This window comes from Methylophaga sp. UBA2012 (genome assembly GCF_002335235.1).
Classification (GTDB): domain Bacteria; phylum Pseudomonadota; class Gammaproteobacteria; order Nitrosococcales; family Methylophagaceae; genus Methylophaga; species Methylophaga thalassica.
The window spans coordinates 117540-166489 of sequence record NZ_DDCG01000014.1 but is presented as its reverse complement, the minus strand read 5'-3'; the positions used below and the strand labels follow the sequence as shown (position 1 = coordinate 166489).

Sequence of the window (48950 nt, the reverse complement as noted above, 5' to 3'; positions counted from 1 at the left end):
ATACCACCGCCCAGTTTCTTGATGATTTTAGTCTGAGCCGCACCACCAACACGAGATACCGATAGACCCGCGTTAATCGCAGGACGGATACCTGAGTTGAATAAGTCAGTTTCTAGGAAGATCTGACCGTCAGTGATCGAAATTACGTTAGTCGGAACGAATGCAGAAACGTCACCCGCTTGTGTTTCGATGATTGGTAATGCGGTTAATGAACCTGTTTTACCAGTTACAGCACCGTTAGTTTCTTTTTCAACGTAGTCTGCGTTAACACGTGCAGCACGTTCTAACAGACGTGAGTGAAGGTAGAAAACGTCACCAGGATAAGCTTCACGACCAGGTGGACGACGTAACAACAGAGATACCTGACGGTATGCCCATGCTTGTTTAGTTAAGTCATCATAAATAATCAGAGCATCTTCACCTTTATCACGGAAGTACTCACCCATCGAGCAACCAGCATAAGGTGCAATAAATTGCAGCGCAGCAGAGTCTGATGCAGAAGCAGCAACGATGATAGTGTGATCTAAGGCACCGTGTTCTTCTAATTTACGCACAACGTTAGCAATAGAAGACGCTTTTTGACCAACAGCCACGTAGATACATTTAACGCCTGTACCTTTTTGGTTGATGATGGTGTCGATAGCAATCGCTGTTTTACCAGTTTGACGGTCACCGATAATCAGCTCACGCTGGCCACGACCGACTGGAATCATAGAGTCAACTGATTTCAAACCAGTTTGGATGGGTTGATCAACCGATTGACGAGCGATAACGCCAGGCGCTACTTTCTCAATTGGAGAAGAGCTTTCTGCATTGATATCACCTTTACCATCAATTGGTTTACCTAGTGAGTCAACAACACGACCTAACAGTGCTTCGCCTGTTGGTACTTCAAGAATACGACCAGTACATTTAACTTTGTCGCCTTCTGAAATGTGTTGGTAAGCACCCAGAATAACGGCACCTACTGAGTCACGCTCAAGGTTAAGGGCCATACCAAACGTGTTACCTGGGAATTCAAGCATTTCCCCTGACATCACATCTGCTAAGCCATGAATACGAACGATACCGTCGGTAACACCGACTACGGTACCTTCTGTACGCGCTTCAGTGGCCCCTTCAAAGCTTTCGATACGCTTTTTGATCAGGTCACTGATTTCTGCTGAATTCAGTTGCATCTCTGTTTCCTCTATAAACGGGCCGCTTATGTAATAGCGTTGGCCAGTCTGTTCAGTTTACCCACGGCAGAACCGTCGATTACCATATCGCCTGCTCGAATAATTGCACCACCCAGTAAGCTTTCATCAATGGTCGTGTTTAATGTAATGTCACGGCCCAGACGTGCTTTCAGAGCGGCAGAAATTTTTGCGGCCTGCTCTTCCGTCAAAGGACGTGCTGAAATTACATCAGCAGTCATTAATTTTTCAGCTTCTTCACGTAATGCTTCGAAGAGAACGGTAATATCTGTCAGTAATAACAGACGGTTATTTTCTGCCAACAACAACAGAAAGTTGCGTGCATCGGCTGTCATTGCATCGCCAGCAATCTCTGCCAACAAATCAACAGCCTGCTCGTCACTTACTGCAGGGCTAGTGATAATGGATTGCATTTCTGGTTCTAAAACACATTGTGCTAAAACCGCAAGCAGGTCAGACCACGCCTTCAACTCGCCTTTTTCCTGCGCGATAGAAAATACCGCGTTGGCATAGGGACGAGCGATGGTTATTGCTTCTGCCATCCTAACATTCCTCTAGATTTGGCTAACCAATTCGTCAAGCAAATCGGTGTGTGCCTTTTCATCAATTTCACGGCCGACAATTTTACTGGCACCTGCCAGCGCAATACTGCCAACTTGTGACTTCAACTCGTCACGAGCACGGTTTGCTTCCTGTTCAATCTCAGCTTTCGCCGCTGTCAGGATTCGCTCACCTTCAACACGGGCATTGTCTTTTGACTCGTCCACAATTTGATTACCACGTTTAGTTGCTTGAGCAACGATTTCATTCGCTTGCTCTTTCGCTTCGTGGATCACTTGCTGTGCACGTTTTTCAGCCAACTCTTGCTCATGTCTACCACGCTCTGCAGCTGCCAGACCGTCAGCAATTTTCTTTTTACGCTCTTCAAGCGCTTGCATGATAGGTGGCCATACATACTTCATGCAGAAGGCAATGAAGATCGCAAAAGCGATCATCTGGCCTATGATGGTTGCATTGATATTCATGCCTGTACCTCTAATTTATCGCTAATGGGAAGTTATAAATCTTAACCAGCCACTGCGAACAGAACGTACATAGCCAAACCAACAGCAATCATAGGTACCGCGTCAACCAGACCAGCAACTAGGAAGAACTGTGTACGTAACATTGGGACTAATTCAGGTTGGCGAGCAGCAGCTTCTAAGAAACGACCACCTAATAAACCAACACCAATAGCAGCACCCAGTGCGCCCAAGCCGATCATCAAAGCACCAGCAATATAAACTAAACCCATATCCATTTTTTTCTCCTACAAAAAAGTAAAGACTAAAAACAAAAAGTTAAAAACCCAACAAACATCAATGATGTTCTTGATGTGCCATATCCAGATATACCGTTGTCAGCACCATAAAGATAAATGCCTGTAACGTGATAATCAGAATATGGAAAATCGCCCAGCCGATCTGTAACAGACCAGCAAAAGATCCCATCACAATACCTGCGCTATACATAGTCGCAATCAGGATGAATACCATTTCACCGGCATACATATTGCCGAACAGTCGTAAACCTAATGAGAACGGTTTTGACAATAATGTAACGGTTTCCAGAATCAAGTTAATTGGCAGTGCCCATTTACCAAAAGGCTGGAAGGCTAATTCACCCAGGAAACCACCTGTACCCTTAATCTTAAAGCTGTAAAACAGCATTAAGGCAAACACTAACAGCGCCATGCCTAATGTGGCATTTGGATCAGTTGAAGGTACGATTTTAAAGAACACATGATGCGGATCTGCACCAAACATTGCCGCAGCACCTTGAGCCACCGCCATTGGAATCAAATCAACAGGCAGTAAGTCCATTAAGTTCATCAGGAATATCCAGACGAAAATGGTCAGAGCAAGAGGAGCTACAAGGTTATTTTTACCACCGGAGAAAGACCCTCTCACAGTGTCATCGATGAAGTCGATAATCATTTCAGCAAAGTTTTGCATGCCGGTAGGGATACCAGCAGAAGCTTTTTTAGCAGCGCTGCGGAAAAACCACATCATCAGTGCGCCTAATAGGAGAGACATAAACATCGTATCGACGTTAATTGCCCAGAATCCCATTTTAGCGGCTTCTTCTGCTGAGGCAGCAAAGCCCCAGTCGCCGTTCGGAGCCCAAACTCCAGGCTCAATTTGTACTTGTTTCTGACCAAACGTCAGATTCTGAAGGTGATGCTTGATATATTCTGATGTAGTAATTGTTTCACTAGCCATGTCGGTTTCAAGCCCGGTTAGTATGTCCCATAAACAACATCATCTGTGTCGCTGTAAAGCCAAGCATCAACGCTACAATATTCATCTCTAACAAAATAATGCCAGTGGTAAACATTACAATCGTATTCAGCCAGCGTTCAGCTACACATCTGTATGCTCTACTTAAATTTCTCTCGGCATCTGCTCTTGCAGTCTCCACTGCTCGCAGGATATGCCAAATCATCAAGAGCGTATTGATGATTGCAATGATGCTGCCAAAACCAGCCGCAATTGCGCTCTCAAAACCACTTGACCAAGAGGCGAAAAGTACAACTAGTGCCCACATGGCAACTTGCCACCACACAACACGTTTGAGTGGTTGCAATCTAGTTAACTGTTCCATTTTTTCCACTTGGATTTAGTCTTTGCGTTAAGCAAATCATGGCATTATATAGACGTATACTTAGCCGGGTCAACGACAATTATCGACTTCAATACGATATTCACTACTCGTATCAGGATACAGAATCCTGACTATTGGAACTAAGTTCTCAACTTAGATCATTGGCTATCCTAGCTATATCTTAATCTGTACTCAGATTGATCCATTTTCTAGGCAACTTCCTGTGTTAGTCTCGTTGGCAAAGCCAGTCCTTTCGGGGACAGTTTAAATTTCTCACAATGTGCCTGATAAAGTTTTTTCAGTTCTTCTTCACCCATCAGATTGCCAGCTTCATCACGATAACTGATATTTCCAGCCACTGGTTCACCCTGCCATCTTTTTTCAATGGCTGTACGCTCACTTTGTGTTTTGAACCAAGCAATGAACTCATTGGCTTTTGCCAGTAAACGATAACTTGATGCCCAGGCATTAACAGCCATCGTATAGTAATAGGGCTGATCCGCAATATTGCCAGGAATAATTTCAATCTTATTATACCATGGACTGGCCGGGTTCTTACTGGCCCAGTGATAAATTGGGAGATCGACGCCAAACGCATCTACAACAGCATCAGCAAGACAGTGATGTATTCTGGACTGATCGGAATAAGCAATTAAATTCTCTAACATTACCTTTCCATCAGGTTTATTTTCATTGCTGCTCCAGCGTATTCCCTTTTTATCTAATAATTCAACAGCAGCCGGGTCATTAATGATACCAAGGACTTTTCCATCCAAATCTTTGAGTCCATTGATCCTATTATCACCTTTACGTCTCGCTAAAACCCAATGGAGGTATGTGTAGGCTTCAGAATAAGCGACATTGTCATATTCAGCCGATGGCGGCAATGCACTAATCACAATATCTGCAGGTGGTTCACCAAATTTCTTTCCGGCGGTGAGTAATTCGGTACACATATCCCACGGTGCTTCAATAAATTCACACTCTACGCCGAGATATCTGGCAAATGCCTTAGCATAATCTATATCCAAGCCCTCAAGTGGTTCGCCTAATTTCTCGCGAAAAGATAAACCAACAAAATTGGGTTCAACAGCGACCCGTAATTTTCCACGGCTCAAAATATCATCCAGTTGATCGTGGGCTGCATCAGGCACCAGATACAATTTTTTTAAGGTATTATCAAAAGCCCCTATCGCTTTGTCGATATTGGCATTCTGAATATCGATCTCATCCAAACCTGAACTCATCTCTTCCACAACATCATTAATGATGCGGTTTTTACCCTTTATACGCTCCATGGAACCCGAACTTAAATCCAGCGTTTCAAAAATGACGGCCGTGTTATTCATAACAAGTCGGAGTTGATCACTGATTGATTGGAATAGCTGCGTTAATTGTGCCGTAGCAGCTTGTATGACCTCGACGAAATTGTCGAGCCGTTGTTTATTGGTCTGGCTGATATTTTGTAATTCATCGTTGACCACTGTGAAATCAAGCTGTTTAGCTGCTTGCTGAGCCTGTTCCATGGTCACAGAAGCAAGTCGTCTTACTTCATCGGCCACAACCGCAAACCCCCTGCCATGTTCTCCCGCTCTGGCAGCTTCAATCGCTGCGTTTAAGGCTAGCAAATTAACGCCTTTTCCGATTTCTAAAATACCGTCTAACACGTCAGTAACACTATGAGATTTTTCGGCAAGCGTCTGACTGATCTGCTCCATCGCTTCACTAACAGAAGTGTTTACCTCTTTCACTTCAACATCAATTTGTGACTGTAAAGCACCTACCGTTGAGTTTGAGCTATTTAGATAATCATTTGCCATATTCAGTTCAGCATCGAGCTTGCTTGTTCGCTGACTGATTTCAGATAAAAAGTTGTCTTGTACTTCCAAAGCACGAAAAATCTGGCGTGATAATTGTGATGTTTGAGAGCTGACTAACTGTAAAGCTCGGTAGAACCGTTTTTCATCTTCACTAAAAGCCACCTCTTCAACAGGGGCTTCCATCACTTGTGTATCTTCCAGTGACTGTTTAGAAGCAGGATTGCTAAGAATTCTTCTTAATAAACTCATTGGCTAATATTCCAAATACATGGGCATGTATTTGGTTTATGCAATAGCCAGTCCAATCCCTGGTTATATTTTCTAGACTTTAAAAATAGCTAATACCAATCAGTTAAACCATAAAAAAGTAAGCGCACACTCACCTTTGAGTCTCTAAATTTTAATGAATTTAGATATCAATCTTTTTTTGAGGATGAAATTATATTTAACAAGACTTATTGCTCATCAACCGTGGTTAACGCACCAGAGGAATGCAAAGTTTCATTTTTTGTGCATTCACTGAGTCAATTCAGAAAATAAGCAGCTTATGCACCGATTTGCTTCATCAGATTTTTTAACTCATCAATGTTGGCATAATCAAAAACAAGCTTACCTTTACCATTAGCTCGATGTTTTATGCTAATTCCTTTGCCTAACTTATTGGCAATTCGCTTTTCTAGCTCTTCGATATCCGCTTGCATGACAACTGGCTCAGCTTTTTTCTCTGGTGAAGGCTTTAGAATGCGTCTGATCAGCTGTTCTGTTTCTCTGACAGACAATACCTTTTCTACAATTTGCTTAGCCGCTTCTGATTGAACAGTACCTTCAAGCCCCAGTAAGGCTCGGGCATGACCCATCTCAATATCGCCATTTTCCAGCATACGTTTAACATCATCATTCAGATTACGTAATCGCAATAAATTAGTCACCGTAGCACGAGACTTACCAACCGCTTCAGCCGCCTGCTGATGGGTCATTTCAAACTCTTCACGCAAACGGAATAAAGCATTAGCTTCTTCCATCGGGTTGAGGTTTTCACGCTGAATATTTTCAATCAAGGCCATGGCAATGGCACTTCTGTCAGACACGTCACGAATTAATACGGGTACTTCCACAAGCCCCGCCATTCTAGACGCTCGCCAACGGCGTTCACCAGCCACTATTTCATATTTACCTTGACCGATAGGACGAACAACAATTGGCTGGACTAGTCCCTGAGCACGGATAGAGTCTGCCAGTTCTTCCAGAGACTCTTGAGACATATCAATACGTGGCTGATATTTGCCCGGTTGAATCATATCAAGAGGAAAATGTTGCAAACTATCATCTAGATTTGCGTTTTCTTCCTGATGAACATCTGCAAGCAAGGCATCTAGCCCTCGTCCCAAACCTCTTTTTTTACTCATTCTCTATCAACCTTGTCATTTAGCACTTTGCTTTTGTCGTCGCATAAATTCACTGGCTAGCGCCATGTAAGCAATCGACCCTCTAGAGGCCCGGTCATAATTCAATACAGGTAATCCATAACTCGGCGCTTCAGCTAACCTGACGTTTCTTGGAATAATCGAGTGAAAAACCTTTGCGTCAAAATGGCTAATCAATTGCCGAGAAACCTCATTGGCAAGATTATTCCGAGCATCAAACATGGTTCTTAATAATCCGGTGACTTCCAGATTGGGGTTGGCTCTCTGTTTTACCCTTTCAATCGTTTTCAGTAATGACGATAAACCTTCAAGAGCATAATATTCGCATTGAATCGGAATCAAAACACCCTGTGCTGCAACCAACGCATTGACGGTAAGCATACTCAATGAGGGCGGACAGTCAATCAGAATGTAATCATACTTATCACGTGTTGACTCAAGCGCAAGACGTAAACGATGCTCTCGCAGCTTAATCTCCAGTAACTCGACCTCAGCCGCCGTTAAATCAGCATTGGTTGGCATGACATCAAAGCCAATCTCATCGGGTCGAATAATGGCATCAACTGCACGCGCCTCAGCCATGATTACTTCATAACTGCTGTTTTCTATCTGATTTTTATCCAACCCGCATCCTGTTGTCGCATTTCCCTGCGGGTCAAGATCAATGAGCAAGACTTTTTTACCATAATCGGCCAGTGACGCTGCCAGATTAACTGTTGTGGTCGTTTTACCCACCCCTCCTTTCTGGTTGGTCACCGCAAAGATATCGCCCATACTTAGTCTTAATCCTTGATAAGTCTTACTAAATGTCTTTCACCATCACACTCAGGCACGTTTAAAGATATGACATCGTGCAAGTGAAAGTCTGTAGATTCAAATGCTAATTCTTCTTCTGGATAAGTGCCTTTCATCAGCACTAATCTGCCACCTTCTTCGCAATGAGAACCGGCAAGCTGAATAATGTCATCAATACTGGCAAATGCCCGAGCCGTGATAATAGCAAATTTAGGTAAAGATACCTGTTCTACACGCCCATGCACAACCGTGACATTATCTAAGGCAAGTTCTGCTTTGACTTGTTGTAAAAAACGCGTTTTTTTTGAGTTACTATCAAGTAAGGTGACCCGCGTTTGCGGTTGGCAGATAGCAACGGGCACACCAGGTAAGCCTCCTCCGGTCCCTACATCTAATAATGATGTTGATGTGATATAAGGCAAGACCGAGAGACTATCAATAATATGACGGGCCATCATTTGCTCAGGCTCGCGAATGGAAGTCAGGTTGTATACCTTGTTCCATTTATGTAACAACATCACGTAAGCGACAAGTTTCTGGCATTGTTCGTCGGCTAACGTTAGTCCAAGTAACTCACATCCACGGTCTAACTGGTTTAATAGACTTTGCTCAAGCATTAACTCGCTTCGCTCATTCCGCTACGCTTTAAATGCACTAATAATAGTGAGACTGCGGCGGGCGTCACGCCTGAAATTCGTGCAGCCTGACCTAAATTTCCTGGCCTTGCCTGTTCTAGTTTCTCACGAACTTCATTAGACAAACCACGAACGTTTTTATAGTCCATATCCAGTGGCAATTCTGTGTTCTCATGGCGTTGCAAACGTTCGATCTCATTTTGCTGACGATCAATGTAACCCGAATATTTAGCCTGGATCACCACCTGCTCAGCTACATCATCAGCAATATCCTGTTCCTCGCCCATCAAATCAAGCAGTCCTGCATAATCCACTTTCGGGCGTCGCAGTAATTCTTTTGCTGAAGCAACTTTATTCAGTTTCTCACCTAAGACTTGTTCAGCTCTTTCTTGATCCACTTTTTCCGGTACAAACTTATAGCTGTCCAAGCGGGCATTTTCTTTGGCGACAGCATCCTGCTTCTCATTGAATACCGCCCAGCGCTCGTCATCTACCAACCCAAGTTGACGGGCAATTGGTGTCAGGCGGATATCCGCATTGTCTTCGCGAAGCATCAAACGATATTCAGCGCGGCTGGTGAACATACGATAGGGCTCACGAGTACCCGATGTAATTAAATCATCAATCAGTACGCCCATATAGGCCTCATCACGACGCGGATACCACTGTTCTTCACCACGTGCCTGCAATCCCGCATTAAGACCTGCAATCAGACCTTGTGCACCAGCTTCTTCATAACCCGTTGTACCATTAATCTGACCAGCAAAAAATAATCCAGCCATGTGTTTGGTTTCTAACCAGGGATGTAAATCACGTGGGTCGAAGAAGTCATACTCAATCGCATAACCTGGTCTGGTAATGTGCGCATTTTCCAAACCTTTCATCGAACGGACAATTTCATATTGCACATCAAACGGCAGGCTTGTTGATATGCCGTTGGGATAGACTTCACCACATTCCAGACCTTCTGGCTCCAGGAAAATCTGATGGGACTGACGATCAGCAAAACGAACGACTTTATCTTCTATTGAAGGACAATAACGCGGGCCGATACCTTCAATCTCGCCGCTATACATAGGCGAGCGGTCCAGGTTATTTCTAATCACATCATGAGTACGTTCATTGGTATGCGTGATAAAACAAGAGATTTGTCGAGGATGATGCTCAGTTTTACCTAAGAAAGAAAAAACAGGGGTCGGTGTATCACCGGGTTGTTCGGTCAGTTCTGAGAAATTAATACTATTGATATCAATACGTGGTGGTGTACCGGTTTTTAAGCGATCAACTCTAAAAGGTAAAGCACGCAGGCGTTGGGATAAAGCAATGGAAGCAGGATCTCCAGCGCGACCACCTTGATGATGTTGTAAGCCAATATGAATTAAACCGCCAAGAAAAGTCCCCACAGTTAACACAACGGCTTTAGCAGAGAAGCGTAAACCCGCTTGTGTCACTACACCAACAACGCGATCATTTTCCACAACAAGATCATCGACTGGTTGCTGGAATATATATAGATTGGGTTGATTTTCCAGGTAAGCCCGCACTGCCGCTTTATAACGAATACGATCGGCCTGAGCACGTGTTGCTCTTACTGCGGGTCCTTTGCTGGAGTTCAATGTACGAAATTGAATACCCGCTCTATCAGCGGCTTTTGCCATAATCCCGCCCATGGCATCAATTTCTTTGACCAGATGACCTTTACCAATACCACCGATTGCCGGATTACAACTCATTTGCCCCAGTGTCTCGATGTTTTGCGTCAATAGTAGTGTCTTCACACCTTGACGTGCAGACGCTAAAGCCGCTTCAGTCCCGGCATGACCACCGCCAACAACGATGACCTCGTAATGATCCTGGAAACTCATATCACACCAACAATCTAAAAAATAAAGAGGGTAATTTTAACATGCTGTTAATAATGTTTGCCTATAATTCAAACGTTTATCTTACGAACCACTGAGGACATTATGGAAAAAAACCGTGGCATTAAGCGCTTACTCTTCGCTCTGGTCTATTCATGGCAAGGTCTGATCTCAGCCTTGAAACACGAAGAAGCCTTTCGTCAGGAGTTTTTTGCGTTTGTTTTTTTAACCGCTATCAGCTTTTATCTTGATGTCACCGCGGTCGAACGGTTACTGATGATTTCCAGTGTTGTTTTAGTGATGATCGTTGAAGTATTGAACTCGGCCATTGAAACTGTTGTTGATCGTGTCAGTACAGATAAACACAAATTATCTGGCCGAGCTAAAGACTATGGTTCTTTTGCTGTGTTAATGACCATCTTGATTGCTACTGCTACCTGGCTGACTATTTTGCTTTAGCATCCATTCTATAAGATGCCACCATTAATAAGATGCCAAACACAATCATCGGTAAACAGAGAATTTGGCCCATCGTTAACCAGTCAAACGCTAAATAGCCATACTGAGCATCAGGAATACGAACAAACTCGATGATAAAGCGGAAAAATCCATATCCCAGCAAGAACAAACCAGAAACCGCCGCTTTCGGTCTCGGTTTAGAAGAGAACCACCATAAAAGGATAAACAACAAGACACCTTCTAATGCCGCTTCATAAAGCTGTGAAGGATGTCTTGGTAATGGCCCTGCACCTGGAAAAATCATGGCCCAGGGTACATCACTGACTTTTCCCCATAATTCACCATTAATAAAGTTACCAATGCGACCGAACATCAAACCGATCGGTACCATCGGTGCAATAAAATCACTGATCTCAAAAAAAGATTTCCCGGTTTTTCTACCAAACCACCAAAAAGCTGTCAGCACACCCAGTAAACCACCATGGAACGACATACCGCCCTGCCAGATTTTGAATAGATTCAGTGGGTTTTCCAGGTTAGTCTGCAAGTCATAAAAAATGGCATAGCCTAAACGACCACCAATAATGACACCGACCGCACCATAAAAAAGTAAGTCTTCTAATTGTTGTCGGGTCCAGTCTGTTTTATTTACACGGTAAAGACCTAGCAACCACACAAACAAAAAACCAAATAGATACATCAACCCATACCAATGAATGTGCAGAGGGCCAATGCTTAAGGCGATAGGATCAATTTGGGGATACGTCATCTGTGTCACTCTATATAAAGTACAGCAATCATACCAATTCAGTGCATATAACGCGAAAGATAAAATCATTCCTGCACCATTTTGGACGCAGCGTCAAATTTATCGCACCAATTTGATCACAATCCTCATATTCATACTGTCAGCATACCTTCTATATATCTGTTTTATATAAAATTTGTAAAGTTGGCACATATTCTGCTCTTGTTGTTGTAGTCTGAATACAAAGTGTTGCAAAAGACCAACGCATGGATTCAAAAAAGACTAATAAACATTTTAAAACCGAGGAGTAACACCATAATGAAATTACGTACAATTTCGGCTCTTACACTAGCAGCATCATCAATGTTTGCTGCATCATCAGCAATGGCTTGGGAAAGTGAAGACGGTCAGCATTCAGTTAGTGCATCAGTAGGCTTATTTAGCGATTACATCTTCCGTGGTATTTCGTTGACAGACGAAGACCCAGCCATTCAAGGTAGCTTTGACTACTCGCATTCTTCTGGTTTATATGCAGGTACATGGGCATCAAACATTTCAACTGGTGCAGACAACAGTATTGAAATTGATCTTTATGCTGGTTTTGCTAACGAATTCGGTGACTCAGGTGTAGGCTACGATGTATCTGTTTTACGTTACACATACCCTGGCACAAGCGGTTCTGATGGTGACTACACTGAATTTCGTGGTTCTTTGTCATATAGCTACTTCACAGCAATGATCGGATATACAAGTGATATTCCTGATGGAAGTGGTCATGATGTTGATGAAGTGTATTACAACTTAGCATTTGACTATGAACTACCATACGGTATCGGCTTTAATGCTGCTGTTGGTTATACTGATTCTGAACGTAATGATTTCTCAAACAAAACCCCAGGCACAAACTTAGCCGATAGCTATGTTGACTACACAATCGGTCTGAGTAAACCATTTGTAGGCTTAGATTGGTCAATAGCTTATGTTGGAACCAACAGTGACGGTAAAGATTTTGAAGCTGGTGAAGGAACATCTGACGATCGCTTCGTAGCTAGCGTTAGTACATCATTCTAAACTTCTCACAACTACCCCCTCGATGTTGAGGGGGTAGGTTTTCTACAGAAGGAAATACGCTTATGAAACAAGTTGTAGCAATTATTAAGCCCTTCAAGCTTGATGATGTCAGAGAGTCTCTCTCCGAAATCGGTGTACAAGGATTGACCGTTTCTGAAGTAAAAGGTTTTGGACGTCAAAAAGGCCACACAGAGTTATATCGTGGTGCTGAGTATGTCGTTGATTTTTTACCTAAGTTGAAACTGGAGATCGCCGTTGATGACGATATCGTCGAACAAGTGATTGAAGCCATTATCAAAGGTGCTAACACTGGCAAAATTGGTGACGGTAAAATCTTTGTTTATCCATTAGAGCAAGTGGTCCGTATTCGCACAGGCGAAACCGGTCCTGATGCACTGTAAGCTTGGGGAGTAGATAATATGGAAAATCAAATTTTCGAACTCCAATATGCCATGGATACCTTTTACTTCTTAGTAATGGGTGCTCTTGTCATGTGGATGGCCGCCGGTTTCTCAATGTTAGAGGCAGGTCTGGTTCGTGCAAAAAATACGACTGAAATCTTAACCAAAAACGTGATGTTGTTTGCCATTGCATGTACAGCTTATCTGGTTGTTGGTTATGACATCATGTATGGTGGCGGCATCTTCCTTGCTGGAATCGATGGCGGTGAAACATTAGTTGCAGACGCTTTAGCTTCTTCTGCTGAAAATGGTTTTGATGGCGGCTCTGTTTACTCAGCTGCTTCAGACTTTTTCTTCCAAGTAGTTTTCGTTGCAACAGCCATGTCTATCGTCTCTGGTGCAGTTGCTGAACGTATGAAATTATGGGCATTCGCTGGTTTTGCTATCGTAATGACTGCATTTATTTACCCAATGGAAGGTTCATGGACTTGGGGTGGTAACGATGTCTTCGGTATGTACAACCTTGGTGACCTTGGTTTCTTAGACTTTGCTGGTTCAGGTATCGTGCATATGGCTGGTGCTGCTGCAGCACTTGCAGGCGTATTATTACTTGGTGCACGTAAAGGTAAATACGGTCCTAACGGTGAAATTAACCCAATCCCAGGTGCTAACCTGCCAATGGCAACATTAGGTACATTCATTTTATGGATGGGTTGGTTCGGTTTCAACGGCGGTTCTGTATTAAAACTGGGTGATATTGCCAGTGCAAACTCAGTTGCCATGGTATTCCTGAATACCAATGCTGCTGCAGCTGGTGGTGTTATCGCTGCCCTTATTGTGGCTAAAATCATGTTCGGTAAAGCCGACTTAACTATGATTCTTAATGGTGCATTAGCAGGTCTTGTTGCTATCACTGCAGGTCCTGATACTCCATCACCATTAATGGCGACTATCATCGGTGCTATCGGCGGTATCATCGTTGTCTTCTCAATCGTCTTCTTAGACAAACTGAAAATCGACGATCCTGTTGGTGCGATCTCTGTTCACGGTACCGTTGGTCTGTGGGGTCTGTTAGCAGTGCCTTTAACAAACAGTGATGCTTCATTCTCTGGTCAGTTGATTGGTGCAGCAACTATCTTTGTCTGGGTATTTGTTACCAGCTTGATCGTCTGGGGTATCCTAAAAGCTGTGATGGGTCTGCGTGTCTCTGAAGAAGAAGAGTACGAAGGCGTTGACTACGTTGAATGTGGTATGGAAGCGTACCCAGAGTTTACTAACACTGGCAAATAAGCCACTTAGGCAAACTCAATAAATAAAAAGGGCAAGTATTCATTACTTGCCCTTTTTTATTTTTGTGATATCAATAATAGCTACTGATGGTACTTTTCACTTAATCGATGTACAGAATCAACGAGTCTTGCCATATTCTCTGGGTTCACCGATGGGTGAATACCATGACCAAGGTTAAATACATGGCCTGTTCCGTTACCATAAGCTTCAAGAATCGTACTCACTTCTTGTTCAACACGATCGGGTGATGCATATAAAACGCATGGGTCCATATTGCCTTGTAACGTCACCTTATCACCGACACGCTGTCTTGCTGAACGAATATCTGTCGTCCAATCCAGTCCTAATCCATTCACACCGGTCTCAGCCATCCATTCCAGCCATTGGCCACCACCTTTGGTAAACAGGGTCACAGGAACTTCTCGCCCTTCAGATTCTTTAATCAAACCATTAACGATTTTGTCCATATAAGCTAATGAGAATGCTTTGTAATTCTCAGGACTTAATGTGCCGCCCCAGGTATCAAATAACATAATAGCTTGAGCACCCGCTTCAATTTGAGCGTTTAAATAGTCAATAACCGACTCAGCCAATACATTTAGTAAAGCATGCATTTGATCTGGTGCATCAAACATCATGCCTTTTACTTTTGCAAAGTCTTTACTGCTTCCACCTTCCACCATATAACACGCCAGAGTCCAAGGGCTGCCACTAAAACCGATAAGTGGTACTTTGCCATCGAGTTCTTTTCTGGTCAGACGTATCGCATCCATCACATAGCCAAGAGAATCTTCCATATCAGGTACTGCAAGATTAGCTATATCCTGTGCATTTTGAATTGTTTTAGAAAACTTTGGCCCTTCACCCGTGACAAAATGCAGTCCTAGACCCATCGCGTCAGGTACAGTTAAGATATCTGAAAAGATGATAGCGGCATCAAGGTCATAGCGTCTAAGTGGTTGTAAGGTAACTTCACAAGCCAATTCAGGGGTAGAACAAAGCGTCATAAAATTGCCCGCTTTTTGTCTGACTTCACGGTATTCAGGCAAATAACGACCAGCCTGACGCATGACCCAAACCGGGGTTTTATCTACCGGTTGCTTTTGTAATGCCCTGAGATAACGATCGTTTTTTAGACTGCTCACAATTGACTCCTGAATAGCTGAACCTATTTTTAAGAATGATAGATATAAAAAAGGCTTCATCATACAGGAAGCCCTATACCCGTATGAAAAAGCCTTATTGTTTAATGATGTAGATCAGTGATTATACGTCTAAGAAATCCAGAATACCTTCTGCAGCCTGCCGACCTTCCCACACAGCAGTAACAACCAGATCAGATCCACGTACCATATCACCACCGGCAAAAATCTTTGGGTTAGTTGTTTGGTACTTAATGGCTGCTTCAGCCGGTGCCACAACACGACCGCCATCATCAATCGAAATATTAAATTTCTCAAACCATGGTGCCGGGCTTGGACGGAAACCAAAAGCAATAACAACGGCATCAGCAGGAATAATTTCTTCACTACCAGGCACGGGCTCAGGACGACGACGACCTCGTTCATCAGCTTCGCCTAAAGCGGTGGTCACCACTTTAACGCCCTCTACTTTTCCATTACCCACAATTTCTACTGGTTGACGATTCCATAAAAACTGAACGCCTTCTTCACGTGCATTGTTTACTTCTCGGCGTGAACCCGGCATATTTTCTTCGTCACGACGGTAGGCACACGTTACACTTACAGCGTCTTGGCGGATAGAAGTACGGTTACAATCCATTGCGGTATCACCACCACCCAAGACCACAACTCGTTTGCCTTCCATTGATACATAATCATCTGTAGGGATATCCAACAAATGCTTGTTGTTCGCCACTAAGAAAGGCAGTGCTTCATAAACACCTGGCAAGTCTTCACCAGGAAAGCCGCCTTTCATGTAGGTATATGTTCCCATTCCCAGGAATACGGCGTCATATTCATCAATTAAATCTTGAAAATCAATGTCTTTCCCGACTTCCGTGTTCAAACGGAATTCAACACCCATACCTTCCAATACTTCACGACGGCGTTTAACAACTTGCTTTTCTAATTTAAACTCTGGAATACCAAAGGTAAGCAAACCACCGATTTCTGGGTAACGATCAAACACAACCGGTTTAACACCATTACGCACCAGCACATCAGCAGCGCCTAAACCTGCCGGACCTGCACCAATGATAGCTACACGTTTCCCGGTATCAGTCACATTAGACATGTCTGGTCGCCAGCCTTGTTCCAGGGCTGTATCGGTGATGTATTTTTCGACAGAACCGATAGTCACAGCACCAAAACCATCATTTAACGTACATGCACCTTCGCACAGACGGTCTTGAGGACAAACCCTGCCGCAAATCTCCGGCAAGGTATTAGTCGCATGAGATAGCTCAGCAGCTTCTTCTAAATTGCCTTCACTAACCAGTTTCAACCAGTTAGGAATATAGTTGTGAACAGGACATTTCCATTCACAGTAAGGATTACCACACTCTAAACAGCGGTCTGCTTGTTCTGCTGAAGAATCGGAGTCAAAACTGCCATAAATTTCGCCAAATTGTTTGATCCGAACGTCAGCATCAAGCTTCTTTGGGTCAAAACGCCCCACATCTAAAAACTGAAATGTATTTTTTGCCATAATTATTATCTTAGTCTCTGGACTTATGCCGCTTTAGTAGCAAGTTTTAACAAGCCATCGATTGCTGCTGCTTTAGGTTTAACTAACCAGAATTCTTTAATGCGTTGTTCAAACGCATCCAGCAATTGATGTCCCCACACACTACCTGTTTCACGGACATGATCTTCAATCATACCTTTGAGATAGAGTGATAACTCTGACATTTCAGGGCTGTCGATTCTAACTAGCTCGACTAGTTCTTTGTTATAACGCTCAGCAAACGTATTATCACTATCTAATACAAATGCGAGACCACCTGTCATACCAGCACCAAAGTTCAGCCCTGTTTCGCCTAATACAGCGACAACACCACCTGTCATGTACTCACAACCGTGGTCACCAACACCTTCTACTATGGCAGTGGCTCCTGAGTTACGAACAGCAAAACGTTCACCAGCACGACCTGCAGCATATAGCGCTCCACCTGTTGCACCATACAGACAAGTATTACCAATGATGCTGGCTTCCTGTGTTTCAAACTCACTTTCTGGCGAAGGATAAATGACAATCTTACCGTCAGCCATACCTTTACCAACGTAGTCATTGGCGTCACCTTCCAGATACATTTCAAGACCACCGGCGTTGAATACACCAAAGCTTTGACCTGCAGACCCAGTCAATTTCAGGCGAATAGGTTTATCGGCCATGCCATAGTTGCCATAAAGCTTGGCAATTTCACCCGATAAGCGCGCACCGATAGAACGGTTAACATTACGTACCTGGTAGCTAAACTCACCGCCTGTTTTATTAACAATGGTTTCTTTAATATCCGCCACCATTTGTTCAGCCAGTTCACCTTTATCATAAGGTTCATTTTTAGGCTCTAGACAGAACTGCGGTTTGTCAGCCGGTACACCTGCAGATGACAACAACGGAGCCAGATTCAGGCTATGTTGTTTGCTTGTCTCACCTGGTAATAACTCCAGTAAGTCAGTACGACCAATTAAGTCCTGTAGGCTTACTACACCTAATTTAGCTAACCATTCTTGTGTTTCACGAGCAACAAACTGGAAGTAGTTCATTACCATTTGTGGTAAGCCAATAAAGTGCTGTGTACGCAGCTTTTCATTTTGAGTTGCAACACCAGTTGCACAGTTATTCAAGTGACAGATTCGTAAGTATTTACAACCCAGTGCCACCATTGGTCCTGTACCAAAGCCAAAGCTTTCGGCACCTAAAATCGCCGCTTTAATCACATCCAGACCCGTTTTCAAACCGCCATCTGTTTGCAAACGGACTTTGTCACGAAGGTCATTAGCACGCAATGTCTGATGTGCTTCACTCAGACCTAATTCCCAAGGTCCACCAGCATATTTCACTGAGGTCAGCGGGCTTGCACCAGTACCACCGTCATAACCAGAAATAGTAATCAGGTCAGCATAGGCCTTGGCCACACCAGCAGCGACGGTACCCACACCCGCCTGTGATACAAGCTTCACAGAGACCAGCGCATCTGGATTGACCTGTTTTAAGTCAAAAATCAATTGCGCAAGATCTTCAATTGAATAAATATCATGATGCGGTGGCGGTGAAATCAATGTCACACCCGGCACTGAGTGGCGTAATGTGGCAATCATTTGATTAACTTTACCACCAGGCAACTGTCCACCTTCACCGGGTTTAGCCCCTTGCGCTACTTTGATCTGCAGCACTTCTGCATTAACCAGGTAGTGAGGCGTTACACCAAAGCGACCTGAAGCAATCTGTTTGATTTTTGAAACGCGTTCATTACCAAAACGATCCGGATCTTCACCACCCTCACCAGAGTTTGAACGGCCACCCAGTCTGTTCATTGCCACAGCAAGGGCTTCATGTGCTTCTGGAGATAATGCACCCAGTGACATACCCGCACTATCAAATCGTTTCAGGATATTGCTGATATCTTCAACCTGATTCAATTCAAGTGGTTTGTCAGCCAGTTTGACCTTCATTAAGTCGCGTAACACCATTGGTGAACGATCATTAACCAGTTCGGCATAGGCTTTATAATCATCGTAGTTACCACCTTGAACCGCTTTTTGTAAGGTCGCAATAACGTCTGGATTGTAGGCGTGATATTCACCACCATGAATAAACTTGAGCAAACCGCCCTGACCACGTTTTTTACGTTGATTCCAAGCCAGTTTTGCCAGTTTTTCATCGTCTGTTTGAAGGTCAGCAAAAGTCGAACCACTGACGCGACTAGTGGTGGCTGTAAAGCATTTATCAACGATACTATCGTTTAAACCAACCACTTCAAACAACTGGGCGCCACGATAACTTGCAATCGTGGAAATACCCATTTTTGAGGTAATTTTAAATAAGCCTTTATTGATACCTTTACGGTAACGGCGACACAGTTCTGCACGATCCAAGTCTCTAATTTCATTGGTATGAATCATGTCGTTCAGGCAAGCGTAGGCAAGATATGGATAAATCGCCGTCGCACCATAACCTAATAAGGTACCGAAATGATGTGGATCACGTGCTGTTGCCGTTTCTACAATGACATTAGCGTCACAACGTAAGCCAGCTTGAATCAGACGCTGATGCACCGCACCCGTTGCTAATAAAGCATGAATTGGCAATTTATCTTTGGCAATATCACGATCACTCAGCACAATCACGACTGTACCGTCAGCAACAGCTTTAATCGCTTTATCACAAAGCTCATCTATAGCTGCTTCAAGACCGACAGCAGGATCATAGTTCAAAGATAAGATGATTGACTCGTATTCAGCATTGTCCTTACCCATTGCCAATAACTGGCGGAACTGGCTTTCAGACAATACAGGTGATTCAACCACAACACGTTGTGCATGGTCTTCACCTTCTTCAAACATATTGCGTTCTTCACCGAAACACGTTTCCAGTGACATGACAATATTTTCGCGAAGTGGATCAATAGGTGGATTGGTAACTTGCGCGAACTGTTGGCGGAAGTAGTCATAAACCGAACGGACTTGTTTGGATAAAACAGGGAACGGGGTATCGTCGCCCATTGAACCAATCGCTTCCTGACCGGCTTCACCTAAAACACGGATGACCTGATCGCGCTCTTCAAACGTGATATTGAATAACTTTTCATAAACCTGATATTCATCACCTTCAAGTGTTGGACCAGTTTCATCATCAGCCGCATCAGACAATCTTTGCAGATTATTTTCTAACCATTGACGATATGGCTGAGCAGTTTTCAGCATGTTATCGATGTCTTCCGGCATCAATAACTCACCTGTTTGTGTATCAACAGCCAGCATTTGCCCAGGTTTCAAACGACCTTTAGCAATAACATCTTCTGGTTCATATTTGTAAACACCAACTTCAGAAGCCAGTGTGATATGACGATCTTTAGTGATTATGTAGCGCGCTGGACGTAGGCCATTTCTATCCAAGGTACAGGCGGCATAACGACCGTCGGTAGTTACTACACCAGCAGGACCATCCCATGGCTCCATGTGCATTGAGTTGTAGTCATAAAATGCTTTTAAATCAGCATCCATGGTTGGATCATTTTGCCACGCAGGTGGAATGATCAAACGCATCGCACGGAATAAACTAACGCCACCTGCTAATAGAGCTTCCAGCATATTATCCATACTGGATGAGTCTGAACCCGAAGTGCCGACTAATGGACGAATGTCATCCATATTCTCAATCAGTGAAGTGGCAAACTTGGCACCACGTGCCAGAGCCCAGTTACGATTACCCTGTACCGTATTGATCTCACCATTATGAGCAAGGTAACGGAAAGGTTGGGCAAGTCGCCATTGCGGCCAGGTATTGGTTGAGAAACGTTGATGGAAAACAGCCACAGACGTTTCCATGCGTTTGTCATTCAAATCTTTATAAAATACCGGCAGGTACGACGGCATTACCAGACCTTTGTACGAGACAACATGCGAAGACAAAGTCGGGATGTAGAAGTCGCTGTCATCTGCCACGGCTTTTTCAGCAAGACGGCGAGCAATATAGAGTTGACGTTCAAAATCAGCTTCAGACATGCCTTCGCCAGCATTTACAAAAACCTGACGCATCACAGGTAGTGACGTCAATGCTTGTTGGCCACAGGCTGATTCAGGATCTACCGGCACGTCTCGCCAGCCAAGAACCTCTAATCCCTGCTTAGCTAAGTTCTGAGCAACAGCTTTTTGCGCAAATTCCGCTTTCGCTTCATCTTGCGAAAGAAAAACCATACCCACTGCATATAAAGCAGATAAGTTATAGCCGAGCTCTTCTGCAATGGCTTTGAAAAAGCTATCTGGCTTCTTCAGCAGTAAACCACAGCCATCTCCCGTTTTTCCGTCAGCACCAATAGCGCCGCGATGGGTAAGATTACCTAAGGCTTCAATTGCTGTTTCGATTAACCAATGACTAGCTTTATCGTCCATCTGGGCGATTAGGCCAAAACCACAGTTATCACGTTCAAATTGCGGTCTATAGAGACCTTGATTCATTTCTGTTGGCTGACTCACGTCACGTACCTTCATATTAGTTAGCGCCGTCACTGCTCACCCGTCGGATAGCCCGGCGGTATTCGGAAATCATCTTCGAGGAGCGTTGACCAAATACGGCAGAAAGGATCATCTATTATAACGATGGATACCTTGCCATTCAATTATTACGATACCTTCCTTGGCAAAATATGAGCGTTAAATTTTCCTATTTTCAATAAAATAGCTAAAATGCACTGTTTTTGACGAGAACAACGGAACGATCATGGACAAACCCTTAATCGGTGTCGTCATGGGCAGCAACAGTGACTGGCCCGTTATGCAAAAAGCAGTTGAGCAACTAGAGGCATTTGGCATCAGCTATGAAGCCAAAGTTGTTTCGGCTCATCGTACGCCAGACTTATTGACGGAATACGCAGAAACGGCCCAACAGCGGGGACTTGCTTGCATTATAGCAGGTGCAGGTGGCGCAGCGCACTTACCTGGTATGCTTGCCGCTAGTACTATCGTTCCTGTTTTAGGTGTTCCAGTCCCATCCAAGTATCTTAAAGGTCAAGACTCACTGTTATCCATTGTACAGATGCCTAAAGGCGTTCCCGTCGCCACATTTGCGATTGGTGAAGCTGGCGCAGCTAACGCGGCATTGTTTGCTATCGCCCAACTCGCCGTGAATGATGCTCATCTGGCAGCGAAACTGGATGCGTTTCGCAAAAAACAACACCAAACTGTTGTTGAGATGACCCTCCCCCCTCAATAATACATGGATGAATAAAGCCTGTTGATTAGTTTTTAATCAATATCAAACGCTAATTACCCATAGACAAATCAAATACAACGCTTATTTTCGACTCGCTAACATTAATATAGAGGTCAATGATGAATACACAGATTTTACCCGGTTCAACATTAGGTATGCTGGGTGGAGGTCAACTTGGCCGCATGTTTACCTCTGCTGCTCAAATCATGGGCTATAAGGTTGTGGTTCTCGATCCCGATCCACAAAGTCCGGCTGGTGTTATTGCTGATCAGCATATCTGTGCTGCTTACGATGATGAAAAAGCATTAGATGATATGGCAAAGCTCTGTACTGCCATCACTACCGAATTTGAGAACATTCCTGCGCAAACATTAGCTTTTCTTGAGCAAAAAACCATTGTTCATCCATCATCCAAAGCCTTAGCTTCAACGCAAAACCGTAATGTTGAGAAAAACTTCATCGACTCTCTCGGTATTCAAACAGCGCCTTTTTTCGCCATCCGTCAGCAACAAGATATCGCAGAAGCTGAAAAAGTCATTGGTTTTCCAGCTATCCTGAAAGTAGCGACCTTTGGTTACGATGGCAAAGGCCAAATCCCCTGCAAAACGATTGAAGATGTTTACGCCGGATTTGAAGCACTAGGTGAAAAAGAGTGTGTTTTAGAACAACGAATTGATTTGGACAAAGAGATCTCCGTGGTTCTGGCCAGAAGTCAAACCGGCACCATTATTAATTTTCCAGTTGCAGAAAATGTCCATGTGAATGGTATCTTGCATACAACGACAGTCCCCACCTCCGTCAATGCTGAACAAGCGCAAAAGGCCATTCAAATGGCGAATGATATTGCTAAAGGGCTAGGTTACGTGGGCACTATGGCTGTAGAGTTTTTTGTCAGTCAATCAGGCGAAATCATTGCTAATGAAATAGCGCCCCGTCCTCATAATTCTGGTCATTACACACTTGATGCCTGCCATACATCACAATTTGAACAACAAGTTCGTATGTTATGCGGCTTACCCGCCGGAGATTGTGATCTGCTCACCCCAGTCGTCATGGTGAACTTATTAGGTGATGTATGGGGCAACAGCCAGCCTCACTGGGAAACATTACTATCAGAAGCAAATATCAAACTGCATTTATATGGTAAACAAGAAGCACGACCTGGTCGTAAAATGGGACACTTCAATGTTCTGGCTGAAACAGTTGATCAAGCCATGCAACAAGCCGAAACTTGTTTTGAAAAATTAAAAGCAGATTGATTTGACGACTAAATATAATCATATTTCCATCAGTTACTGTACACAGTGTCGCTGGTTATTGAGAGCCAGCTGGATGGCCCAGGAACTATTAACAACATTTGATGATGAAATCACTTCACTGACATTGATCCCGGCAACAGGTGGTCTTTTCGAAGTGCGAGCGAATGATGAACTACTGTGGTCACGAAAAGAACAAGGCCGCTTTCCTGAGATTACAGAGTTAAAGCAACTGGTGCGTGATATCATCGCTCCTGATAGGTCTTTGGGCCATAGTGATAAGAAACCAAGCTCTGATAATCAATCCTAAGACGAGGTGAAGACTATGCGTGCAGATAACACCATTATGCACCCGCTTCTTAAAGCGAGCACTTCCATTCTGCTCACACTTTTTTTGCTGGGCTGTGATAGTACAAATACACCGGCCCCACACTCACCCAAACAAAACAAAGCGACAGAATTAAGTAGTAAAAATATTAATGAATACGCCAATGAAATGGCCAACAGCTACATAAGCATTCAAGAACAACTACTTAAGCACTATCAGCAAGCTAAACAGTCCAACAATACTTATGACTTTATTCAGTACCGTAACCATAAATGGACACCTGAATATATGTCTATGAAGATAAGATACAGTCGGGATTTTGAACACAATAAAGCGTTTTTAGAAAAACAGCCAAGTGCCCCTTTGTTTGCTATCTATGAGAACCTGATTTACATCGGTCTGGATCTGAAAAATGGTCTGCTGGAAAATGACGAGACTCGTCAACAAACCGCCTTAGAAGAAGCCGAAAAAGATAAACAACAAGTGATTAGCCTCCAGCAACAACTTAAATAAGTTATTGCTGGGCGAGGTATTTAACTTTCTACTTTCTCTGAATAATCACACTCTTTCTGTGGGCAGACTTTTTCTGTGCCACGACTCTTCGTCGTTTTTAATGTAAGAATCGGCCAGTTACATTTTGGACATGGCTCTTTCAGTGGCTCGTTCCATAAAGCATAATCGCAATCAGGATATTCCGAACAGGAATAAAAGACTTTTCCTCGACGTGATTTGCGCGTCAGTATCTCACCTTTATGGCATTGTGGACATTCAACACCCGTGTTGGCAGGCTGTTCCAGTGATTCAATATGTTTGCACTTCGGATAGCTGGAGCAACCAATGAATTTCCCATAACGGCCAGTTCGTATCCATAAATCAGAGTCACATTTTGGACATTTTCTGCCCTCCACCACCTCAGGTTCATTATTGGTGGTTTCTTCGCCATCAATATTACGGGTGTAGTCACACTCAGGATAACCCGTACAGCCAATAAAACGCCCACTACGGCCGAGACGGCTGGAGAGTTTTTTACCGCATTTAGGACAGTCTTCATCTAGCAGTTCTTGCGTCACATCACTGCGTTGAACTTCTTTATCCTTAGTTTCGACTTGTTCTTTAAACGGTCCCCAGAACTTTCTCAGTAATGGCACCCACTCTTCTTCGCCTCTAGCCACCGCATCAAGTTCATCTTCCAACTCAGCGGTAAAGTTATAGTCGACGTACTTAGTAAAGTGATCAACAAGAAACTTACCCACCACACGACCCACGTCAGTCGGATGAAAACGTTTATTGATAATTTCAACGTATTCACGCTGAACAAGTGTAGAAATAATGCTCGCGTATGTTGATGGTCGGCCAATATCGTGCTCTTCCAGACTTCTGACCAGGCTGGCTTCACTATATCTGGGTGGTGGTTCAGTAAAATGCTGCTCAGGTCTGATCGCTTTTAATTCAATAACTTGACCGACTTCCATCGGAGGTAGCAGTTTTTCGTCTTTGTCGCTGGCGGCAGAATCATCTTTATCTTCCAGATACACACTCATAAAACCTGGATTTACTACCGTCGAACCATTTGCACGGAAAGTATTACCTTTACCACAAGCCAGATCGACAGCTACCGTATTCAAGGTGGCATGAATCATTTGACTCGCCATAGTACGTTGCCAGACAAGTGTATAAAGCTTTAACTGATCGGCAGAAAGATAAGCTTTCATATCTTCTGGCGTTCTAAGCACAGAAGTCGGACGTATCGCTTCATGCGCCTCTTGCGCGTTTTTTGATTTCGTTTTGTATTCTTGTGGTTTTGCAGGAACCATTTTCTGACCGTATTTTTCTGCAATGAATCCACGAATTTCATCTAAAGCTTCTTGAGCCAGGGTGACAGAGTCGGTACGCATATAGGTGATTAAACCAACCGCGCCCTCTCCGGTATCTACACCCTCGTATAACTGTTGAGCAATGCTCATAGTACGTTGTGCACCAAAACCCAGTTTGCGTGAGGCTTCTTGCTGTAATGTTGATGTGGTAAACGGCGCTGCAGGATTACGTTTGCGTTGTTTTTTCTCAACATTAGAAACCAGCAACTTACCTTGTGCTGCTTTCTCTAATGTCTTTACGACTTTCGCCGATTGCTTTTCATCCGTCACACTGAACTGACTGAGTTTCTCACCTTCGAAATAGGTCAGCTTGGCCTGGAAATCGTTTTTATCAGCACTCGCATCAGCTTCGATGCTCCAATACTCTTTCGCAACAAAAGCTTCTATTTCAAGCTCACGCTCAACGATCATTCTCAACGCTGGACTTTGTACCCTTCCTGCAGAAAGTCCGCGTCGAACCTTTTTCCAAAGCAGTGGAGACAGGGTAAAACCAACCAGATAATCCAAGGCGCGTCTGGCCTGCTGTGCATTAACAAGCGACATGGATAATTCACGAGGGTGGGCAACGGCGTCATTTACCGCTTGTTTGGTAATTTCGTGGAAAACGACACGGTGTGTCTCTTTGTCTTTCAGAGCGCCGCGCTTTTTCAATAACTCATACAGATGCCAGGAAATGGCTTCCCCTTCTCTATCAGGGTCAGTCGCGAGATAAAGGGCATCAGCTTTTTTCATCGCTTTTACAATCGCATCGACATGCTTGCTGTTACGGTCGATAACTTGGTATTTCATCTCAAAATCTTTGGCAGTATCAACCGCCCCTTCTTTTGGTAATAAATCACGCACATGACCATAAGAAGCTAAGACTTCAACATCTTTACCGAGATATTTTTTGATTGTTTTCGCCTTGGCTGGCGACTCAACGATGACTAGTTTTTTTCCCATTTTCCCCGATACCAAAAACCTACGCACATATAAACAAAGCCCGTTGAGACGGGCAATGTTGAAGTTTCTTATTCTATTTTTAGTCTAGTGAACGATGGCTTCCATGTCTTCAAAGACCAAGTCTTCCATCCAGGCAAAAGCGACTTCCCTTCCAGGCTGATAAAACAACACCATCAGCACAACCCACTTAAGCTGATCAAGGTCAATCTCTTCTGTATCCAGCGCCATCACTCGTTCGAGCACGATCTCCCGAGTTTCGACGTCTAAAACGCCCACTTGTTCCAGAAACAATAAATAACCTCGGCACTCCACATCCAACCGTTCCAGCTCATTGTCACTGAACACGCGCATTGTGGCGTGCCGTTTGAGAGGTTGATCAGCGGCCACGGTCATATTATCTAACCATTCCAGCGCTTTATGAATTTCTAATTCCTGAAAACCAACCTGCTCTAATTCAAGCTCTAACACTTCATTATCAGGTTTATTTCGTTCTTCCGTATCGATGTAGGTTTCAAATAGATATAACAACACATCAATGACATTTTCTTTCATCTGACTCTCTTTAATAAGCCTGGTTCAGGAACCCGTCCGAACATAACGGCTGCCGGGCAATGACTCAACCACGCCCTCTAGCTCAAGTAATAACAGCATGGATGAAACAGCATCAGCCGTCAATCCAGTATTTTCTATCAGGCTGTCTATGGCAACTGGGTCAAATCCAAGATGATTAAGCAACACTTGGTAGTCACCGTCTTTTTCATGTGTGGATTCTGTTTTGTCTTTAGTGTCTTCATGTTGAGTCTTGATTCCTGCCAGCGCACCCAACTCTTCAATAATATCCTGCGCCGTCTCTACCAGCTTTGCCCCATCCCGGATCAACTGATGACAGCCTCTGGATAGAGGATTATGAATCGAACCGGGAATAGCAAAAACCTCGCGTGACTGTTCCATTGCCATTCTGGCTGTGATCAGAGAACCACTTTTTAATGCAGCCTCAACCACCAGGGTTCCTAGCGATAATCCACTGATGATTCGGTTTCTTCTCGGGAATAGCTCTGGTCGTGGTGAAGTACCTAACGGAAACTCTGACACCATCGCACCGTTTTCTACAATATCGTAGGCTAGTTGACGATGCTGGGCAGGATAAACACGATCAAGACCTGTAGCAACAACCGCTATTGTTTTCCCCTTGCTCAGGGCACCCTTATGTGCGGCAGCGTCGATCCCCATTGCAAGCCCACTCGTCACCACTAAACCGCCCTCAGCCAGGTAGTGAGCAAAGTCATACGCCGTATTTCTGCCTGACGGCGATGGGTTTCGGCTGCCCACAATCGCAAGCTGCCAGTCGTTTAACAATGAAACATCACCTTGAACATAGAGTAAACAAGGTGGATCGGTAATTTCTTTGAGTAAACTTGGATAGCGTTCATCTTCAATGGTCAGAATGTAACGGTTATCTTGTTCCAACCAGAGCAAATCTTGCTCAACTTGTTGCCAGTCGGGATGGCGTAACTTCTCTACCAGTTCATCATTGAAGCCAGTTATTTGGCCTGGGTTATTTAATATGTATTGCGGATTACCATACTGTTGCAACAGTTTTTGATATGTTACCGGGCCAATCCCTGGCACTCGCTGTAGAGCAATCCAACAAGCTAATTCACTGTGCTTGTTAGCTATCATTCCGCTGAATAAGTCCTTTTATTGGGCGCTTTTCACTTTGTCATACACATGCATAGCACGGGTGGCTTTCATAACAATGGCATAACTGACTTTGTCGTATAGTTTGAATACCATAGCTTCACCAGCATGTTCATCAGGTAATGTCACCGTGTCCTTGCGATCAACTGACACTGAATCTTTTAACGTTTCCCCAGCTTGATAGACGGATAAAACATTTCCTGTTTGCAAGCCATCGCGCTTGCCTAAACTTAGAACAACAATCTGATATTGCCCTATTTGAGAAACACCATCAAAAACAGAAATGATACGTCCATCTAACGGCTTATCAGGGGCACGAGGAATGAAATTAAGATCAAAGTCGTCATCTTCGACTTTTAATAAGCGATCACCAATTTGAATTTCTCTGTTTGTGTAGGTCAAGCTGACTTTGGCCGGATCCCCCTGAGTCATTGTTTCAGCATCACCCAGATAGATTGCTTCGTATCCTAATACTTCGCCAGTGTCAGGATCTTTATATGCTTTGCCACCCTTGAAAAGACTATATGTATTACTATCCGAGTCTGTGATACCCCTTACGTAAACATAATCGCCCGCGCCTGAGATAAGACGTTCATCGGCACTGGCAACAACATAAGGTGCATCATTGAGTACTTCATCGCCCACTACGCGAGGTTTGGATAAAAATGGGCCAATTGCCGATAGCGGAATAGTCAGGATGGGTTTATCTAAAATCGTTTCACGGACTTCAGGGGACAGCTTCACACTACGCTTACCACGATTAATCTCAATGACCGGTTTGCCATCACGATAACTGAGAGATAATTCGTCACCAGGATAGATCAGGTGAGGATTTTCAATTTGCGGATTCACATACCAAATATCAGGCCAGTGCCACGGATATTTTAAGAACATGCCTGAAATATCCCATAAGGTATCGCCTTTTTTAACCGTATATCGTTGTGGATGGTCTGGATTAAGCTCCACTTCTTTGGCCAGCAGAGGGTTACTCAGCAAAACAAAAATTAAACTAATCGCTATGCGCTTTATCATCGAACCATCCTCATGGACCTTAATCTTGCCCCAATCCTGTAATGGGCAACTTTAAATAGTGTGTTATATGCGGTATGACTAATCAAGTATTGCTACCAGCGTCAAACTTAATCATTTTTAGACAACAAGTAAACTCCGGCAAGTAATTTGAGACTCAGCGCTGAAACTAGTCATTGAGTCTAACTGTCGCATTCAGCACAAGGATACCGGGAAAAAACTCAAAAAAATGTTAACAGGCTCGGTTTATGACGCCATAGCTGGTTTGCTTAGGTTTTGATTCACCGTCACCAATGACTAATCGGGATCAAGCAAAATTCATTATATTTTCAATAAGGCGCTGGCAGACTACAATATAAGGTTTGTAAAAGCAGTAAATCATCCTGACAGGTATTACTCATGGCCATTTTAAATATTCTCCATTTCCCCGATCCACGGCTGCGCAAAAAAGCTGAGCCCATAGAGGAAGTGACTGATGACATCCGTCAACTTGCCGACGACATGCTAGAAACGATGTATGATGCGCCAGGAATAGGTCTTGCCGCCAATCAGGTGAATGTACAAAAACGCCTGATAGTTATCGATATTTCTGAAGACAAATCAGAACCACTCATCCTTATCAACCCAGAAATACTTGATAAGCAAGGTGAACGAGAATATGAAGAAGGCTGCTTATCCGTGCCAGAGGCCTATGAAACCGTTGTGCGTGCTGACACAGTAACCATAAAAGCAGTGAACCGAGATGGTGAACCTTTTGAATTTTCTGCCGAAGGACTTCTGGCGACCTGTGTTCAACACGAAATTGATCACCTCGATGGTAAATTATTTGTTGATTATCTGAGTAACCTAAAACGCGAACGCATAAAAAAACGCTTAGAAAAACACCAAAAACAAAAACTATAAGGATCTTGGATGCGCATTATTTTCGCCGGTACTCCGGCTTTCGCCGCAGAAACACTGAAAGCTTTAATCAATACCGAGCATGAAATTTGCGCCGTTTATACTCAGCCTGATCGCCCCGCAGGTCGTGGACGTAAATTAACAGCCAGTCCTGTTAAACAACTCGCTCTCGAACATAATATTCCGGTAGAGCAGCCTGTTAACTTCAAAACCGATGACGCGATACAGACCCTAGCCGGCTACCAGGCGGATCTGATGATCGTTGTTGCTTATGGTTTATTGTTACCTCAAGTCGTTCTGGATACGCCCAAGCTTGGCTGCATCAATGTGCATGCCTCTCTACTTCCCCGCTGGCGTGGCGCAGCGCCTATCCAACGAGCTATCTTGGCCGGCGACGAAGAATCCGGTGTCTGCATCATGCAAATGGAAGCCGGCCTTGATACCGGCCCCGTTCTTTCTGAAGCGCGTTGTCCAATTACCGAAGAAGATACTGCCCAGGTACTTCATGATCGTCTCGCAATATTGGGCGCCACAACCTTAGTTGAAACTCTCAAGGATATTGAGCAACGCCAACGCAATGCCAAACCACAAAATGACGATCTGACAAGCTATGCCAGCAAATTAGATAAAAAAGAAGCCGATATTGACTGGCAACTTTCAGCTCAAGATATTCTTCGTAAAATCAATGCCTTTAACCCCTGGCCTGTAGCGCAGACGATCTGGCACGATGCTATTTTTCGTATATGGCGAGCACAATTAGTGAAAGAAGAAACACGGCAACCAGCAGGTCAAATTATTAAGGTCGATAAAGTCGGGATTGATGTTGCCACCGGCGACGGTGTTATTCGCATCACTGAGCTACAGTTACCCGGTAAACGTGCGATGTCTGTGCAGGATTTCCTTAATGCAAACACCATGAAAGTTGGCGATCATTTTGGCTAAGCCTAACCCCACTAAAGGTGCCCGAACGAATGCTGCACTCATTTTGAATGAAGTAGTCGTTCAGCAACGTTCTCTCAATACGGCCTTAGCTCAGTATTTGCCTCATGTTGATGAAAAAGATCGTGGTTTTTGTCAACAGCTTTGCTATAGCAGTTTGCGTCATTACCCGACTCTGCAATTTATCGTCCACCAGCTGATAAAAAAACCCTTTAAAGCTAAAGACAAAGATATTGAGCAACTATTAATACTCGGTATTTTACAGTTACGTTTTTTAAATACACCGGATCATGCCGCTATTTCTGAAACAGTGGATGCCAGTAAAAAACTGAAAAAAGTCTGGGCGGGTGGTTTATTAAATGCCTGCCTGAGAAACTATCTAAGACAACAAGAACAGATCGAACAGAAGCTGTTGGCAAATGACCCAGCTAATTACGGGCATCCAAGCTGGTTACTATCACAATACCAGCAAGACTGGCCTGAAAGCTGGCAAGATATTACCAACGCTAATAATAAACAGCCCCCGATGATGCTCCGGGTTAATCAGCAAAAAGTTTCACGTGAAGCATATCTTCAGCAGTTAAAGTCTGAACAGATTGCTGCCTCAATTATTGAAGCGACCGACCAGGGTATCTTGCTGGACCAACCTTGCGATGTATATAAACTACCGGGATTTGAAGAAGGTTGGGTTTCTGTGCAAGACGGCTCAGCCCAACTAGCCACAACGATTCTGAACATAACCCCCGGACAGCGCGTGTTAGATGCCTGTGCTGCGCCCGGCGGTAAGACATGCCATATTCTTGAAACCTCTCCTGAAAATGACGTCACAGCTATCGATATATCATCTGATCGCTTACTGCAAATTCAACAAAATACGGATCGGCTTGGTTTACACGCCACATTAGTTGCTGCCGATGCCGCAGACACCAACCATTGGTGGAACGGACAAGCGTTTGACCGCATCCTTATCGATGCACCCTGCACGGGTAGTGGTGTCATTCGCCGCCATCCGGACATAAAACTACTACGTCATCCAGAAGATATCGATACTTTGGCCAGTAAACAACAGGCTTTATTAGATAATTTGTGGCCACTGCTGAAAGCCGATGGTTTAATGGTTTACACTACCTGCTCTGCCTTTAAAAAAGAAAATGAGCAGCAAATTGAAGCGTTTCTACAACGACATCCAGATGCTGAAGAAGTCAAACTCTCTTCGACACCAGCGACAGCTAGGCCTTTCGGCTACCAGAGACTGCCTGGTGATGATGTTATGGACGGTTTTTATTATGCCTGCCTTCGCCGTAAGTAAGCGTCTATTCCTGTCTCTTTTCTTATGGTTGTTTATTCAAACATCAGCCAATGCCACTGTTTTTAGCGTCAATAACCCGGTTGTTCATCCCATTGGTAATGCCTATGTGCTGACGGCTCAAATTAATTACCCATTAACACCACGAGTGATTGAAGCCCTGCAAAATGGCGTACCCATTACCTTTTTGCAAGAGTTTCGGCTAATTGATGCTATGCCAATATTGGGCAGCTTCTGGCAATGGGAAACCACCTTATGGGAGAGCACTCTGAGCTATGAGCTTCGTTACCACGCATTATCAGAGCAATATATTGTGGAGTCACTCGATACTCATGAACAACAAAACTTCCCTAGTTTGAGTGGTGCTCTAAAAGCCTTGGGCGATATTAATGCGCTCTCGCTGCCACCAGAATATACCGAAGATACGGAAAATCTGATTCTGGAAATTCGCAGTGGATTGGATCTCAATGCCTTACCAACTCCAATGCGTCCTGGAGCCTTAATCTCTGACAAATGGCAACTCACCAGTCCATGGGTTCAAGCAGTATGGCTATAAGTCTTATCAAGCGACTTAGCTCAGGTACAGCACCATACTTCTCTCTCGCATTTTTACTGCTTGTTCTCGCCTATTTGCTAAGCGCAGCTACTCAAGATAGTTCACGGCTGAATGACCTCTTTCTGGTTATCTTTGGTATTGGTGTTGCCTGTCTATTATTACTGGTGGGCATTCTTGCTCGCAGCCTCTTTCGTTTATATCGCGACTTTAAAAAACATGAGGCGGGATCGCGGCTTACCGTCCGACTGGTTAGCCTGTTTGTTTTATTGATTTTAGTTGCGACATCGATTGTTTACGGCTTTTCGATCCACTTCCTGCATCGCGGTATTAACAGCTGGTTTGATGTCAAAGTAGAACAAGCACTGAATGATTCACTGGAGTTAAGCCGTACCGCTTTTGGTATCCGCATGCGAACCCTGCTGCGCCAAACCAGAATGATGGCTGGTGTTCTTAGTGAATTACCCGACAGCGAGCTATCACACAGCTTACGGGATTTAACGCAGTTGAGTGGCGCACTGGAGCTTAGTATCTGGGCCAGAGATGGGCAACCGATTGCGTCGAGTATTGAAAGTCCAACTATTATGGTACCGAACAGACCTAACGATACCATCATGCATCAGCTGCTTCAGGGTGAAGATTATATCGGCATGGACCCCTCAGAAAATGACAAGCTCCAACTGCGGGCCGCTGTCAGAATTCCACAAAAGTCTGTCTTAGCCGAAGAACGAATTCTCAATGTGTTGTTTCCGATCAATGATCATTTAAGTGAGCTCGGTAAAACCGTGCAAGATGCTTACTCGGATTACAAAGAGTTAAGTTATCTCAGAAAACCTTTAATTACCGTGTTCACACTGACCTTAAGCCTGATTGTGTTTTTAACCATTCTGGTGTCTATCTGGTTTGCTATCTGGATATCCCGACGTATCGTCGAGCCGCTACAAGAACTAGCGCAAGGTACACAAGCGGTGGCTTCCGGTAACTACAATATGCAACTGACGGCCTCAGGCCACGATGAAATTGGCTTCCTGGTTCGCTCGTTTAACCAGATGACACAAAGGCTAACCCATGCCCGCAATGCGTCACAGCGTAGTCATCGCTTATTGGAACAACAAACAAGTTACCTAACTACCGTCCTTGGCAGCTTATCCAGTGGCGTGGTCACCGTGGATAAACGCCTTTATCTGCATACAGCCAATAATGCCAGCAGCAAAATTCTCGGTGTTAAGCTCCAGCAACGTCTGGAAAGCCCTTTATCCAAGCTGGCTGAAATTAACAAAAACATGAAAACGTTCTGCGAAATGATCGAACGTTGCGCTGTCAAAGGTATTGCCTGGGAACAACAGGTAGAACTACAAAAACAAAACGGCAACCAAACCTTAATTTGCCATGGTACCGAATTACCCAATAATAGTGGCTGGGTTATCGTTTTTGAAGACATCACTACACTGCTACAAGCGCAGCGTAATGCCGCCTGGGGTGAAGTGGCACGGCGTCTGGCTCACGAAATAAAAAATCCTTTAACACCGATTCAGCTGTCAGCGGAACGTCTGCAACGAAAATACGCAGCGATTGTGCCCGAGGAGCAGGTCGAAGTCGTCGATAAACTCACCAATACCATCATTCAACAAGTTGAAGCGATGAAAGAAATGGTGAATGAATTCTCCGAGTATGCGCGCACACCAGCATTACAATTACAGTCCTATGATATCGGTCAACTGATTCGTGAAGTGCTCACCATGTATCAGAGTAATCCGAATCATCAGTTCACGCTGTTAAACAGCCCGGAAAGTGTGGCGGTCAAAATTGATGTCAATCGTTTTCGGCAAGTCATGCATAATTTATTGAAAAACGCTATCGAAGCCTGTGAGGACGCTCAACTTCCTGTCGATATCGTTATCAGTTACCATCCACTTACTCACCAACAACGTCGTTGGCTTGAAATTTCTGTTCGGGATTACGGTCCTGGCATCCCCTTTTCTATTATTGATAAATTATTCGAACCCTACGCCACGACGAAACATAAAGGCACCGGGCTTGGCTTAGCTATCGTTAAAAAAATGATTGAAGAACATGGTGGTGATGTCTGGGCGGAAAATCTGGATCCAGAAGGAACGAGTATAATTATAAGATTGCCATTGGAGGAGTCTCCGTCGTGAGTAATGACAACCCCCTGATTCTTGTTGTTGATGATGAGCCGGATATTCGCGAGCTAATCAAAGACATTCTGGAAGACGAAAACTATGAAGTCAGAATTGCTGCTGATGGGCAGGAAGCACAACAAATTTTTAACGAACAACAGCCTGATCTGATTCTGCTCGATATCTGGATGCCGGATATCGATGGTATTAGTCTGTTAAAAGAATTCAAACAACAAAATAAAAATGTCACTATCGTGATGATGTCCGGCCATGGCACGATAGAAACCGCCGTAGAAGCAACGCGGCTGGGCGCCAGTGATTTCATTGAGAAACCGCTGTCGACGGCCAAACTTCTGCGCGGTGTTGAGCAAGCCCTCGAAAATAGAGCAAAACAAGCCAGCATACAAAAAGAACTGGCACAGATTCCTGTGGGTAAAAGTCAGCAGATAAAATTATTGCGTGAACAAGTTGAACGCGTTGCGAAACACGAAATGCCTATTCTGCTGGTAGGTGAGCCTGGGGTGGGCAAACATTGTTTTTCGCATTATTTACATAGCCTGGGTCAATTCTCAAGCGGTAAATTTATTGAATTAAGCCCAGAAAGCTTTCCATTAGATAGCCTGAAGATTACCTCATTAGCTAAAAATAACTGTTTGTATATCCATGACTTGGCCTTGCTGAGTGATGAAGCTCAGGCACTGTTATTACACCTGTTGGAGACTCATAAATTACAGCAGTGTCAGCTGATTTGCGCTACACAATACTCCTTACAAAAAGCCGTCGATAACGGTGACTTTCTGGAGAGCCTGTTGTATCAACTCAATAGCATCACTCTGGTAGTACCACCACTTCGTGATCATATTGAAGATATTCCAGAGCTTGTTCATCACTTTGTTGACGTACAAACCACCCGCTCAGGTCTACCATACCGTCGTTTCACTGTTGCCGCACAAAACCGCCTCAGGAACCATGAATGGTCTGGCAATATTCTTGAATTGAAAAATGTCATCCAACGCTTATTAGTACTGGGGAATGGTGAAGATATTGATGTCGCAGATGTCGATCTTGCACTCGCCTCAGAAGCTGAAGCTATCGAAAATGGTGATGAAACTATTAACTTTGAATTACCTCTGCGTGAAGCCAGAGAACAATTCGAGCGCATTTACCTTTTACGTAAATTACAAGAAACAGACGGCAATGTAGGTAAAGCGGCTAAACTGGCTGGCATGGAAAGAACACATCTTTATCGAAAGCTTCGCTCTCTTGGTATAGACACCAAACAGATTTAGGAATCGACTATGAAAATTCTGATCCTCGGAGCCGGTCAAGTCGGCGCTTCTGTGGCGGCAACATTGGCTCGCGAAGACGATGATGTCACCCTTGTCGATACAGACAGCACCAACTTACTCAAACTACAGGATCATTACGATATTCGAACGATTCAGGGACAAGCCTCTCATCCCGATGTCTTGGCCCGGGCCGGCGCTGAAGATGCTGACTTGATTCTGGCAGTGACTAACAGTGATGAAACCAATATGGTGGCCTGTCAGATTTGTCATACGCTCTACAACACGCCCACCAAAATTGCCCGTATTCGCTCAACAGGCTACCTGTCGACGCCACAATTATTTGATAAAGAAAACCCTCAGGCGATTGCCATTGATATGCTCATCAGTCCTGAGCAAATCGTCACTGAATATATCCAGCGACTTATCAGCCATCCTAATGCTTTACAGGTATTAGATTTTGCTGAAGGTAAAGTGCAGCTTGTCGCTGTAAAAGCTTTTCATGGCGGTCTGTTGGTCGGGCATCCGCTGCGTGATTTACGCAAACATATTCCGAAAACAGAAACCCGGGTTGCCGCTATTTTCCGTGATGGTCACCCTATCACGCCCACCGGTGACACTACGATTCAGGCCGATGATGAAGTTTTTTTCATCGCCGCCACCAAAGACATTCGTGCTGTCATGGGCGAACTGCGTCGTCTGGAAAAACCCTATAAACGTATTATGCTGGCTGGTGGCGGTAATATCGGTGCCCGCCTGGCAAAAGCCTTAGAAAATGATTATCAAATCAAACTAATCGAAGCCAACCCCGATCGCGCTGAGTTCTTGTCAGAAGAGTTGAGTAACAGTATTGTGCTGTTAGGCGATGTCGCCAATGAAGAGCTGTTACTCGAAGAAGAAATCGATAAAGTCGATCTGTTTTGTGCCTTAACCAATGATGACGAGGCCAATATTCTCTCTGCGATGCTGGCAAAACGACTTGGTGCCAGTAAGGTTTTATCGCTGATTAACCGGGCAGCCTATGTGGATTTGGTAGAAAGTGGCAGTATTGATATTGCCTTATCACCACAGCAGGCGACTATTGGTAGTCTACTTGCCCATATTCGTCGTGGCGATATTGTCGCCGTACACTCCCTACGCCGTGGTGCTGCTGAAGCATTGGAAGCGATTGCTCATGGTGATAGCAGTTCTTCTGTCGTTGTCGGTCGACGCATTGATGAAATCGACTTACCACCAGGTACAACGATTGGGGCGATTGTGCGGGGTGAAGAAGTGATTATTGCTAAAGATGAGACCATTATTGAATCTGAAGACCACGTTATTTTATTTTTAGTGAATAAACGTTACATAAAAGAGGTCGAACGTTTATTCCAGGTTGGCTTTACCTTCTTTTAGGAGTGCTATGGAGTCTTCATTACAAAACCATTTTCTGATTGCGATGCCTGCTCTGGCCGATTCATTTTTTTATCGTTCGGTCATTTATCTCTGCGAACATGATAAAAATGGTGCTATGGGCCTGATTATTAACCGACCGACCCGTGTCATGTTAGAAGAACTCTTATCTCACCTTCATATTGAGAACCCCTCCGAAAGCATAAAAAACACACCGGTTTTATTTGGGGGACCGGTACAAAAAGGCCAGGGCATGGTGATACATGATCAGGCTCAGTCCCCCTGGAAATCGAGTCTGCAATTATCTGACGATGTTATCTTAACCACATCCACCGATATTCTTGAAGCTATTGGTACTGATGAAGGCCCATCTAATGCCCTGGTAACCCTGGGTTATGCCGGTTGGTCCGCAGGTCAGCTAGAAGAGGAACTCATGGAAAATAGCTGGCTAACTGTTCCAGCCAGTCATGAGTTATTATTTACCACACCAGCCGAACAGCGCTGGCAAGCAGCCGCTAAATCTATCGGTGTTGATATTAACCTGATGTCTAACTTTGCAGGCCACTCATGAGTGCAGCCAGGACCTTACTTGGTTTCGATTTCGGCATGAAAAATATCGGCATTGCCGTCGGTCAGGAATTAACGGCCACTGCTAACCCGCTGACCGCAATCAAGGCGCGTGATGGTATTCCGGACTGGTCGCAAATAGAAAAACTGCTGAAAGAGTGGCAACCCGATCTGCTTATCGTCGGTCTTCCCCTGAATATGGATGGGACCGAACAAGAAATGACGGCCGCCGCCAAACGGTTTGGAAATCGACTGAATGGTCGTTTTAATATTCCTGTGGAATGGCAAGATGAAAGACTGACAACATACGAAGCACTAGACCAAATGGGAATCCGCAGTAAAATGGACTCTCGTCAACGCAGTGACGTCGATCAGTTATCTGCACAACTCATACTTCAATCATGGCTGAACCAACAATGACCATCGCACTGACTCAAACTCAAGTTCAGAACCTGCTCAATGATATGGCAGCAGATATTCGCGAGAAATTCGCGGAAAAACAACCATTACTCGTCGGTATTCATACTGGTGGTGTATGGGTTGCCAAAGCTTTACAAGATATTCTGGGTAAGGATTTTTTCGACGCACCACTCGGCACCCTCAACATCGCCTATTATCGGGATGATTTCACCCGCATTGGCATGCACCCTCAGGTAACACCATCGGATTTGCCTTTTAGCGTAGATGGCCGTCATCTGATTCTGGTTGATGATGTGCTGCATAGTGGACGCACCACTCGTGCCGCCCTCAATGAGATTTTTGACTATGGCCGCCCAGCCAGTGTCACGCTGGTGGTTTTGGTTGACCGCAATGGGCGTGAACTGCCTATCCAGGCAGATATCATCGGAAAAACCGTTGAGGTCGCCAAAGGCCAACATATCAAACTCACTAATAGCTCAGGATTACAGTTGGAATATCGAAACAAAGGCAAGGCTGAATGAATAACAACCAATTGACGGAAAGCGGTCAGCTACGCCATTTCCTCACGATTGAAGGGCTAAAAAAGCCACTACTGACTGAAATTATGGACCGGGCAGAGCAATTTTCGGGCATCACCAATCGTCAGGTGAAAAAAGTCCCCATCCTGCGGGGGAAAACCATTGTTAATCTGTTTTTTGAGAACAGCACTCGTACCCGTTCTACCTTTGAACTGGCCGCAAAGCGTCTGTCAGCCGATGTCATGAATTTTAATATCAGTACCTCAGCTACATCAAAAGGTGAAAGTCTGCTCGATACCTTGCACAACCTTGAGTCGATGCACACAGACATGTTTGTTGTCAGACACAATCAAAGCGGTGCCGCTGAATTTATTGCTCAACATGTCTCACCTCATGTCAGCGTCATTAATGCGGGTGATGGCTGTCATGCTCATCCAACACAAGCCATGCTGGATATGTTTACCATTCGTCGCCATAAAAAAAGCTTCCCTGATCTGCGGGTGGCGATCGTCGGTGATATTTTGCACTCACGGGTGGCGCGTTCACAGATTCAAGCGTTATCAACACTCGGCGTTGGCGAAATTCGTGTTATTGGCCCCAAAACCTTACTGCCTGCGGACTGCCAGACGCTCGGCGTGCATGTGTATCACGATATGGAAGCAGGCTTAGAAGATGTTGACGTCATTATTATGCTGCGTCTGCAACTTGAACGTATGCAAGGGGCTTTAATCCCCAGCGCCAGAGAGTATTTCCACTGCTTTGGGCTAACAGACGACAAACTCAAACTCGCTAAACCAGATGCCATTGTAATGCACCCAGGCCCGATCAACCGAGGCGTCGAAATTGCCTCATCCGTGGCTGACGGCCCACAATCGGTCATATTAGAACAAGTCACTCATGGTATTGCTGTCAGAATGGCCGTGATGTCCATGGCTATGGGTGCACAATCAGAACAAAACGAGCTGCCAGCATGAAAATTCGTATAAAAAATGGCCGTGTTATCGATCCTGCAAGCCAGTTTGATGCCCGCCAGGATATCTATATCAGCGATGGAAAAGTCATCGCTATCGGCGAGCAACTAGACGGCTTTGAGGCTGATAAAACCATTGACGCAACCGGTTTAATCGTTTGCCCCGGGTTAATTGATCTCAGTGTCAGACTTCGTGAGCCGGGACAGGAACACACAGCCACTATCCTCACAGAAACCAAGGCAGCCGCCGCTGGTGGCATCACCACGGTCTGTGTACCGCCAGACACGGCACCGGTGATTGATAATCCCACTGTAGTTGAACTCATTGAGGATCGTGCTAAAAAATCCGGTCGCAGCATGGTATTGACCATGGGCGCAATGACGCAAAATTTGAACAGTGAATTATTAGCCGAGATGGCCAGACTAAAAGCCGCTGGTTGTGTCGGAATCAGTAATGGACTGTCTCCGATTAAAAATAGTGTCATCTTACAAAGAGCAATGGCTTATGCTGCCACACTCGATATGACGGTTTTTATCACGCCTGCCGATCCATGGTTACAAAGCCAGGGTTGTGTACATGAGGGAGCAGTTAGCTCACGACTTGGTTTAGGAGGCATTGCAGAAAGTGCTGAAACCATTGCTGTCAGTCGTGATTTGATCTTAATCGAACAAACCGGAGTGCGTGCTCACTTTCATAATTTATCCACAGCTAAAGCGGTTAAATTAATTCGTGATGCACAAAATAGAGGGTTACCGGTAACCGCCGATGTCAGTGCCCATCATTTACATTTATCCGAGCATGATCTGGGTAATTACGATGCGTTAAGCCATGTATTGCCGCCATTTCGCAGTATCCGCGACCGAGAGCAACTGCAACAAGGTGTCCGTGACGGTGTTATTTCAGCGATATCTTCCCATCATCAACCACTTGATAAAGACGACAAATTAGGCCCCTTCGCAGAAACAAAACCTGGTATTTCTGGTCTTGAAACCTTATTACCATTAACAATGAAGTTAGTAGAAGATGACGAGGTTAATTTGCACACTGCTTTAGCTGCTCTAACCTGTAACCCGGCAAACATTCTGGGTATCGACTCAGGACAGCTTAAAGTGGGGGCTACTGCAGATATCTGCTTAATTGATCCTGACTCTGAATATGAATGCCAACCGTTAAACTTTGTCAGTGCCGGTAAAAATAGTCCGTTTGAAGGCTGGTTATTTAACCACCAGGTCAGCCATACTTTATTTCATGGTCGCTTAGTTCATGAACGAGATTAAGAGTTAAAGGAAACAAGATGAAATCAATAAAAATGGCTTTATGCTGCGCCACGTTAATTACTGCATTTTTCATGATAACCGCCTGTAGCCCAGAAGTAGGCAGCGAAGACTGGTGCCAAATGATGAAAGATAAAGCCAAAGGCGACTGGACTGCCAACGAAGCCGCTGACTTCACTCGTTACTGTATTTTCCCAAGCAATGACAAATAAACTCTACGCGCTCGATTTTGATGGTGTTATCTGTGATAGCGCTATAGAAACTGGCATAGCAGGTTGGAAGGTTGCCCTGAAGGTATGGGCAGATATGCCAACTGAGATGCCTGATGATTTACTGGAAAAATTCCGGCAAGTGCGTCCAGTCATGGAAACAGGCTATGAAGCCGTGCTTATTATGCGACTGCTGTATGAAGGTATGTCTGCTGACACACTCATGTCTGCATTTCATCATCAAATTGAAGCGTTGATGATCCGCGATGATATGTTTGTCGATGAACTGAAAGAAGTTTTTGGCTCAACACGCGATGAGTGGATTAGGGACGACTTTGATAGCTGGATTGCTATGAACCCATTATTTGAAGGTATTGCTGAAAAACTTCGGACCATTCCAACGGATAATCTGGTGATTATCACTACAAAACAAGAACGCTTCGTTGATCATATTCTCAAAGCGAATCAGATTTCACTGCCAATTGCACAGGTTTATGGCCTGGACAGAAATATGAGCAAACAACAGGTCCTCAGCGATCTGCACGCCGAAAAACCGGATATGGAGATTGTTTTCATTGAGGATAGACTTCCTGCACTGATTAATGTCATCACTGAAGACGGTCTGGATGATATCAAGCTCTATCTGGCGAGTTGGGGCTACAACACCGCTTCAGATAAGGAAAGTGCAAATAATATCGACAGAATCTCTGTTATCCAACTCTCAGACATGGCACAACTTTGATACAAATTTAGTGCTGGTGAGGAACCTTATTATAGTGTTTGTGTGGCGTATCGTGATTTTCATCAAACCACTGCTGGGCTAACTGACTGGCTTGCTGTCTCTGATCTACACTTAACGCAGCCGCCACAGCTGAACGATAGTAATGGGCATCTTCATGTCCGCTAGAAGCGGCTAAATCAAACCACTTATAGGCTTCGAGAAGATTCTTCTGCTCACCATCACCACGCTGGTTCATCAACCCCAAATAAAACTGTGCATTTCGGTCCCATCCCTTCGCGGCAACATCAAACCAGTGTCTTGCCATTAAATTATCCTGACTGCCTCCAAGTCCTAGATAACTCATAAACCCCAACATAAATGCTGCCTCAACACTATTATTCTCTTGGGCTTTTAGAAACCAGCTTTTTGCCTGTACATGATCTAAAGCAGCACCATCCCCATCAAATAACATTTTTGCTACACGATATTGTGCATTCGGATAACCAGATTCTGCTGAGCGTTTAAACCAAGAATAAGCCTGTTTTGTGTCCTGCTTAACACCAGAACCACTTAAATAGAGAAGCCCAAGATTGAATTGTGCCTGACTATGTCCTTGTTCAGCGGCTTTTTCAAACCAGTCAGCGGCAGCTTTGAGATCTTTTTCGACACCTTGTCCATTCATCAACATGGCACCGACATTAAACTGAGCCACGGCACTGCCTCTTTCTGCAGATTTTTTAAAAAGTTCAAAGGCTTTCTTTTGATCTCTCTTTACGTCTGGCTCATTCCCAGTGTAGTAAAGCATTCCCAACGCATAAGCCGCTTCATCATGGCCTTTTTGCGCGGCGATATCTAACCAGCTCATTGCAGAATCGTAATCTGGCTGGCCCAGCTTTCCTGATAGCAGTAACGCCCCGAGATTATATTGGGCTTCAATATTTCCCTGCTTGGCAGCAGCTAACCAGTTCTGCTGGGCAGCCTGATAATCGCCTTTTTGCGCTGCATCCATGCCTTCGGAAAAACTATCAGCATGAACAGCAACGAAAATATTAGAAATGACAAGAATCACTTTTAAAAAAAACAAAAATATTTGTTTCAAATTTTATCCTTTTGAACCGATAAATATAGACATAAAAATCTAATGAGCAATGCTGAGAAACCTTAACGAAAATATAAACTATCTCACATTAGATCATGTGTTTTTTACAAAAACATACATATAATATTTCCCAATCTCAACAAAATCTATTGGACGAGATTTGGTAACGGAGCGGCACCATGGTCAAATTTTTTTTACGTTTTACGTTCTTTTTTCTTCTTATAGTTTCATTTTCAGCTAATGCTGGTCATTTATTTAGCCAGGCAAGCTCAAACACCTCAATAAATCTCAGTGCTGGTAAAGGGACTCAAATCACTCAGCAGTCTTATGAGTCAAGTAATAATAACGGTTATGTCACTCTTGATTTTAATGATGAATCAATTACAGGAAATGCAGACAATGACTGGTCCGCAGGGGATGCCATTCAGATAACCATTGGTTCATGGACACAGACTTATACCTACGATACAGCGGGTTCAGACTCTGATTTGACAGGCGTAAGTCAGGATGGTGGTAACTTTGACGCCACTGATGCAACACTTATTGCGGCCAATATTACACCGGGTGATGGTGATAAATGGACTGTAATTGCTGTTTCAGGGAAATTTACCTTCAGTGGTTACAGGATATTTGTGAACGGTAAAACCTTCAATGGCACGGGAGCTGGGGTTATTAATCAATCCACGGTTGTTGATGCCTCATCAATTGGAGGAAGTGGATTCAAATCCACCGCTGCACCCAATCAAAAAACAGGCGTTGGTAGTCACTTAGATAACATAAGCGGCAATGTTGGTGGAAAGCTGGATGCCTTTATAACGATGCTTTCAGAACAATCTACAGAAACCCAACAAGAAGTTTTAAAAAGCATCTCTCCAGAACAAAGTCAGGCATTAGGTCAATCTGTTAATAATACGGTTTCCGGAAGTTTCGACACCGTTCAGGTGCGCCTTGATTCACTTAGAATGGGGGGTACCGATGTTCAAAATGTAAACCACTCCTCAGGCCTGTCCTCTGGTGGTGTTCTTGATGGCATATTAGAGCGTCATGCTTGGGTCAAAGCGCTTGGTGGGAAATCTAAACAAGATAGTGAAGATGGGTTTGCCGGCGCAGACTCGCGTTATCACGGTGTGATGGGTGGCATGGACTTTACCAATAGCTCAGATCTCACCCTAGGAGCGGCGTTTGCTTATGCTCGTACCGATGTCAATATGAATGATTATCGTGATGGTGATGGCGCCGATATTGACACCTATCAATTAACAGCCTACTTCAATCAATCTTTTGAACGTTTTTATGTAGAAGGTATGCTGACTTACGCCTATCAGAACTACGAAACCAAACGAAATACTCATGTTATTGGCGTAGCCAAAGGTGACTTTGATGGTGATATGTTTGCTGCAAGACTGGTGTCAGGTATGCCACTCTATCTTGAGCAGTTTACTGTCACGCCTTTTTTTGGTGTTGAAGCTTACCACACCAGACAGAGAGGCTATACGGAGAAAGGGGCTGACTACCTTTCTATGCATATAAACAGTAATGAGTCTAATCGCTTCCGTTCACTTGTGGGTACAAAAGTGAGCAAAGAGTTTGAATTATCCGACGGCAGTATCTTAACGCCGACACTACAAGTAAGCTGGCGTCATGAATTTAAAGAAGATGGCATCACAACTACATCATCATTCTTGGGTGGTGGTGGTCAGTTTGAGAGTGTTGGTCAAAATGTCGATCGTAATACTGGCAGTATTAGTGGCCGGGTTAACTGGGCAAAAACAGATAGCCTGTCACTGGGTGTTGAGCTAGGTGCAGAAGCCTCTTCCGGTTATCGTGCCTATAATGGTCAGCTCTATGCTGACTGGACTTTCTAATCAGAAAACAGTAATGATAAAGGCACCTTAATGGTGCCTTTTTCGTTTATAGCGTGTACTAAATACAGATATGAAACGCCGAGATATAATAAAAAGTGGGGTTGGTTTGGGGTTATTTTTACCCTACTTCTATTTACCAACAGCTTTGGCTAACTTGTTATCTTTTCAGCAAACACGCACCCTTGTAGCCTTCATCGACGCATTAATTCCGGCTGATATAACACCTTCCGCTTCACAACTAAAACTTCATCAAACCTTGTTACTTCACGCTAAAGAAATAAAAAACTATCCTGATCTGATTCAGCTTGGTTGTCAGTGGTTAGATAACCAAGCTGACCTCATCAATCAACAGCCGTTTCTTCGTCTTAGTGTTGAACAACAAAACCTTATTATAAAAAAAGCAGCAAACAGTGATGAGCTGAGTATCCCTGCACAATTTTTTACTCACATTAGGCAGGATCTGTTTCGTTTTTACTATGCTAATCCAGCCAGCTGGTCAGGATTAGACATTTCACCACCACAACCGACCGGCTATTTAAGCTACTTCAGACCGTTACTTAATGAATAACGCCACACCTTATTATGATGCCGTCATCGTTGGCTCCGGGGCTGGCGGAGGTACTGCTGCCTGGTATTTAAGTCATCATGGCTGGAAAGTGCTTGTAATTGAAGCTGGACCATATTTCCACCCTGAAAATGATTATTTAGCTGCCACTAGCCAGTGGGAGTCACCCTTCCCACAAAAAAAACTTAGCCAGGGAAATTATAGCTATGCGGAGATGCAATTACTTTCTGAAAAGAATGATGATCTGCGTTCATGGAATCATATTCAAGGGAAATTAAACAAAACGGATCGTCGTATCCCATTTGGCTATCAGCATGTCCAAGGGGTTGGTGGTAGCTCACTTCATTTTAGTGGTGAAGCACACCGTCTGAACCCTCGATCAATGAACATGTTTTCAGAATTCAGACTCTCGGCTGACTGGCCAGTTTCATACAAGGAACTAGAACCCTTCTATAATCAAGCTGAGCAACTGGTTGGTGTGGCAGGTTCGACCACCGATAACTCACGTCCTCGTTCCCAACCTTATCCACAAAGCCCTCATAAACAGAGCTATAGCAGTCAGCTTTTAAAAAAAGCCTTTTCAGAAAAAAATCTGAATCTGATAGAAAACAGTGTCGCGATTCTTAGCGCCAATAAACAAGACCGACCAGAGTGCAATTATTGCAACTGCTGCCTCAAAGGTTGCCCACGCGCTGACAAAGGCAGTATTGATGTGACATATATACGAATGGCAAAGGCAACCGGACGCTGTGATATAAAAACCGGCTGCTACGTCACACAAATTGAGGCTGATAAAAACGATAAAGTAAAAGGTATTTACTATATCGACAATGATGGCGTTGAACACTTCATTTCAACACCACATCTTATTCTTGCTGCTGGTGCTATAGAAACTCCCAGATTATTACTAGCATCTGGAACCAAGGACGCAAAAGGTCTTGCCAATGAATCCGGCCAAGTTGGAAAAAACTTCATGGAAACCATTTTATGGACATCAAATGCCATTTTAGATGCTCCACTTGGCAGTCATCGTGGCCTGGCTGTCGATAGTATTTGCTGGGACTATAATCAGCCTGACAGTATTCCGGGCATTATTGGGGGCTGTCGTTTTTCGCCTTCTGTAGCTGAATCAGATCTTATTGGTCCAATTAACTATGCTCAACGAGTAGTTGCAGGCTGGGGACTAGAACACAAACAACAGATGAGAAAACAGTTCGGTCAGGTATTATCGCTGAGTGGTATAGCTGAAAGTCACACACACCCCAAAAGTTTTATCGATCTCGATCCAAGTATCAAAACCAGACATAAACAACCAGCAGCAAGGATTCACAGTTATATTGATAAGATGACCACCAAGCGTATACGGTTTATGGCAGAGATATGCAGAGACATCCTAAAACATGCTGGAACCACGGATATTTTTGAAGAATTTAGTTGCTACGATATTTTTAGTAGCTCTCATGTGTTTGGCACCTGCCGGATGGGTAATGACCCAGAGCAGTCTGTCGTCAATCAATGGTGTCAAAGTCATCGCTGGAACAACTTATATATTGTTGATGGTAGCGTGTTTCCAAGTTCAGGCGGTGGTGAGTCACCCGGTCTTACTATTCAAGCAATAACCTTACGAGCAATGAAAAAACTACATGAAACCAAAAAAAGCACTTCGCGCTAATCGGTCCGGTTATATACTGTCTGAAAGCCTCGATTTTTGGATGACAGGCGGTGTATCCATTGTTGTGATGTTTTTATTGTTGGTCTATATCTTTTTTACTGGCGTCCCACAATCTACAGCTAACATTACCAGCATCTTAGGCACTGCCATTGTGCTACAGCTACTCATTAACTGGCCCCATTTCATGGGTGCTTATCGACTTATTTATACTCCAAAAAGTAATATAAAACGCTACAAGTCAGCCACTATTTATATCCCATCAGTACTTTTATTAATCTTAATAGTTGGGTTAGTCACCAGTGAGCCAACCGAAGGAACCGTATCGCTATTTTCTGTGAATCAGGATGTCACCTATTTTTGCTGGCTCGTTGCTGCCTTCTATCTTGCTTGGCATTACACCGGACAGGCTTGGGGGATGATAGCGACTTACAGCAAATTGAGTCAGTTGACGCTGAAAAAAAGTGAACGGCTTACACTTCGTTTAGGGCTAAGAACCTTGCTTGCATGGCATGTAATATGGGGAGCTCAGGATCTACCTGCAGAATGGTTTGGTGGTGTTTTACATGCCAATATTGATATGTTGCTGAGCTTGGTCAATATCGCTGCTTGTCTTGCCTTTTTTGCCTCATCGATGGTGTGGTATGGCGTTTACCTTCGAACAAAGCGAATTCCAGATAAACGTATACTCGTCTCGTGGTTATCGATTTATTTATGGTATTTCGTATTATTTTTTATGCCAGAAGCATACTTGTTGGTACAAGCATCTCACGCATTACAGTATCTACCGTTTCCAATGCGTGTTGAGTTAAACCGTCGACAAGCAAATTTAGGTGATATCAAACAATTTGCATTAAAAGCCTGGGCTATAAAATATTACGTATTGCTGCTCAGTGCCGGTATCGTCTTTTTTTACTTTCCGGAATTTATCTCTATCGAAAACCAACAATTTACATTTGCAGTATTGGTTTCAAGCTTGATAAATATTCATCATTATTTTGTTGATAGCTGTATCTGGCGGATTAGCAATGCAGAAGTCAGGCGTGAACTTTTCGCTCATTTAGAAACAAAAAATGTGAAATAAACTGGGGGAAAATAGGTAAGGAATAATGGCGGAGCGGACGGGACTCGAACCCGCGACCCCCGGCGTGACAGGCCGGTATTCTAACCAACTGAACTACCGCT

At 44.1% G+C, this 48950-nt stretch carries 46 protein-coding genes; 26 read left to right on the top strand and 20 right to left on the bottom strand.

Going from position 1 to position 48950, the window contains the following annotated elements; translation table 11 throughout:
* From atpA to mnmG, 11 genes are all read right to left on the bottom strand, one after another.
* The coding region (gene atpA / locus B2248_RS11440; protein ID WP_286723082.1) for a F0F1 ATP synthase subunit alpha at positions 1-1178 on the bottom strand (1178 nt) is incomplete at its 3' end.
* Between the two features lie 26 nt (positions 1179-1204).
* Entirely contained in the window at positions 1205-1738 is a 534-nt protein-coding gene (locus tag B2248_RS11435; protein ID WP_007144164.1) for a F0F1 ATP synthase subunit delta, read from the bottom strand.
* 12 nt (positions 1739-1750) lie between these two features.
* On the bottom strand, positions 1751-2221 hold the full coding sequence (locus tag B2248_RS11430; protein WP_007144165.1) for a F0F1 ATP synthase subunit B: 471 nt from the start codon (positions 2219-2221) through the stop codon (positions 1751-1753).
* A gap of 41 nt (positions 2222-2262) precedes the next feature.
* On the bottom strand, positions 2263-2496 hold the full coding sequence (gene atpE, locus B2248_RS11425) for a F0F1 ATP synthase subunit C (RefSeq protein WP_007144166.1): 234 nt from the start codon (positions 2494-2496) through the stop codon (positions 2263-2265).
* 58 nt (positions 2497-2554) lie between these two features.
* Positions 2555-3457, bottom strand: coding sequence for a F0F1 ATP synthase subunit A (atpB, locus tag B2248_RS11420; RefSeq protein ID WP_273179318.1), 903 nt, complete (start codon positions 3455-3457; stop codon positions 2555-2557).
* 7 nt (positions 3458-3464) lie between these two features.
* Positions 3465-3839, bottom strand: a complete 375-nt coding sequence (locus B2248_RS11415) for an ATP synthase subunit I (protein WP_007144168.1) — start codon at positions 3837-3839, stop codon at positions 3465-3467.
* A gap of 209 nt (positions 3840-4048) precedes the next feature.
* Positions 4049-5908: a methyl-accepting chemotaxis protein gene (locus tag B2248_RS11410; protein ID WP_273179315.1), complete on the bottom strand. Its 1860-nt coding sequence runs from the start codon at positions 5906-5908 to the stop codon at positions 4049-4051.
* 296 nt (positions 5909-6204) lie between these two features.
* Positions 6205-7065, bottom strand: coding sequence for a ParB/RepB/Spo0J family partition protein (locus tag B2248_RS11405; protein WP_273179313.1), 861 nt, complete (start codon positions 7063-7065; stop codon positions 6205-6207).
* A 15-nt stretch (positions 7066-7080) separates the two neighbouring features.
* The gene (locus B2248_RS11400; protein WP_007144171.1) at positions 7081-7857 is read right to left on the bottom strand and encodes a ParA family protein; all 777 of its coding nucleotides are present in this window, start codon (positions 7855-7857) and stop codon (positions 7081-7083) included.
* A gap of 8 nt (positions 7858-7865) precedes the next feature.
* Positions 7866-8495 carry a 16S rRNA (guanine(527)-N(7))-methyltransferase RsmG gene (gene rsmG / locus B2248_RS11395; protein ID WP_273179311.1) on the bottom strand — a complete coding sequence of 210 codons (630 nt, stop codon included), beginning with the start codon at positions 8493-8495 and terminating at the stop codon, positions 7866-7868.
* Positions 8495-10378 carry a tRNA uridine-5-carboxymethylaminomethyl(34) synthesis enzyme MnmG gene (mnmG, locus tag B2248_RS11390; RefSeq protein WP_007144173.1) on the bottom strand — a complete coding sequence of 628 codons (1884 nt, stop codon included), beginning with the start codon at positions 10376-10378 and terminating at the stop codon, positions 8495-8497. The genes rsmG and mnmG overlap by 1 nt, the downstream gene beginning before the upstream one ends.
* A gap of 102 nt (positions 10379-10480) precedes the next feature.
* Here mnmG and B2248_RS11385 point away from each other — a divergent pair, with 102 nt between their 5' ends.
* Entirely contained in the window at positions 10481-10834 is a 354-nt protein-coding gene (locus B2248_RS11385) for a diacylglycerol kinase (protein WP_007144174.1), read from the top strand.
* On the opposite strand, the gene lgt is transcribed toward B2248_RS11385, so the two are convergent.
* Positions 10821-11603, bottom strand: coding sequence for a prolipoprotein diacylglyceryl transferase (gene lgt / locus B2248_RS11380; RefSeq protein WP_273179309.1), 783 nt, complete (start codon positions 11601-11603; stop codon positions 10821-10823). The genes B2248_RS11385 and lgt overlap by 14 nt on opposite strands.
* Before the next feature lie 297 nt (positions 11604-11900).
* Here lgt and B2248_RS11375 point away from each other — a divergent pair, with 297 nt between their 5' ends.
* The 3 genes from B2248_RS11375 (at position 11901) to B2248_RS11365 (ending at position 14344) form a co-directional block, all read left to right on the top strand.
* Positions 11901-12653, top strand: coding sequence for a TorF family putative porin (locus B2248_RS11375; RefSeq protein WP_273179306.1), 753 nt, complete (start codon positions 11901-11903; stop codon positions 12651-12653).
* Between the two features lie 62 nt (positions 12654-12715).
* Positions 12716-13054 carry a P-II family nitrogen regulator gene (locus B2248_RS11370; protein WP_007144177.1) on the top strand — a complete coding sequence of 113 codons (339 nt, stop codon included), beginning with the start codon at positions 12716-12718 and terminating at the stop codon, positions 13052-13054.
* A gap of 18 nt (positions 13055-13072) precedes the next feature.
* Positions 13073-14344 carry an ammonium transporter gene (locus B2248_RS11365; protein WP_273179304.1) on the top strand — a complete coding sequence of 424 codons (1272 nt, stop codon included), beginning with the start codon at positions 13073-13075 and terminating at the stop codon, positions 14342-14344.
* 80 nt (positions 14345-14424) lie between these two features.
* On the opposite strand, the gene hemE is transcribed toward B2248_RS11365, so the two are convergent.
* The 3 genes from hemE to gltB form a co-directional block, all read right to left on the bottom strand.
* Positions 14425-15489, bottom strand: coding sequence for a uroporphyrinogen decarboxylase (gene hemE / locus B2248_RS11360; protein WP_273179302.1), 1065 nt, complete (start codon positions 15487-15489; stop codon positions 14425-14427).
* Positions 15490-15610: 121 nt separating this feature from the next.
* Positions 15611-17014 carry an FAD-dependent oxidoreductase gene (locus tag B2248_RS11355; protein ID WP_273179300.1) on the bottom strand — a complete coding sequence of 468 codons (1404 nt, stop codon included), beginning with the start codon at positions 17012-17014 and terminating at the stop codon, positions 15611-15613.
* Positions 17015-17037: 23 nt separating this feature from the next.
* Entirely contained in the window at positions 17038-21522 is a 4485-nt protein-coding gene (gene gltB, locus B2248_RS11350; RefSeq protein WP_273179298.1) for a glutamate synthase large subunit, read from the bottom strand.
* 229 nt (positions 21523-21751) lie between these two features.
* Here gltB and purE point away from each other — a divergent pair, with 229 nt between their 5' ends.
* The 4 genes from purE to B2248_RS11330 all read left to right on the top strand — a co-directional run bounded on the left by purE (position 21752) and on the right by B2248_RS11330 (position 24340).
* On the top strand, positions 21752-22243 hold the full coding sequence (gene purE / locus B2248_RS11345) for a 5-(carboxyamino)imidazole ribonucleotide mutase (RefSeq protein ID WP_007144183.1): 492 nt from the start codon (positions 21752-21754) through the stop codon (positions 22241-22243).
* Positions 22244-22362: 119 nt separating this feature from the next.
* Positions 22363-23502: a 5-(carboxyamino)imidazole ribonucleotide synthase gene (locus tag B2248_RS11340; RefSeq protein WP_273179296.1), complete on the top strand. Its 1140-nt coding sequence runs from the start codon at positions 22363-22365 to the stop codon at positions 23500-23502.
* A 1-nt stretch (position 23503) separates the two neighbouring features.
* Entirely contained in the window at positions 23504-23809 is a 306-nt protein-coding gene (locus B2248_RS11335) for a SelT/SelW/SelH family protein (RefSeq protein WP_273179294.1), read from the top strand.
* A 15-nt stretch (positions 23810-23824) separates the two neighbouring features.
* Positions 23825-24340: a hypothetical protein gene (locus B2248_RS11330; protein ID WP_273179293.1), complete on the top strand. Its 516-nt coding sequence runs from the start codon at positions 23825-23827 to the stop codon at positions 24338-24340.
* A 20-nt stretch (positions 24341-24360) separates the two neighbouring features.
* Here B2248_RS11330 and topA read toward each other — a convergent pair whose 3' ends face one another.
* The 4 genes from topA to B2248_RS11310 form a co-directional block, all read right to left on the bottom strand.
* Positions 24361-26643, bottom strand: a complete 2283-nt coding sequence (gene topA, locus B2248_RS11325) for a type I DNA topoisomerase (RefSeq protein ID WP_273179291.1) — start codon at positions 26641-26643, stop codon at positions 24361-24363.
* An 84-nt stretch (positions 26644-26727) separates the two neighbouring features.
* The gene (locus tag B2248_RS11320; protein ID WP_007144188.1) at positions 26728-27195 is read right to left on the bottom strand and encodes a DUF494 family protein; all 468 of its coding nucleotides are present in this window, start codon (positions 27193-27195) and stop codon (positions 26728-26730) included.
* Positions 27196-27219: 24 nt separating this feature from the next.
* Positions 27220-28323, bottom strand: coding sequence for a DNA-processing protein DprA (dprA, locus tag B2248_RS11315; RefSeq protein WP_273179290.1), 1104 nt, complete (start codon positions 28321-28323; stop codon positions 27220-27222).
* 18 nt (positions 28324-28341) lie between these two features.
* On the bottom strand, positions 28342-29373 hold the full coding sequence (locus B2248_RS11310; protein ID WP_273179288.1) for a LysM peptidoglycan-binding domain-containing protein: 1032 nt from the start codon (positions 29371-29373) through the stop codon (positions 28342-28344).
* A 396-nt stretch (positions 29374-29769) separates the two neighbouring features.
* On the opposite strand from B2248_RS11310, the gene def reads away from it, so the two are divergent.
* The 14 genes from def to B2248_RS11240 are packed head-to-tail and all read left to right on the top strand — an operon-like array spanning position 29770 to position 42588.
* Positions 29770-30273 carry a peptide deformylase gene (gene def / locus B2248_RS11305; RefSeq protein ID WP_007144191.1) on the top strand — a complete coding sequence of 168 codons (504 nt, stop codon included), beginning with the start codon at positions 29770-29772 and terminating at the stop codon, positions 30271-30273.
* Positions 30274-30282: 9 nt separating this feature from the next.
* Entirely contained in the window at positions 30283-31212 is a 930-nt protein-coding gene (gene fmt / locus B2248_RS11300) for a methionyl-tRNA formyltransferase (protein WP_273179286.1), read from the top strand.
* Complete coding sequence (gene rsmB, locus B2248_RS11295; RefSeq protein ID WP_273179284.1) at positions 31205-32518, top strand: 16S rRNA (cytosine(967)-C(5))-methyltransferase RsmB; 1314 nt, start codon at positions 31205-31207, stop codon at positions 32516-32518. Before fmt ends, rsmB begins: the two co-directional genes overlap by 8 nt.
* On the top strand, positions 32496-33071 hold the full coding sequence (locus B2248_RS11290; protein WP_237701185.1) for a DUF4390 domain-containing protein: 576 nt from the start codon (positions 32496-32498) through the stop codon (positions 33069-33071). The genes rsmB and B2248_RS11290 overlap by 23 nt, the downstream gene beginning before the upstream one ends.
* A complete protein-coding gene (locus B2248_RS11285) occupies positions 33062-35227 on the top strand; it encodes a sensor histidine kinase (protein ID WP_040576319.1) in 2166 nt (721 codons plus the stop codon). Before B2248_RS11290 ends, B2248_RS11285 begins: the two co-directional genes overlap by 10 nt.
* Positions 35224-36498: a sigma-54-dependent transcriptional regulator gene (locus tag B2248_RS11280; protein WP_273179281.1), complete on the top strand. Its 1275-nt coding sequence runs from the start codon at positions 35224-35226 to the stop codon at positions 36496-36498. The genes B2248_RS11285 and B2248_RS11280 overlap by 4 nt, the downstream gene beginning before the upstream one ends.
* Positions 36499-36507: 9 nt before the next feature.
* A complete protein-coding gene (gene trkA, locus B2248_RS11275; RefSeq protein ID WP_007144197.1) occupies positions 36508-37890 on the top strand; it encodes a Trk system potassium transporter TrkA in 1383 nt (460 codons plus the stop codon).
* Positions 37891-37897: 7 nt separating this feature from the next.
* Positions 37898-38458 (top strand): YqgE/AlgH family protein, encoded by a 561-nt coding sequence (locus B2248_RS11270; protein ID WP_007144198.1) that lies wholly within the window; start codon positions 37898-37900, stop codon positions 38456-38458.
* Positions 38455-38874: a Holliday junction resolvase RuvX gene (ruvX, locus tag B2248_RS11265; RefSeq protein WP_007144199.1), complete on the top strand. Its 420-nt coding sequence runs from the start codon at positions 38455-38457 to the stop codon at positions 38872-38874. Before B2248_RS11270 ends, ruvX begins: the two co-directional genes overlap by 4 nt.
* Positions 38871-39395 (top strand): bifunctional pyr operon transcriptional regulator/uracil phosphoribosyltransferase PyrR, encoded by a 525-nt coding sequence (gene pyrR, locus B2248_RS11260; protein WP_007144200.1) that lies wholly within the window; start codon positions 38871-38873, stop codon positions 39393-39395. The genes ruvX and pyrR overlap by 4 nt, the downstream gene beginning before the upstream one ends.
* Complete coding sequence (locus tag B2248_RS11255) at positions 39392-40366, top strand: aspartate carbamoyltransferase catalytic subunit (protein WP_007144201.1); 975 nt, start codon at positions 39392-39394, stop codon at positions 40364-40366. The genes pyrR and B2248_RS11255 overlap by 4 nt, the downstream gene beginning before the upstream one ends.
* Positions 40363-41640, top strand: a complete 1278-nt coding sequence (locus tag B2248_RS11250; RefSeq protein WP_273179277.1) for a dihydroorotase — start codon at positions 40363-40365, stop codon at positions 41638-41640. Before B2248_RS11255 ends, B2248_RS11250 begins: the two co-directional genes overlap by 4 nt.
* Positions 41641-41657: 17 nt before the next feature.
* The gene (locus tag B2248_RS11245) at positions 41658-41849 is read left to right on the top strand and encodes a DUF3012 domain-containing protein (RefSeq protein WP_273179274.1); all 192 of its coding nucleotides are present in this window, start codon (positions 41658-41660) and stop codon (positions 41847-41849) included.
* The gene (locus B2248_RS11240) at positions 41839-42588 is read left to right on the top strand and encodes an HAD family hydrolase (RefSeq protein ID WP_273179272.1); all 750 of its coding nucleotides are present in this window, start codon (positions 41839-41841) and stop codon (positions 42586-42588) included. Before B2248_RS11245 ends, B2248_RS11240 begins: the two co-directional genes overlap by 11 nt.
* A gap of 7 nt (positions 42589-42595) precedes the next feature.
* Here the strand turns inward: B2248_RS11240 and B2248_RS11235 are convergent, their stop codons facing one another.
* Positions 42596-43666 (bottom strand): SEL1-like repeat protein, encoded by a 1071-nt coding sequence (locus tag B2248_RS11235; RefSeq protein WP_273179269.1) that lies wholly within the window; start codon positions 43664-43666, stop codon positions 42596-42598.
* A gap of 179 nt (positions 43667-43845) precedes the next feature.
* Here B2248_RS11235 and B2248_RS11230 point away from each other — a divergent pair, with 179 nt between their 5' ends.
* The 4 genes from B2248_RS11230 to B2248_RS11215 all read left to right on the top strand — a co-directional run bounded on the left by B2248_RS11230 (position 43846) and on the right by B2248_RS11215 (position 48849).
* Entirely contained in the window at positions 43846-45531 is a 1686-nt protein-coding gene (locus tag B2248_RS11230) for an autotransporter outer membrane beta-barrel domain-containing protein (protein ID WP_273179267.1), read from the top strand.
* Positions 45532-45637: 106 nt separating this feature from the next.
* Positions 45638-46099: a gluconate 2-dehydrogenase subunit 3 family protein gene (locus B2248_RS11225; RefSeq protein ID WP_273179265.1), complete on the top strand. Its 462-nt coding sequence runs from the start codon at positions 45638-45640 to the stop codon at positions 46097-46099.
* Complete coding sequence (locus tag B2248_RS11220) at positions 46092-47768, top strand: GMC oxidoreductase (protein ID WP_273179263.1); 1677 nt, start codon at positions 46092-46094, stop codon at positions 47766-47768. Before B2248_RS11225 ends, B2248_RS11220 begins: the two co-directional genes overlap by 8 nt.
* The gene (locus B2248_RS11215) at positions 47740-48849 is read left to right on the top strand and encodes a hypothetical protein (protein ID WP_273179262.1); all 1110 of its coding nucleotides are present in this window, start codon (positions 47740-47742) and stop codon (positions 48847-48849) included. Before B2248_RS11220 ends, B2248_RS11215 begins: the two co-directional genes overlap by 29 nt.
* The last annotated feature ends 101 nt before the right edge of the window (positions 48850-48950 follow it).

What these genes read in the sequence shown, in the direction of transcription:
- B2248_RS11435 (WP_007144164.1), bottom strand. Translation starts at nt 1,738, where the DNA reads ATGGCAGAAGCAATAACCATCGCTCGTCCCTATGCCAACGCGGTATTT.
- B2248_RS11430 (WP_007144165.1), bottom strand. Translation starts at nt 2,221, where the DNA reads ATGAATATCAATGCAACCATCATAGGCCAGATGATCGCTTTTGCGATC.
- atpE (WP_007144166.1), bottom strand. Translation starts at nt 2,496, where the DNA reads ATGGATATGGGTTTAGTTTATATTGCTGGTGCTTTGATGATCGGCTTG.
- atpB (WP_273179318.1), bottom strand. Translation starts at nt 3,457, where the DNA reads ATGGCTAGTGAAACAATTACTACATCAGAATATATCAAGCATCACCTT.
- B2248_RS11415 (WP_007144168.1), bottom strand. Translation starts at nt 3,839, where the DNA reads ATGGAACAGTTAACTAGATTGCAACCACTCAAACGTGTTGTGTGGTGG.
- B2248_RS11410 (WP_273179315.1), bottom strand. Translation starts at nt 5,908, where the DNA reads ATGAGTTTATTAAGAAGAATTCTTAGCAATCCTGCTTCTAAACAGTCA.
- B2248_RS11405 (WP_273179313.1), bottom strand. Translation starts at nt 7,065, where the DNA reads ATGAGTAAAAAAAGAGGTTTGGGACGAGGGCTAGATGCCTTGCTTGCA.
- B2248_RS11400 (WP_007144171.1), bottom strand. Translation starts at nt 7,857, where the DNA reads ATGGGCGATATCTTTGCGGTGACCAACCAGAAAGGAGGGGTGGGTAAA.
- rsmG (WP_273179311.1), bottom strand. Translation starts at nt 8,495, where the DNA reads ATGCTTGAGCAAAGTCTATTAAACCAGTTAGACCGTGGATGTGAGTTA.
- mnmG (WP_007144173.1), bottom strand. Translation starts at nt 10,378, where the DNA reads ATGAGTTTCCAGGATCATTACGAGGTCATCGTTGTTGGCGGTGGTCAT.
- B2248_RS11385 (WP_007144174.1), top strand. Translation starts at nt 10,481, where the DNA reads ATGGAAAAAAACCGTGGCATTAAGCGCTTACTCTTCGCTCTGGTCTAT.
- lgt (WP_273179309.1), bottom strand. Translation starts at nt 11,603, where the DNA reads ATGACGTATCCCCAAATTGATCCTATCGCCTTAAGCATTGGCCCTCTG.
- B2248_RS11375 (WP_273179306.1), top strand. Translation starts at nt 11,901, where the DNA reads ATGAAATTACGTACAATTTCGGCTCTTACACTAGCAGCATCATCAATG.
- B2248_RS11370 (WP_007144177.1), top strand. Translation starts at nt 12,716, where the DNA reads ATGAAACAAGTTGTAGCAATTATTAAGCCCTTCAAGCTTGATGATGTC.
- B2248_RS11365 (WP_273179304.1), top strand. Translation starts at nt 13,073, where the DNA reads ATGGAAAATCAAATTTTCGAACTCCAATATGCCATGGATACCTTTTAC.
- B2248_RS11355 (WP_273179300.1), bottom strand. Translation starts at nt 17,014, where the DNA reads ATGGCAAAAAATACATTTCAGTTTTTAGATGTGGGGCGTTTTGACCCA.
- gltB (WP_273179298.1), bottom strand. Translation starts at nt 21,522, where the DNA reads ATGAAGGTACGTGACGTGAGTCAGCCAACAGAAATGAATCAAGGTCTC.
- purE (WP_007144183.1), top strand. Translation starts at nt 21,752, where the DNA reads ATGGACAAACCCTTAATCGGTGTCGTCATGGGCAGCAACAGTGACTGG.
- B2248_RS11340 (WP_273179296.1), top strand. Translation starts at nt 22,363, where the DNA reads ATGAATACACAGATTTTACCCGGTTCAACATTAGGTATGCTGGGTGGA.
- B2248_RS11330 (WP_273179293.1), top strand. Translation starts at nt 23,825, where the DNA reads ATGCGTGCAGATAACACCATTATGCACCCGCTTCTTAAAGCGAGCACT.
- topA (WP_273179291.1), bottom strand. Translation starts at nt 26,643, where the DNA reads ATGGGAAAAAAACTAGTCATCGTTGAGTCGCCAGCCAAGGCGAAAACA.
- B2248_RS11320 (WP_007144188.1), bottom strand. Translation starts at nt 27,195, where the DNA reads ATGAAAGAAAATGTCATTGATGTGTTGTTATATCTATTTGAAACCTAC.
- dprA (WP_273179290.1), bottom strand. Translation starts at nt 28,323, where the DNA reads ATGATAGCTAACAAGCACAGTGAATTAGCTTGTTGGATTGCTCTACAG.
- B2248_RS11310 (WP_273179288.1), bottom strand. Translation starts at nt 29,373, where the DNA reads ATGATAAAGCGCATAGCGATTAGTTTAATTTTTGTTTTGCTGAGTAAC.
- def (WP_007144191.1), top strand. Translation starts at nt 29,770, where the DNA reads ATGGCCATTTTAAATATTCTCCATTTCCCCGATCCACGGCTGCGCAAA.
- fmt (WP_273179286.1), top strand. Translation starts at nt 30,283, where the DNA reads ATGCGCATTATTTTCGCCGGTACTCCGGCTTTCGCCGCAGAAACACTG.
- B2248_RS11290 (WP_237701185.1), top strand. Translation starts at nt 32,496, where the DNA reads ATGCCTGCCTTCGCCGTAAGTAAGCGTCTATTCCTGTCTCTTTTCTTA.
- B2248_RS11285 (WP_040576319.1), top strand. Translation starts at nt 33,062, where the DNA reads ATGGCTATAAGTCTTATCAAGCGACTTAGCTCAGGTACAGCACCATAC.
- trkA (WP_007144197.1), top strand. Translation starts at nt 36,508, where the DNA reads ATGAAAATTCTGATCCTCGGAGCCGGTCAAGTCGGCGCTTCTGTGGCG.
- B2248_RS11270 (WP_007144198.1), top strand. Translation starts at nt 37,898, where the DNA reads ATGGAGTCTTCATTACAAAACCATTTTCTGATTGCGATGCCTGCTCTG.
- ruvX (WP_007144199.1), top strand. Translation starts at nt 38,455, where the DNA reads ATGAGTGCAGCCAGGACCTTACTTGGTTTCGATTTCGGCATGAAAAAT.
- pyrR (WP_007144200.1), top strand. Translation starts at nt 38,871, where the DNA reads ATGACCATCGCACTGACTCAAACTCAAGTTCAGAACCTGCTCAATGAT.
- B2248_RS11255 (WP_007144201.1), top strand. Translation starts at nt 39,392, where the DNA reads ATGAATAACAACCAATTGACGGAAAGCGGTCAGCTACGCCATTTCCTC.
- B2248_RS11250 (WP_273179277.1), top strand. Translation starts at nt 40,363, where the DNA reads ATGAAAATTCGTATAAAAAATGGCCGTGTTATCGATCCTGCAAGCCAG.
- B2248_RS11245 (WP_273179274.1), top strand. Translation starts at nt 41,658, where the DNA reads ATGAAATCAATAAAAATGGCTTTATGCTGCGCCACGTTAATTACTGCA.
- B2248_RS11240 (WP_273179272.1), top strand. Translation starts at nt 41,839, where the DNA reads ATGACAAATAAACTCTACGCGCTCGATTTTGATGGTGTTATCTGTGAT.
- B2248_RS11230 (WP_273179267.1), top strand. Translation starts at nt 43,846, where the DNA reads ATGGTCAAATTTTTTTTACGTTTTACGTTCTTTTTTCTTCTTATAGTT.
- B2248_RS11220 (WP_273179263.1), top strand. Translation starts at nt 46,092, where the DNA reads ATGAATAACGCCACACCTTATTATGATGCCGTCATCGTTGGCTCCGGG.
- B2248_RS11215 (WP_273179262.1), top strand. Translation starts at nt 47,740, where the DNA reads ATGAAACCAAAAAAAGCACTTCGCGCTAATCGGTCCGGTTATATACTG.